The sequence below is a fragment of the Intrasporangium sp. genome (assembly GCF_051961875.1).
GTDB lineage: Bacteria > Actinomycetota > Actinomycetes > Actinomycetales > Dermatophilaceae > Intrasporangium_A.
The window spans coordinates 1-45,995 of record NZ_JBQCCV010000140.1 but is presented as its reverse complement, the minus strand read 5'-3'; the positions used below and the strand labels follow the sequence as shown (position 1 = coordinate 45,995).

At 71.1% G+C, this 45,995-nt stretch carries 38 protein-coding genes; 11 read left to right on the top strand and 27 right to left on the bottom strand.

Features of this window, described 5'->3' with window-relative positions:
* Positions 1 to 108: 108 nt before the first annotated feature.
* From serA to ACTHJJ_RS08495, 4 genes are all read right to left on the bottom strand, one after another.
* Positions 109 to 1,692, bottom strand: coding sequence for a phosphoglycerate dehydrogenase (gene serA, locus ACTHJJ_RS08510; RefSeq protein ID WP_440302511.1), 1,584 nt, complete (start codon positions 1,690 to 1,692; stop codon positions 109 to 111).
* A 290-nt stretch (positions 1,693 to 1,982) separates the two neighbouring features.
* A complete protein-coding gene (ilvC, locus tag ACTHJJ_RS08505) occupies positions 1,983 to 3,011 on the bottom strand; it encodes a ketol-acid reductoisomerase (RefSeq protein ID WP_440302510.1) in 1,029 nt (342 codons plus the stop codon).
* A gap of 95 nt (positions 3,012 to 3,106) precedes the next feature.
* Positions 3,107 to 3,619: an acetolactate synthase small subunit gene (ilvN, locus tag ACTHJJ_RS08500; protein ID WP_440302509.1), complete on the bottom strand. Its 513-nt coding sequence runs from the start codon at positions 3,617 to 3,619 to the stop codon at positions 3,107 to 3,109.
* Between the two features lie 5 nt (positions 3,620 to 3,624).
* Positions 3,625 to 5,469, bottom strand: a complete 1,845-nt coding sequence (locus ACTHJJ_RS08495) for an acetolactate synthase large subunit (RefSeq protein WP_440302508.1) — start codon at positions 5,467 to 5,469, stop codon at positions 3,625 to 3,627.
* A 452-nt stretch (positions 5,470 to 5,921) separates the two neighbouring features.
* On the opposite strand from ACTHJJ_RS08495, the gene ACTHJJ_RS08490 reads away from it, so the two are divergent.
* Both ACTHJJ_RS08490 and ACTHJJ_RS08485 read left to right on the top strand, forming a co-directional pair.
* Positions 5,922 to 7,832 carry an MFS transporter gene (locus tag ACTHJJ_RS08490; protein WP_440302507.1) on the top strand — a complete coding sequence of 637 codons (1,911 nt, stop codon included), beginning with the start codon at positions 5,922 to 5,924 and terminating at the stop codon, positions 7,830 to 7,832.
* Between the two features lie 142 nt (positions 7,833 to 7,974).
* The gene (locus ACTHJJ_RS08485; RefSeq protein ID WP_440302506.1) at positions 7,975 to 8,919 is read left to right on the top strand and encodes a GNAT family N-acetyltransferase; all 945 of its coding nucleotides are present in this window, start codon (positions 7,975 to 7,977) and stop codon (positions 8,917 to 8,919) included.
* A gap of 157 nt (positions 8,920 to 9,076) precedes the next feature.
* Here the strand turns inward: ACTHJJ_RS08485 and ilvD are convergent, their stop codons facing one another.
* The 4 genes from ilvD to ACTHJJ_RS08465 all read right to left on the bottom strand — a co-directional run bounded on the left by ilvD (position 9,077) and on the right by ACTHJJ_RS08465 (position 14,315).
* Positions 9,077 to 10,777 carry a dihydroxy-acid dehydratase gene (gene ilvD / locus ACTHJJ_RS08480; protein ID WP_440302505.1) on the bottom strand — a complete coding sequence of 567 codons (1,701 nt, stop codon included), beginning with the start codon at positions 10,775 to 10,777 and terminating at the stop codon, positions 9,077 to 9,079.
* 93 nt (positions 10,778 to 10,870) lie between these two features.
* Positions 10,871 to 11,395, bottom strand: a complete 525-nt coding sequence (locus ACTHJJ_RS08475) for a SixA phosphatase family protein (protein WP_440302504.1) — start codon at positions 11,393 to 11,395, stop codon at positions 10,871 to 10,873.
* A gap of 113 nt (positions 11,396 to 11,508) precedes the next feature.
* A complete protein-coding gene (locus ACTHJJ_RS08470; protein ID WP_440302503.1) occupies positions 11,509 to 13,572 on the bottom strand; it encodes a YhgE/Pip family protein in 2,064 nt (687 codons plus the stop codon).
* Positions 13,569 to 14,315, bottom strand: coding sequence for a hypothetical protein (locus tag ACTHJJ_RS08465; protein WP_440302502.1), 747 nt, complete (start codon positions 14,313 to 14,315; stop codon positions 13,569 to 13,571). Before ACTHJJ_RS08465 ends, ACTHJJ_RS08470 begins: the two co-directional genes overlap by 4 nt.
* A 61-nt stretch (positions 14,316 to 14,376) precedes the next feature.
* Here ACTHJJ_RS08465 and ACTHJJ_RS08460 point away from each other — a divergent pair, with 61 nt between their 5' ends.
* Entirely contained in the window at positions 14,377 to 15,009 is a 633-nt protein-coding gene (locus ACTHJJ_RS08460) for a TetR/AcrR family transcriptional regulator (RefSeq protein WP_440302501.1), read from the top strand.
* Positions 15,010 to 15,189: 180 nt separating this feature from the next.
* Here ACTHJJ_RS08460 and ACTHJJ_RS08455 read toward each other — a convergent pair whose 3' ends face one another.
* The 3 genes from ACTHJJ_RS08455 to ACTHJJ_RS08445 all read right to left on the bottom strand — a co-directional run bounded on the left by ACTHJJ_RS08455 (position 15,190) and on the right by ACTHJJ_RS08445 (position 17,608).
* Positions 15,190 to 15,486 (bottom strand): MoaD/ThiS family protein, encoded by a 297-nt coding sequence (locus ACTHJJ_RS08455; RefSeq protein WP_440302500.1) that lies wholly within the window; start codon positions 15,484 to 15,486, stop codon positions 15,190 to 15,192.
* 17 nt (positions 15,487 to 15,503) lie between these two features.
* Positions 15,504 to 16,583 carry a WD40/YVTN/BNR-like repeat-containing protein gene (locus tag ACTHJJ_RS08450; protein WP_440302499.1) on the bottom strand — a complete coding sequence of 360 codons (1,080 nt, stop codon included), beginning with the start codon at positions 16,581 to 16,583 and terminating at the stop codon, positions 15,504 to 15,506.
* Between the two features lie 86 nt (positions 16,584 to 16,669).
* The gene (locus ACTHJJ_RS08445; RefSeq protein WP_440302498.1) at positions 16,670 to 17,608 is read right to left on the bottom strand and encodes a 2-hydroxyacid dehydrogenase; all 939 of its coding nucleotides are present in this window, start codon (positions 17,606 to 17,608) and stop codon (positions 16,670 to 16,672) included.
* Positions 17,609 to 17,650: 42 nt separating this feature from the next.
* Here ACTHJJ_RS08445 and ACTHJJ_RS08440 point away from each other — a divergent pair, with 42 nt between their 5' ends.
* The 3 genes from ACTHJJ_RS08440 to ACTHJJ_RS08430 all read left to right on the top strand — a co-directional run bounded on the left by ACTHJJ_RS08440 (position 17,651) and on the right by ACTHJJ_RS08430 (position 20,173).
* The gene (locus ACTHJJ_RS08440; RefSeq protein ID WP_440302497.1) at positions 17,651 to 18,316 is read left to right on the top strand and encodes an MOSC domain-containing protein; all 666 of its coding nucleotides are present in this window, start codon (positions 17,651 to 17,653) and stop codon (positions 18,314 to 18,316) included.
* 9 nt (positions 18,317 to 18,325) lie between these two features.
* On the top strand, positions 18,326 to 19,540 hold the full coding sequence (locus tag ACTHJJ_RS08435; RefSeq protein ID WP_440302496.1) for a PQQ-dependent sugar dehydrogenase: 1,215 nt from the start codon (positions 18,326 to 18,328) through the stop codon (positions 19,538 to 19,540).
* A gap of 72 nt (positions 19,541 to 19,612) precedes the next feature.
* Complete coding sequence (locus ACTHJJ_RS08430) at positions 19,613 to 20,173, top strand: DUF937 domain-containing protein (RefSeq protein ID WP_440302495.1); 561 nt, start codon at positions 19,613 to 19,615, stop codon at positions 20,171 to 20,173.
* A gap of 260 nt (positions 20,174 to 20,433) precedes the next feature.
* Here the strand turns inward: ACTHJJ_RS08430 and ACTHJJ_RS08425 are convergent, their stop codons facing one another.
* From ACTHJJ_RS08425 to ligA, 10 genes are all read right to left on the bottom strand, one after another.
* Positions 20,434 to 21,885 (bottom strand): glyceraldehyde-3-phosphate dehydrogenase, encoded by a 1,452-nt coding sequence (locus ACTHJJ_RS08425; RefSeq protein WP_440302494.1) that lies wholly within the window; start codon positions 21,883 to 21,885, stop codon positions 20,434 to 20,436.
* Between the two features lie 110 nt (positions 21,886 to 21,995).
* Positions 21,996 to 23,552 carry an Asp-tRNA(Asn)/Glu-tRNA(Gln) amidotransferase subunit GatB gene (gene gatB, locus ACTHJJ_RS08420; protein ID WP_440302493.1) on the bottom strand — a complete coding sequence of 519 codons (1,557 nt, stop codon included), beginning with the start codon at positions 23,550 to 23,552 and terminating at the stop codon, positions 21,996 to 21,998.
* A 2-nt stretch (positions 23,553 to 23,554) separates the two neighbouring features.
* On the bottom strand, positions 23,555 to 25,081 hold the full coding sequence (gene gatA / locus ACTHJJ_RS08415) for an Asp-tRNA(Asn)/Glu-tRNA(Gln) amidotransferase subunit GatA (protein ID WP_440302492.1): 1,527 nt from the start codon (positions 25,079 to 25,081) through the stop codon (positions 23,555 to 23,557).
* A gap of 81 nt (positions 25,082 to 25,162) precedes the next feature.
* Positions 25,163 to 25,459 carry an Asp-tRNA(Asn)/Glu-tRNA(Gln) amidotransferase subunit GatC gene (gene gatC / locus ACTHJJ_RS08410; protein WP_440302491.1) on the bottom strand — a complete coding sequence of 99 codons (297 nt, stop codon included), beginning with the start codon at positions 25,457 to 25,459 and terminating at the stop codon, positions 25,163 to 25,165.
* Positions 25,460 to 25,507: 48 nt separating this feature from the next.
* Positions 25,508 to 26,524: a branched-chain amino acid ABC transporter permease gene (locus tag ACTHJJ_RS08405; RefSeq protein ID WP_440302490.1), complete on the bottom strand. Its 1,017-nt coding sequence runs from the start codon at positions 26,522 to 26,524 to the stop codon at positions 25,508 to 25,510.
* Complete coding sequence (locus ACTHJJ_RS08400) at positions 26,521 to 27,390, bottom strand: branched-chain amino acid ABC transporter permease (RefSeq protein ID WP_440302489.1); 870 nt, start codon at positions 27,388 to 27,390, stop codon at positions 26,521 to 26,523. Before ACTHJJ_RS08400 ends, ACTHJJ_RS08405 begins: the two co-directional genes overlap by 4 nt.
* A gap of 86 nt (positions 27,391 to 27,476) precedes the next feature.
* Positions 27,477 to 28,721, bottom strand: a complete 1,245-nt coding sequence (locus ACTHJJ_RS08395; RefSeq protein ID WP_440302488.1) for an ABC transporter substrate-binding protein — start codon at positions 28,719 to 28,721, stop codon at positions 27,477 to 27,479.
* A gap of 43 nt (positions 28,722 to 28,764) precedes the next feature.
* On the bottom strand, positions 28,765 to 29,517 hold the full coding sequence (locus ACTHJJ_RS08390; RefSeq protein WP_440302487.1) for an ABC transporter ATP-binding protein: 753 nt from the start codon (positions 29,515 to 29,517) through the stop codon (positions 28,765 to 28,767).
* A complete protein-coding gene (locus tag ACTHJJ_RS08385; RefSeq protein WP_440302486.1) occupies positions 29,510 to 30,268 on the bottom strand; it encodes an ABC transporter ATP-binding protein in 759 nt (252 codons plus the stop codon). The genes ACTHJJ_RS08390 and ACTHJJ_RS08385 overlap by 8 nt, the downstream gene beginning before the upstream one ends.
* A gap of 151 nt (positions 30,269 to 30,419) precedes the next feature.
* A complete protein-coding gene (ligA, locus tag ACTHJJ_RS08380) occupies positions 30,420 to 32,570 on the bottom strand; it encodes an NAD-dependent DNA ligase LigA (protein WP_440302485.1) in 2,151 nt (716 codons plus the stop codon).
* 64 nt (positions 32,571 to 32,634) lie between these two features.
* Here ligA and ACTHJJ_RS08375 point away from each other — a divergent pair, with 64 nt between their 5' ends.
* Positions 32,635 to 34,134 (top strand): long-chain-fatty-acid--CoA ligase, encoded by a 1,500-nt coding sequence (locus ACTHJJ_RS08375; RefSeq protein ID WP_440302484.1) that lies wholly within the window; start codon positions 32,635 to 32,637, stop codon positions 34,132 to 34,134.
* A gap of 164 nt (positions 34,135 to 34,298) precedes the next feature.
* Positions 34,299 to 35,528 carry a L,D-transpeptidase gene (locus ACTHJJ_RS08370; protein WP_440302483.1) on the top strand — a complete coding sequence of 410 codons (1,230 nt, stop codon included), beginning with the start codon at positions 34,299 to 34,301 and terminating at the stop codon, positions 35,526 to 35,528.
* 4 nt (positions 35,529 to 35,532) lie between these two features.
* Here ACTHJJ_RS08370 and ACTHJJ_RS08365 read toward each other — a convergent pair whose 3' ends face one another.
* Positions 35,533 to 36,513 carry a methionine synthase gene (locus tag ACTHJJ_RS08365; protein WP_440302482.1) on the bottom strand — a complete coding sequence of 327 codons (981 nt, stop codon included), beginning with the start codon at positions 36,511 to 36,513 and terminating at the stop codon, positions 35,533 to 35,535.
* 161 nt (positions 36,514 to 36,674) lie between these two features.
* Here ACTHJJ_RS08365 and ACTHJJ_RS08360 point away from each other — a divergent pair, with 161 nt between their 5' ends.
* Positions 36,675 to 37,568 (top strand): GNAT family N-acetyltransferase, encoded by an 894-nt coding sequence (locus ACTHJJ_RS08360; protein ID WP_440302481.1) that lies wholly within the window; start codon positions 36,675 to 36,677, stop codon positions 37,566 to 37,568.
* Between the two features lie 102 nt (positions 37,569 to 37,670).
* Here the strand turns inward: ACTHJJ_RS08360 and ACTHJJ_RS08355 are convergent, their stop codons facing one another.
* The 4 genes from ACTHJJ_RS08355 to ACTHJJ_RS08340 are packed head-to-tail and all read right to left on the bottom strand — an operon-like array spanning position 37,671 to position 41,262.
* Positions 37,671 to 38,687 carry a hypothetical protein gene (locus tag ACTHJJ_RS08355; protein ID WP_440302480.1) on the bottom strand — a complete coding sequence of 339 codons (1,017 nt, stop codon included), beginning with the start codon at positions 38,685 to 38,687 and terminating at the stop codon, positions 37,671 to 37,673.
* Positions 38,688 to 38,740: 53 nt separating this feature from the next.
* Positions 38,741 to 39,856, bottom strand: a complete 1,116-nt coding sequence (gene mnmA, locus ACTHJJ_RS08350; protein WP_440302479.1) for a tRNA 2-thiouridine(34) synthase MnmA — start codon at positions 39,854 to 39,856, stop codon at positions 38,741 to 38,743.
* A complete protein-coding gene (locus ACTHJJ_RS08345) occupies positions 39,853 to 41,043 on the bottom strand; it encodes a cysteine desulfurase family protein (RefSeq protein ID WP_440302478.1) in 1,191 nt (396 codons plus the stop codon). The genes mnmA and ACTHJJ_RS08345 overlap by 4 nt, the downstream gene beginning before the upstream one ends.
* Before the next feature lie 42 nt (positions 41,044 to 41,085).
* Positions 41,086 to 41,262, bottom strand: coding sequence for a hypothetical protein (locus ACTHJJ_RS08340; protein WP_440302477.1), 177 nt, complete (start codon positions 41,260 to 41,262; stop codon positions 41,086 to 41,088).
* A 75-nt stretch (positions 41,263 to 41,337) separates the two neighbouring features.
* Here ACTHJJ_RS08340 and ACTHJJ_RS08335 point away from each other — a divergent pair, with 75 nt between their 5' ends.
* Together ACTHJJ_RS08335 and ACTHJJ_RS08330 are read left to right on the top strand one after the other, a co-directional pair.
* Entirely contained in the window at positions 41,338 to 44,298 is a 2,961-nt protein-coding gene (locus ACTHJJ_RS08335) for an FAD-binding and (Fe-S)-binding domain-containing protein (protein ID WP_440302476.1), read from the top strand.
* Between the two features lie 36 nt (positions 44,299 to 44,334).
* Positions 44,335 to 44,763, top strand: a complete 429-nt coding sequence (locus ACTHJJ_RS08330; protein ID WP_440302475.1) for a hypothetical protein — start codon at positions 44,335 to 44,337, stop codon at positions 44,761 to 44,763.
* A gap of 159 nt (positions 44,764 to 44,922) precedes the next feature.
* On the opposite strand, the gene ACTHJJ_RS08325 is transcribed toward ACTHJJ_RS08330, so the two are convergent.
* Positions 44,923 to 45,879 carry an electron transfer flavoprotein subunit alpha/FixB family protein gene (locus ACTHJJ_RS08325; RefSeq protein WP_440302474.1) on the bottom strand — a complete coding sequence of 319 codons (957 nt, stop codon included), beginning with the start codon at positions 45,877 to 45,879 and terminating at the stop codon, positions 44,923 to 44,925.
* Between the last annotated feature and the right edge of the window lie 116 nt (positions 45,880 to 45,995).

The following is a 45,995-nucleotide window of genomic DNA, read 5'->3' as shown; positions in this document are numbered from 1 at the left end:
CCCCTTTGAGGGCGGGGGTTTCACCACCACCCCCTAAACTGTTTGGGCGTGGGGGGGGCCCCGCGGGGGCGGCGGGGCCCCACCCCAGCGGCATACCGGATTGGTTGGTCAGTCTCCGAGGTCGGCCACCGCGAACTTGCTCGCCTCGATGACCTCGGCGAGCTCGCCGGCGAGCTGCTGGGAGACGACGTTGTCGACGTTGAGCACGCCGATGGCGCTGTCGCCGTGGCGGGAGACCTGCATGCCGCCGATGTTGACGCCCGCGTCACCGAGCAGCTGGCCGATGCGGCCGACGACGCCCGGGCGGTCGGTGTACTCGAAGACGAGCATGTGGTCCGACAGGGGCACCTCGAGGTCGTACTCGCCGACGCCGACGAGCTTCTCGACCATCTTCGGGCCGGTGAGGGTGCCCGCGACCGAGACGATCGTGCCGTCAGCGAGCGTGCCGCGGAGGATGGTGATGTTGCGGAAATCCCCGGCATCCGCCGACGTGACGAGCCGCACCTTGCAGTCACGCTGCTCGGCGAGGATCGGCGCGTTGACATAGGTCACCGGGTCCTCGACGACGTCGGTGAACACACCCTTGAGGGCGACGAGCTTCCAGACGCTGACGTCGTGCTCGGTGATCTCGCCGCGGACGTCGACGTCGAGCTGGGCCGGCACGGCACCGGCCACGGCCGTGAAGATGCGACCGAGCTTCTCCACCAAGGTGATTCCCGGGCGCACCTCCTCGGCGATGAAGCCGCTGCTCACGTTGACCGCGTCCGGGACGAGCTCGCCGCCGAGGGCGAGGCGGACCGACTTGGCGACCGAGATGCCGGCCTTCTCCTGGGCCTCCTCAGTGGAGGCGCCGAGGTGCGGCGTCACGACGACGGACTCGTGCGCGAAGAGGGGAGACTCGGTGCACGGCTCGGTCACGAAGACGTCGATGCCGGCGCCGGCCACGCGGCCCTCGTCGAGCGCCCGGGCGAGGGCGGCCTCGTCGACGATGCCGCCACGGGCCGCGTTGATGATGCGGACCGACGGCTTGACCTTCGACAGAGCGTCCTCGCCGATGAGGCCGAGGGTCTCGGGCGTCTTCGGCAGGTGGACGGTGATGAAGTCGGACTCGGCGAGCAGCTCGTCGAGGCCGACGAGCTGGGCCCCGAGCTGGCCCGCCTTGGCGGCCGAGGCGTAGGGGTCGTAGGCGAGGATCTTCATCCCGAAGCCCTTGAGCCGCTCGGCGACGAGGGCACCGATCCGGCCGAGGCCGACGACGCCGACGGTCTTGTCGAGCAGCTCGACGCCGGAGTACTTGCTCCGCTTCCACGCCCCGCCCTTGAGGGCCTCGTTGGCAGGGGCGATGTTGCGCGCGGTCGCGAGGAGCAGGGCGACCGCGAGCTCGGCGGCCGAGGTGATGTTGGAGGTCGGAGCATTGACGACCATGATCCCGGCCTGGGTGGCGGCCGCGACGTCGACGTTGTCGAGACCGACACCGGCGCGGGCGACGACCTTGAGCTTCTTGCCGGCGGCGAGCGCCTCCGCGTCCATCTTCGTGGCGGAGCGGATCAGGATCGCGTCGACATCCGCCAGAGCCGGGAGCAGCTCGTCGCGGTTCGCTCCGTCGCAGTGGCGGACCTCGAAGTCCGGACCGAGCGCGTCGAGCGTCGCGGGCGAGAGCTCTTCGGCAATGAGAACGACAGGTTTGGACACAGGGGGATTCCCTTCGAACGGTGTACGGGCCCCGCCGGACGCGGGCCAACGACTGGCACCGCGATGTGCCTGCGCCAGTCTAGGACCGTGGTGCCCGGATGCGGGAGGGTGCGCTCAGGATGTGACCGTGAGGTGCACCTCACGTGGCGGGCTGGCGAAGAGCCGGTGAGCGGCATACGCCCTGCCAATCGGCAACGAAGGCACCTCGAGACGCCCATCGGCCACGAAGTGCGGCTCCCAACCGGGGTTGGGGGCACTTCGTGGCCGATGGTCGGATCAGTCCCTGCGGGTCAGCGCGCTGCAGAGCCCTCGACGTAGTCAGCGTCCGTGTCCTGCACCCACGCCATGAGCTTGCGCAGGTCCTTGCCGGTCGCCTCGATCGGGTGCTGGGCACCCTTGTCGCGCAGCGCCTTGAACTCCGGCGCGCCGGCGTCCTGGTCGTCGATGAACCGCTTCGCGAAGGCGCCGTTCTGGATGTCCGCGAGGACGCCCTTCATGTTCTCCTTGACGTGCGGGTCGATGACGCGCGGGCCGGAGACGTAGTCGCCGTACTCGGCCGTGTCGGAGACCGACCAGCGCTGCTTGGCGATGCCGCCCTCGATCATGAGGTCGACGATGAGCTTGAGCTCGTGGAGACACTCGAAGTAGGCCACCTCGGGCTGGTAGCCGGCCTCGACGAGCGTCTCGAAGCCGTACTGGACCAGCTGGCTCGCGCCACCGCAGAGGACGGCCTGCTCGCCGAAGAGGTCGGTCTCGGTCTCCTCGGTGAACGTCGTCTGGATGCCGCCCGCACGCAGGCCACCGATCGCCTTGGCGTAGCTCTTGGCGAGGTCCCAGGCGTGGCCGGACGCGTCCTTCTCGACGGCGAGGAGCACCGGGACGCCGCGCCCGTCGACGAACTCACGACGCACGATGTGGCCCGGGCCCTTGGGCGCGACCATGATGACGTCGGCGTCCGCCTCCGGCGTGATGTAGCCGAAGCGGATGTTGAAGCCGTGGCCGAAGAGGAGCGCCGCACCGGGCTTGAGGTTCGGCTTGATGTCGTTCGCGTAGACGGTCCGCTGCACCTGGTCGGGCGTCAGGATGACGACGAGGTCGGCCTCCGTGACGGCGTCCGCGACGGGCAGGACCGTGAGGCCCTCGGCCTCGGCCTTCGCCTTGCTCTTGCTGCCCTCGGCGAGCCCGACGCGCACGTCGACCCCGGAGTCGCGCAGGTTGAGCGCGTGGGCGTGGCCCTGGCTGCCGTAGCCGATCACGGCGACCTTCTTGCCCTGGATCACGGACAGGTCGGCGTCGTCGTCGTAGAACATCTCGGCCATCGTGGCCTTCTCCTTCGGTTTGGGTGTGTCTGGTCAGTGAGTATGCCGCTGGGCGCGCACCCGGGGTCCGCTCGCCCAGCCAGTGGTCGGTTCGGTCAGGCGCTCCGCAGCGAGCGGTCCGTGATCGAGCGCGAGCCGCGGCCCATCGCCACGACGCCGGACTGGACGAGCTCCTTGATGCCGAACGGCTCGAGGACCGCGAGGAACGCGCTCAGCTTGTCCGACGTGCCGGTCACCTCGATCGTCATCGCGTCGGGCGCGACGTCGACGACCTTGGCCTTGAAGAGGTTCACCGTGTCGACGACCTGGCTGCGCGTCGTCGCGTCGGCCCGGACCTTGACGAGGCAGATCTCGCTGTGGACCGCGCCGGTCGTGTCCAGCTCGACGACCTTGAGGACCTCGACGAGCTTGTTCAGCTGCTTGGTCACCTGCTCGAGGGCGCCCGCCTCGACCTCGACGACGACGGTCATCCGGGAGATCTCCTCGATCTCCGTCGGGCCGACCGCGAGCGAGTCGATGTTGAAGCCGCGCCGCGAGAAGAGGGCGGCCACCCGGGTCAGGACACCCGGCTTGTTCTCGACGAGAACCGACAACGTGTGCTTGCTCATGACGCTCACTCCTCGCGTTCCCACACCGGCGCCTCGTCGCGCGCGACCCGGATCTTGTCGTTGCTGACGCCCGCGGGCACCATCGGCCACACCATCGCGTCCCGGTGGACGATGAAGTCGATGATGACCGGCCGGTCGTTCGTCTCGAGAGCCTGCTTGATGACCGCGTCGACGTCCTCGGGCTTCTCGGCGCGCAACCCGAGGCAGCCGTAGGCGTCGGCGAGCTTGACGAAGTCGGGGATCCGCTCCCCCGTCGTCTGCAGGTCGGTGTTCGAGTAGCGCTCGCCGTAGAAGAGGGTCTGCCACTGGCGCACCATGCCCAGCGAGCTGTTGTTGATGATCGCGACCTTGATCGGGATGTTGTTGACGACGCAGGTCGCCAGCTCCTGGTTCGTCATCTGGAAGCAGCCGTCGCCGTCGATCGCCCAGACGGTGCGGTCCGGCTCGGCCACCTTCGCGCCCATCGCCGCGGGCACCGCATACCCCATGGTGCCGAGGCCGCCCGAGTTGAGCCAGGCGTTGGGGCGCTCGTACTGGACGAACTGCGCGGCCCACATCTGGTGCTGTCCGACGCCCGCGACATACGTCCCGTCCGGGCCCGTCAGCTCGCCGATGCGCTGGATGACGTACTGCGGCGAGAGCGTGCCGTCGGCGCTGTCGGTCCAGCCGAGCGGGAAGGTGTCCTTCCAGCCGGCGACGAGCTCGCGCCAGGCCGAGTAGTCCCAGGCGCCGGGGTCGTCGGAGCCGTCGAGACGGTCCGCCTCGATCTGGTGGATCAGCTCGGTGATGACCTCGCCCACGTCACCGACGATGGGGACGTCCGCGACACGGTTCTTGCCGATCTCGGCCGGGTCGATGTCGGCGTGGACCACCTTGGCGTGGGGAGCGAAGGTCGACAGCTGGCCGGTCACCCGGTCGTCGAAGCGGGCACCGAGCGCGATGAGCAGGTCGGACTTCTGCAGGCCGGTGACGGCCGCGACAGTGCCGTGCATGCCGGGCATCCCGAGGTTCAGCGGGTGGCTGTCGGGGACGGTGCCGCGGGCCATGAGGGTCGTGACGACCGGGATCTGGGTGAGCTCGACGAGCCGGCGCAGCTGCTCGCTCGCCTCCGCCCGGACGACCCCGCCGCCGACGTAGAAGATCGGCCGCTCGGCCGCCGCGATGAGCCGGGCGGCCTCGCGGATCTGCTTGCCATGGGGGCGGGTCACCGGGCGGTAGCCGGGCAGGTCGAACTTCGGCGGCCAGGAGAACGTGGTCTTCGCCTGGAGCGCGTCCTTGCTGATGTCGACGAGGACGGGGCCGGGCCGGCCGGTGCGGGCGATGTGGAACGCCTCGGCGATCGCCTGCGGGATCTTCGCGGGGTCGGTGACGAGGTAGTTGTGCTTCGTCACAGGCATCGTGATGCCGCGGATGTCGGCCTCCTGGAAAGCGTCCGTGCCGATCGCGGCGCTCGAGACCTGGCCGGTGATCGCGACGATCGGCACCGAGTCCATGTGTGCGTCGGCGATCGGCGTCACGAGGTTCGTGGCACCCGGGCCCGAGGTCGCCATGCAGACCCCGACCCTGCCGGTCGCGGACGCGTAGCCCTCGGCCGCATGGCCGGCGCCCTGCTCGTGCCGGACGAGGATGTGACGCACCTTCGTCGAGTCGAGCATCGGGTCGTAGGCGGGCAGGATCGCGCCACCCGGGATGCCGAATACCGTGTCGGCCCCGACCGCCTCGAGGGAGAGGACGAGCGACTGGGCACCGGTGACCTCGACGGCCTGCTCCGGCTGCTCGTTGGTGGACCGGGGACGGGCCAGGGAGGCCACGTCAGCCGGCGAGGGCGCCTGCTTGGTGGTGTCGCTCACGATGACGATCGCTTTCTCATGGAGTGGTGTGGGCCGGGTCTCCTGCACAAAAAAACCCTCCAGTCCAGGTGAGGACGGAAGGGGAAAGCGCGCTGACCGGTCGGGGTCGGCGCGCTAGGGAAGTACGAGGATTCGAGCCACGCTCCAACCGTGCTACTTCCTGCGTGGAGTGTCAATCCACGAGATTGGTGATCTCACCATGTGACCGGAGCGTCTCGGGCGAGGGTGCCGAAGGTCACCTGTGCCGCTGAGCGCCCCGCGGGAAAGGACCCCTTCGCGGCGCGGACCAGCGAGCGGCATACGGCCGGAGGAGGGACCGCCCTCGGCCGGCCGTCGGCGCTGGTGCGCTTAGTGCCACGGTGCGCGGGTACGGGCGAGGGCGGTGTCGCCGGCCCGGGGCGCGTCCCTGCCGCTCCGTCCTTCCTCGAAGCGTTGAGATCGGCAGGCCCGCGATGAGCGTCCAGACCGGCACCATCACCACGAAGATCCCGGCGAGGCTCGACCGGCTGCCCTGGTCGAGGTTCCACTGGCGGGTGGTCATCGGGCTGGGCGCCGTCTGGATCCTCGACGGGCTCGAGGTGACCATGGTGGGCAACGTCGCCGCCCGCCTCATCGAGAAGGGCAGCGGCATCCACATCACGGCGGCGCAGATCGGCACGGCGGGTGCCGTCTACATCGTCGGCGCCTGCGTCGGCGCCCTCGTCTTCGGACAGCTGACCGACCGGTTCGGGCGCAAGCGGCTGTTCATCCTCACCCTGTGCGTCTACGTCGCCGGCACGGTCCTGACCGCGTTCGCCTTCGCACCCTGGTACCTCTACCTGATGCGCTTCTTCGCCGGCGCCGGGTTGGGCGGTGAGTACGCAGCAGTCAACTCGGCGATCGACGAGCTGATCCCTGCCCGGGTCCGGGGCCGGGTCGACCTCGCGATCAACGGCACCTACTGGGCCGGGGCCGCAGCGGGGGCAGCCCTGACCCTCCTGCTCCTCAACGAGGCGATCCTGCCGAAGAACTTCGGGTGGCGCATCGCGTTCGGGCTCGGAGCGGTCATCGGCCTGCTCATCATGCTGGTGCGGCGCCACGTGCCGGAGAGCCCCCGGTGGCTGTTCATCCACGGTCGCGACGACGAGGCAGAGCGCATCGTCGGCGAGATCGAGCAGCAGACCCGGGAGGAGACCGGCCACGACCTCCCCGGGGCCGAGGAGAGCCTCACGGTGCGGCAACGCGCGGCGATCCCCTTCCGGGAGATCGCCAAGGTCGCCTTCACCCTCTATCCGAAGCGGGCGATCCTCGGCGTCGCGTTGTTCGTCGGCCAGGCCTTCCTCTACAACGGCGTCACCTTCAACCTCGGCACGCTCCTGGGCACGGCCTACCACGTGTCGTCGAGCCGGGTGCCACTGTTCTTCATCCTCTTCTCCGTCGGCAACCTGCTCGGCCCGCTGCTCCTCGGACGCCTCTTCGACACCTTGGGACGCAAGCCGATGATCTCCGGCACCTTCCTCGGGTCCGCCGTCCTCGCTGTCGTCCTCGCCTGGGTCATGGTGAAGTCGATCGGCGGTGTCTGGGGCTTCCAGGCGCTGCTCATGGCGACCTTCTTCCTCGCCTCGGCAGGTGCGAGTGCCGCCTACCTGACGGTGAGCGAGATCTTCCCCATGGAGACCCGCGCCCTCGCCATCGCGTTCTTCTACGCGCTGGGCACGGCCGTCGGCGGCATCAGCGGACCCCTCCTCTTCGGTCAGTTCATCGAGTCCGGCAGCGTCCCCAGGATGGCCGTCGCCTTCATCATCGGCGCCATCGTCATGGCCATCGGCGGCATCGTCGAGGTCTTCTTCGGCGTGAGGGCGGAACAGGCCCAGCTCGAGGACATCGCCCTCCCGCTGACCGCGCAGGAGGCACGGGAGCAGCACCGGACACATCTGAGCCCGGAGGAGCTGCGGGCTCGTCGGTCGGAGGAGGCGGGGGTCGGCGGACGAGCCGCGGCGGCGCCCGCGCGAGGTGCCGTGCCGGAGGAGACCGATGCGGAGCGGGTTCTGCCCGAGCGGGAGAAGCGCATCGCGGCCCGGGAGGAGCGGCGCCGACAGGAGGGCAGGGGTGCTCGTCGCTACCGGCCCGGTCCGAGCGGTGCAGGCCTGGGGCCGAACATGACGCCCCCGGGAACGGTGCTCGACGACGAGATCGAAGCCATCACACGGGCGCTCCGGGAGCGCGGGCCCCTGACCCGTGAGGGTCTGTTTCGCGTTCTCGGCGCCCAGGACTGGGGCCCCGGACGCTTCCGCAGCGCGCTGCGCCAGGCCTTGGTCGAGGGCCAGGCCGTGCATCTCGGTCACAACCGGTTCGGCCCGCCGAGGGGCGGAGCGCGGGCCTGATCAGGGCCACCCACCCCGGGCGAGCGGAGTGCGCTGGAGCGCAGCTGGAGCCGGCTGAGCGATATACGGACCGGAAATTGGGTGGAGCGGCCGGACGGAGGGTCGGCACACTCGTCGGGGGCACCACGACGAAGGGGGAACCATGAGCGCTCAGACGAGCGAGGCGTCCGACATCAACGAGCTGGCCCTCGAGGGATACACCGTCCGGGCCCTACGGCCGACTGATGCACGGGCGGTCTTCGAGCTGATGGCCGAGTGTGAGCTCGAGTCGACCGGCGAGGTCGCCATCGAGGAGGCGGACATCGTGGCCGACTGGCAGCGGCCCAGCTTCGACCTCGCCGCCCAGAGCATCGGCGTCTTCGAGGGGGAACGGCTCGTCGGCTATGCCGAGGTGGCGAGCGGTAGGCGCGCCGACGCGGCCGTCGCACCCGACCGGAGGGGCAGGGGCATCGGGACCGAGTTGGCCCGGTGGACCCAGCGGATCAGCCGCCGCGACGGCAAGGGACTCGTCGGCATGCCCGCACCAGACGGCTCGCCCGGGGAGCGGCTGATGCGCGACCTCGGCTACGACGTGGCGTGGACCTCGTGGGTCCTCGAGATGCCGGGCGGGGCGGAGATCGTGGCGCAGCCGATCCCGGACGGATACGAGATCCGGGTGGCCGAGGACGAGGCGGTCCGGCGCGCGGCGCACGACGTCCTCGAGGACGCGTTCCTGGAGTGGTCGGAGCGCGACCGGGAGACGTGGGAGGACTTCGAGGCCGGCGTCCTGCAGCGTCCGGGGTTCGAGCCGTGGAACCTGCGCGTCATGGTCGACCCGGAGGGCGTCGTCGTCGGGGTCTCGGTCATCGTTCTGGCCGGTGAGGACGGCTACGTCGACCGGCTGGCCGTGCGGCGGGACCGGCGCGGCCTCGGCCTGGCGCGGGCCCTGCTCGTCGACTCCTTCGCCGCCGCCCGGGAGCATGGGGCGACGCGGTCCGAGCTGTCGACCGACTCGCGGACGGGCGCACTCGGCCTCTACGAACGGGTCGGTATGCGCGTCAAGGCGACGTGGCGGCACTGGGCCATCGACACTTCGGCCGAGGTCTGAGCCGCCGGACACCAGCCGCGCTTTGAGGTATTCGGGTGGCCATATTAGCCCCCCGAAAAACTCAAAACCCGAGCTCGCACAATCGAGCCTGTTGCGACCCGCTCCTCGGCGCTCCGGGCCTCGCTCCTTCGTCGCTCGGGTTCTCACGCTGTCGTCGTCAGTCGAGGACGGCGCCCTTGCTGGCGCTCTGCACCAGCTTGCGGTACTTCGCGAGGACGCCACGGGTGTAGCGCGGCTCCGGGTGCCTGACTCCCTCGGCGCGGCGGCGCTCCATCTCCGCCTCGTCGACGAGCAGGTCGAGGCGCCCGTTGGCGACGTCGAGGCGGATCGGGTCGCCGTCCTGGACGAAGGCGATCGGCCCGTTGTCGACCGCCTCCGGCGCGACGTGGCCGACACAGAGCCCCGTCGTGCCGCCGGAGAAGCGGCCGTCGGTGAGGAGCAGGACGTCCTTGCCGAGCCCGGCCCCCTTGATGGCGCCGGTCACGGCGAGCATCTCGCGCATCCCGGGGCCGCCCTTCGGGCCCTCGTAGCGGATGACGACGACGTCGCCGGGCTTCAGGTCGTTCTCGGCGACCGCGTCCATCGCGCCCCGCTCGCCGTCGAAGACGCGGGCTGTCCCCTCGAAGACGTCGTCGTCGAAGCCGGCCGACTTGACGACGGCGCCCTCCGGGGCGAGCGACCCGGTCAGGATGGTCAGGCCCCCGGTGCGGTGGATCGGCTCGGACATCCCCCGGATGACCCTGCCGTCGATGTGCGGCGGGTTCAGCTCCTCGAGGTTCTCCGCCATGGTCTTGCCGGTCACCGTGAGGGTGTCGCCGTGCAGCAGGCCCGCCTCGAGGAGGGTCTTCATGACCACCGGAATGCCCCCGATGTGGTCGATGTCCTTCATGACGAACCGCCCGAAGGGCTTGACGTCCGCGAGGTGCGGCACCTTCTTGCCGATGCGCTGGAAGTCGCCGATGGTGAGGTCGACCTGGGCCTCGTGGGCGATCGCGAGCAGGTGCAGGACGGCGTTCGTCGAGCCGCCGAAGGCCATGACGACGGCGATGGCGTTCTCGAACGCCTCCTTGGTCATGATCTGCCGCGCGGTGATCCCCTTGCGGAGCAGACCGACGACCGCCTCCCCGGACAGGCGTGCGTAGTGGTCCCGGCGCCGGTCGGTGGCGGGCGGGGCGGCGGAACCGGGGATCGACATCCCGATCGCCTCCGCGACGGCGGCCATCGTGTTGGCGGTGTAGAAGCCGCCGCACGCGCCCTCACCCGGGCAGATCGCACGCTCGATGGCGTCGACGTCCTCGCGGGACATCCGGCCGGCCGCGCACGCTCCGACCGCCTCGAAGGCGTCGATGATGGTGACCTCCTTCTCGGTGCCGTCCGAAAGCTTGGCGACACCGGGCAGGATCGTCCCGGCATAGAGGAACACCGAGGCGAGGTCGAGCCGCGCGGCGGCCATGAGCATCCCGGGCAGCGACTTGTCACAGCCGGCCAGCAGGACCGAGCCGTCGAGCCGCTCGGCGTTCATGACCGTCTCGACGGAGTCGGCGATGATCTCGCGGGAGACGAGCGAGAAGTGCATGCCCTCGTGGCCCATGGAGATGCCGTCGGACACCGAGATCGTGCCGAACTCGAGCGGGTAGCCGCCGGCGGCGTGGACGCCGTCCTTGACGGCCTTGGCGAGCCGGTCGAGCGACAGGTTGCACGGGGTGATCTCGTTCCACGAGCTCGCCACCCCGATCTGCGGCTTGGCGAAGTCCTCGTCACCGAGCCCGACCGCCCGGAGCATCCCTCGCGCCGCGGCCTTTTCGAGGCCGTCCGTGACGTCGCGACTGCGGGGCTTGATGTCGGGGGTCTGAGTCATGGGAGCAGCATAGGACCGCGTCCGGAGGGTGGACACGGCATCTCAGGCCGTGAACCTGCAGGGCCGGCCCCACCCGCGCGGACTGGGGCCGGGTCACTCCTCGCAGACGTGGAAGCGCTCGAGCTTGCAGGTGCCGAACTCGAGGTCGGCCCAGTCGCCCGAGTAGCGCAGCACCGCGACCCCGCTCGTCACGAAGCCGTTCGCCAGCGCCTCGTGCGCCTGGGCCGAACCGTCGCCGTCGCTGAGCAGGGTGGTCACCTGCGCCATGGTCGGGTTGTGGCCGACGACGAGGACCGTCGACGACTCGCCGGCATCCTCCCGGATCGTCTCGACGAGCGACTCGGCGCCGCCCTGGTAGACCGGGCGCCGGAACTCGACGTACTCGGCGCGGGCCCCGCCGTGCCGCACCGCGTCCCACGTCTGGCGGGTGCGCACGGCGGTGGAGCAGATGACGAGGTCGGGAACCAGCCCCTGCTCACGCAGCCACGCGCCGGTCAGCTCGCCCTGGCGGACGCCCCGCTTGGCGAGCACCCTGTCGTGGTCGGGCTTGCCGGCCCCTTCCTCGGCCTTGCCGTGGCGCATGAGAAGGAGGCTCTTGTCCTGTGCCGCGATGCCCATGATCACGAGCATGCCGCGCCGGGAGGAGGTTGTCAGCCCTGCCCCGGGTGGCCAGCTGACGGGACGCAGCCAGTCGACGGGACGTGGCCTGTCGACTGGCCGCGCCAGCTCGGTCAGAGGACGAGGTCCGGCTTGAGCCGACGGGCATCCCAGACTCGAGCCCGCCGGGCGGCAGCCGTCGAGACGGCCAGCGCGACGACGAGGTAGGCGACCAGCACCGCGACGTCACCGGCGAGCGGGTCGAGCTGCGCGCCATACATGAGCCGCCGCAGGCCGTCGATGGCGTAGCTCATCGGCACGACCTGGTGCACCGCCTGCAGGGGCCGGGGCAGCGTCTGCCACGGGAACGTCCCGCCCGAGCTGACGAGCTGGACCACCATGAAGACGAGCCCGAGGAACTTGCCGACGGCCCCGAGCCGCGACGCGAGGGCGTGCATGATCGCGACGAACGAGGCGGAGACCAGGACGAGGAAGCCCAGCGCGAGCACCGGGTGGGCGACGTGGATGCGCAGGCCGAGGCCGACGATCGCGAGGAGCGCGACGACCTGGACGACGCCGACGGCCGCGGGGGCGAGCCAGCCGCCGAGGGCGGTGCGGACCGACCGTTGGCTGGTCGCGAGCGCCCGGGAGGAGAAGGGCCGGACCAGCAGGAAGATCGTGTACGCGCCGATCCACAGCGAGAGGCTGAGGAACATCGGCGCCAGCCCTGCGCCATACGTCCCCGCACGCGACATCGCGTCGGACTCGACCCGCAGCGGGCTGCCGATCGTCTGCGCCGTCGCCTTGCGCTGTGCCGCGCTGGGGTTCGGGATGGAGTTGCGGCCCTCGGCGAGCTTGTCGTGCAGCTGGCTCGCGCCCGTCTGGAGCTGCCCGAGGCCGTCGCCAAGCTTGACCGCGCCCGTATGGAGCGTGCTTGCGCCGGTGCCCGCCTGACCTGCCGCGGTGGCGAGCTGCCTGGCGCCGTCGTCGATCCGACCGAGGCCCGAGGACAGCTGCTGGGCGCCGCCACGCAGCTGCCCGGCACCGGTCGCGGACTGGTGGACTGCGCCGGCGAGGGCCGGCATCGAGTTCGCGAGGGCGCGGCTGCCTGAGGCGACCTGGTCCGCGCCGGCGGAGAGCCGGTCGAGGTCGGCGGAGGCCTGTTGCACCGTGGCGTCGGCCGTCGAGACGTAGCCGTCGATGCTGTCCAGGCGCTGCGTCACGTCGGCGATCTGGGCGTCGGTCAGGCCGGCCGCCTTGAGGCTGGCGAGGATCTTGGGCCGCTCGGTGGCGACCTGGCTGCGGAGGCGGGACGAGGCGGTTGCCGCCTGGTCGCCGATCGCCGCGACCTTCCGGTTGCCGGCCGCGACCTGCGCGGCGCCCTCGGCGAGGCGGCTGGTCTGGCTGGGCAGCGTGGACGTCTTCGAGTCGAGGGTGGACAGGCCAGCGGAGAGACGGTCGGCGCCCGAGGCGAGCTGGTCGGCACCGGTGCGCGCCTGTCCGGTCGCGTCGGCAAGCTGGGTCGCCCCGGTCTGGAGCCGGCCGAGGCCCGACTCGAGCGTGCCGGCGCCGTCCGCGAGCTGCGTTGCCCCGTCGTGGGCGGAGGCCGCGCCGCTGCTCAGCTGCCCGGCGCCGTCCACGGCCTGGCCCAGCTGGCCGTGGATGGTCGTGAACCCGGCGAGCAGCTTGCTCGCGGCGGTCTCGCTGACCTCGCTCGCGACCGAGTCGGAGACCTCCTTGATCACGGTGTTGCCGATCATCGAGGTCATGTAGTTGTTCGCGTCGTTCGTCTCGAGGACGAGGCTCGCCTGCCGGGGGTTGAAGTCGGCGGACGACGCCAGGTCGGCCGAGAAGGACGACGGGATGATGACCGCGAAGTCGTAGCGGCCGGACCGCACCCCGTCGAGCGCCTGGGTCCGGTCGACTCGGTGCCAGTCGAAGGAGCGCGAGTCGACGAGGTGGTCGGCCACCGTGCCGCCGACCTGGAGCCGCTCCCCCGTCGAGAGGGTCGTGCCGGCGTCCTCGGAGACGACGGCGGCGGGCAGGTTGGGGAACGCGGCGTAGGGGTCCTTGTTCGCGTACAGGTAGAGGCCGGCGTAGATCGTCGGGATGAGGGCGAAGGCGAGCAGCGCGAGCTTGAGGAGCGTCGACGCCGAGAGACGGCGCAGCTCCGAGGCGGCGAGACGAAGCGGTCTCATGCGTGGGCTTCCTCGAGTGAGGTGGTGTGTGAGGTGGCGGGTCGGACGGTGCCGGCCCAGGGGGCGAGCGAGGGGATGACCGTGCCGGTCGTTACGGAGGAGTCGTGGCGGTGCTGCAGCAGGTGGGTCGCGGTCGCCGGGGCGCAGAGGACGATGACGGTGAGGCCGTGCTCGGCAACCTCCTCGGCCGGCCGCAACCAGGCGATCGGGTCGCCGCCATGCCGGTCCGGGCCGGCGACCACGACGACCCGGGTTCCGGGGCGCCAGGCGCCGAGCTCGGTGAGCAGCGCGACTCGGGTCCCGGGCGGGACCCGGTCCCACCGCTCCCCTGCGAGGCCGGTCAGGTCGCGCTGGTCGAGGAACGAATGGACCTGTGCCCGGGACGAGCGCTGGTCCGCGAGGGCGAGCTCCTCGCGGATGACCGTCCGGAGCGGTAGCGCGTCGTCGGGGGCGGAGACATCCTCGACGTCGATGAGGCGGACGAGGGACTGGAGGTCCCGCCGTTCGGCGCTGCCCGCGACCTTCACCGAGCCGGTCACGCCGTCCATGCGGCCGGAGAGGGCCAAAGCGAGCGCGGCCTGCGGGTGACCCGGGTCGGTCGGGACGACGGTGACCTGGCCAGCGCGCGCGAGGAACGACAGGTCGCTGATGAACGGCTCGTGCGGCCCGGGGACGGTGAGGTCGTGGACGAGGACGTCGGCGGGGTCGGTGGGCGGGTTGGAAGCTCTGCGGAACACACTCATTTCAATACGAGTATGCATCCAATACATCCCCGTATCCAATACGAGAGCGTATGCTGTGGACATGGCGGACACCGGCGCCGGCAAGCGGCTCACGGCACGACGGCTGGCGACACGACGCCGGCTCCTCGACGCAGCCAGCGAGGTCTTCGCGGAACGGGGCTTCCACGGGGCGTCCGTCGAGGACATCTGCGAGCGGGCCGGCTTCACCCGGGGCGCCTTCTACTCGAACTTCGCCTCCAAGGACGACCTCGTCATCGAGCTCTCGTCGGAGCACACCGCCACGCTCGTCGAGCGGATCCGCGCTGCCGCTGACCGTGATGTCTCCCCCGGCACCGTGCTTCGGGACGTCTTCGCCGCCCTCACCGCCGAGGGTCCCCGGACGGAGCAGTGGCTCCTGCTGACGACGGAGTTCACCCTGCACGCCATTCGCGACGCGGAGGCCCGGCGCGCGTGGGCCCAGCAGCAGAAGCGGGTCCGCCGGACGCTCGTGGAGGTGGTCGACGAGATCTGCCGTGAGCACTCGGTGTCGCTGCCCATGCCGACCGAGCTCTTCGTGCGTACGGCCGTCGCGCTGGTCCAGGGCTCGATGACCCAGCGACTCGTCGAGCCACGGTCGCTACCGGCCGGCGCCCTCAAGCAGGCCGTCCACCCCCTCCTGCTCGACCTGACCCCCACCGGATCGCGTGTGCAGTAGTCCCGACGGGCGCACGTCTCCCGATCGACAGTGCAGAAGTCTGGATCGAGAGTCTGAAACCCTTGATCGACAGTGCAGAAGTCTGGATCGAGCGTGTGAAACCCCCGGTCGACAGTGCAGAAGTCTGGATCGAGCGTGCACGCTCGATCGGGAAAGGTGCACTCTCGATTGGGGGCTGGGTCAGCCGCCGGAGACGGCGTTGATGATGTGAACCCGGGCGCCGGCCGGCACGGGCGTCGCCACGCCGGCACCCCGGGTCGCGTCCTCGCCGTTGACGAAGACCTTCACGTGCTGGCGGATCTGGCCCCGCTCGTCGCGCACCTTGCCGTCGAGGATCCGGTGTTCGACGAAGGCCCGGTCGAGCACGTCCGCGACCGTGGCCTGTCCGTCAGCCAGGCCGACCTCGATCTCCGGCACGCCACCGACGAGGTCGCGGAGCATTCCGGGCAGGATGACCCGGACGGGGGTGAGCGACATACGGAATCCTTCGCGACTCAGGGCAGCTGGCCCGCACGGACGACGAGCACGTCGGGCAGCTGCGTCGCGATCCGGCTGAACGTCTCACCCTCGTCGACGGACGCGAAGACGTCGCCGTTGCGGGTGCCGAAGTAGACACCGACCGGGTCCTCGCTGTCGAGCGACGCGGCGTCGCGCAGCACGCACGTGTAGCTCTCGGCCGGCAGCCCCTTGGCCTGCATCCGCCAGGATCGCCCCCCGTCGTCCGAGCGCTGCACCTGCAGCTGCGCGTCCGGCGGGATCCGCTGGCCGTCGTCGGCGACGGGGATGTTCCACACCGTCCCGGGCCGGCTCGGGTGGGCGAGGATGGTGAACCCGAAGTCGGTCGGCAGCCCGTCGGCGATCGAGACCCACGTCGTGCCGCCGTCGTCGGAGCGGTAGACGCCCTTGTGGTTCTGTGCGTAGAGCGCCCCGTCGACGCCACGCGCGACCTTGTGGACGCACTGGCCGTACTCCGGGTACTCGTTGTCGGGCATGAAGTAGGCCCGGATGCCCGGGTTGCTCGGCGCCCAGGACGCGCCGGCGTCGGACGAGCGGTAGACGCCGCCCGCGCTCATCGCGACGAGGAGGTTCTCGGGGTGGCCGGGGTCGGGGACGACGGTGTGCACGGCGCCGCCGCCGAAGCCCGGCTCCCAGTGGGACCGGTGCGGGTGCTCCCAGAGGCCCCGGACGAGCTCGTAGTGCTCGCCGCGGTCGGTGCTCCTGAAGAGGGCGTGGGGCTCGACGCCCGCCCAGACGACGTCGGTGTCGTTGGGGTCGGGGGTCAGCTGCCAGATCCGCTCGAGGGCGGTGTCGGTGTCGCTCGGGAAGGCGACGGCCCGCTCGGCGCTCTCGGTCCAGGTGCGGCCGCCGTCCTCGCTGGCCTGCACGGTCGGTCCCCAGTGCCATGACTTGACGCCAGCGAGGACCGCCGCGCGGCCCTCCCGGGTGTCGATGGCGAGGGAGGCGACCTCACTCATGAGGAAGTGCGGGCCCTCGAGATGCCAGCTCTCCCGGTCGTCGCTGCGGGCGATCCAGAGGCCCTTGCGCGTGCCGATGGCAACGATCGTCTCGGTCATGTTGACAGTGTGAACTATGGCGTCATGACGGACAAGAGGGATTCGGCGTGTCGCCGGGACGGTCTGGCGTGTCGCCGGCGAGGTTGTCAGGAGACGACGTTCGCGAGCTGCCGGCCGTCCCTCAGCGCCTCGACCTGCCGGCGGACCAGGTCGATCGACCGCGGCCGCATCGCGCGCGTTGCCCCGCCCACGTGGGGGGTGATGATCACGCCGGGAGTGCTCCAGAGCGGGTGGCCCGGGGGCAGCGGCTCCGGGTCCGTCACGTCCAGGGCGGCCTGCAGCCGGCCGCTGGCGCACTCCGCGACGAGGGCGTCGGTGTCCACGATGCCGCCGCGAGCGACGTTGACGACCAGCGCGCCATCCGGCATCCGCGCGAGCAGGTCGGCGTCGACGAGCCGGCGGGTGGCCGGTGTCAGCGGCACGATGACGATGAGCACGTCGGCCTGACCGACGAGGTCGGGCAGCTCCTCGATGCCGTGGATCCACCCGACGAGGTCGTCACCCGGCCGGGGCCGTGACGCGATCGCCGTCAGCGACACCTCGAAGGGGCGCAGCCGGCTCGCGATGGCCCGGCCGATCTGGCCGTAGCCGAGCAGCAGGACCCTGCTGTCGGCAAGGGAACGCCGGTAGGACCAGTCCTGCCAGACGTGCTCGTCCTGGCTCCGGACGAACTGCGGCAGGTCGCGCAGCGAGGCGATGGCGAGCCCGACGGCCAGCTCGGCGGTGCTGGCGTCGTGGACGCCCGCGGCATTGCACAGGGTGACGCCGGCCGGCACGTGGGGCAGGACGTCCTCGTAGCCGGCGCTCTGGATCTGGACGACCTGGAGCGACCGTGCGCCGTCGAGCGCGGCCGCGAGGTCGACGGGATGCAGGTAGGGCCGTACGACGAGGTCGATCTCCCCCACTCGCGGGTGTGGCTCACGCATGTCCCAGACAAGCGTGTCGACGCCCTCGAGGTCTGCCAGCTGGGCGGCATACTCCTCATCGGGGACGGAGACGAGCAGCTGCGCGCGACCTGAGGACATGTCGGCACGTTATCGGGGAGGCCGACCATTACGCTCGGGCGGGTGACCGACGCCCGCATCCTGTCCCTCAACGTCGGCGCGGGCGTCGCGAGGCGCTACGCGAGCGGCCCGACCACCGCGATCGACAAGCGTCCCGTCGACGCGGTCGAGGTGCGCGTCCCGGGGAGTATGCACGGCGGGCTCGGCAGCGGCGTCGTCGGCGACGACATCGGCGACCGCCGCCACCACGGGGGCCGCACCCAGGCCGTCTACGCCTACGCCCGCGAGGACCTCGACTGGTGGGAGACCCAGCTGGACCGGCCCCTCCCCAACGGGATGTTCGGCGAGAACCTCACCACCGTGGGCGTCGACTGCACCACCGCCCGGATCGGCGAGGTCTGGCGCATCGGCTCGGTCGTGCTGCGCGTCGAGGTGCCGCGGATCCCGTGCGCCACGTTCGCAGGCCACATGGGCGTGCGTGGCTGGGTGAAGCGGTTCAGCCAGGTCGGTCGCACCGGCGCGTACCTGTCGGTCATGGAGCCCGGAGCCCTCCGGACGGGTGACGAGATCCGCGTCGAACGGCCGGGGCACGACATCACGCTGCTGATGAACTTCCGCGCAGCCATGGGTGACCGCGAGGCGGCCGCCCGCGTCCTCGACTCGGGCGTCCTCGCCGAGGAGGAGCACGACTGGCTCGCGCGCCGGGTGGGCCGCCGGGTCCCTCGGTGACACTGGGGTATGCCGCTCACCGGAGTCCCGCGTCGCCGGCCCCTCGTGCGCCTCGCGGGCGCCGCCGCCCTGCTCGTCGCCGCTGCGGCCTGCTCCAGCCCTGATGGTGAGGGCGGACAGGGAGTGTCCGTCCCGCGCACTCCCACCGGAACCGCTCGGTTCGGCACCTCCGCGCCCCAGTCGCCGGGGTCGTCCCGGCCGTCGTCCAGCACGGCGACCGGCACGACGGAGGCGAAGCCGTCGGCAGTCCCCCTCGACAAGCCGGCGTTCACGGTCCTCGGCGGCCTCGACATCCCGTGGTCGATCGCGATGCTGCCGGACGGGTCCGCGCTGGTCAGCGAGCGCAACACGGGCGACATCCACTGGGTGCCGGCACCGGGAGGCTCCGGGAAGTCGCGGGTGGTCGGGCACCTCGACATCCACCGGGTGCCCGGTGAGGGCGGCCTGCTCGGGCTTGCTGTGCCGCAGGACTTCGGGACCGATCCCGTCTTCTTCGCCTACTACACCTCCGACAACGACAACCGCATCGCCGCCGTGCCCTGGCGGGGCGGCAGCATCGGCACGCCGACGGTCGTCTTCACGGGGATCCCCCGCGGGACCTTTCACAACGGCGGACGGATCGCCTTCGGTCCCGACGGCTACCTCTACGTCGGCACCGGCGAGTCCGGCGACAAGCCGCTGTCGCAGAACCTCGGCTCGCTGGGCGGCAAGATCCTGCGCATCACCAGGGACGGCAAGCCCGCACCCGGCAACCCGTTCGGCGGCTCGCCGGTCTGGAGCTACGGGCACCGCAACGTGCAGGGGCTCGCTTGGGACGGCCAGAAGCGGATGTGGGCGAGCGAGCTCGGCCAGGACACCTGGGACGAGCTGAACCGGATCGAGCCGGGCCGGAACTACGGCTGGCCCGAGGTCGAGGGCAGCGCCGGCAACCCGGACTATGTCGACCCGGTCGCTCAGTGGCGCCCGGCAGACATGTCCCCCAGCGGGATCACGATCGGACCGGACGGCGCGGTGTACATCTGCGCCCTCCGCGGCCAGTCGGTCTGGCGGGTGCCGATCGACGCGCACGGCACCGCCGGCACGCCGACCCGCCACCTCGAGGGGACCTACGGCCGGATCCGCGACATCCACTTCGTCCAGGGCCGCGCCTGGATCCTCACGAGCAACGGCGGCAACGACCGGATCGTCTCGCTCCCCCCATCCGACGTGGGCGTCCGCGGCTGACGCCTCCCGTTGGGGGTATGGGGCACTGACGCGAACAGAGGCGGCGACCGCCGCCGCGAAGGAGGCCCCAGGATGTCCGAGATCGACGAGATCATGCAGCAGGTCCCGGTCGGCCAGCTCGCCCAGCATTTCGGAGTCGACGAGAGCCAGGTCAGGGATGCGGCTGGGCAGGCACTGCCGGCGCTCCTCGGCGGCCTTAAGGCCAACGCCGACGACCCCCAGGGAGCGAGCTCGATCATGAGCGCCCTGACCCAACATGGCGGCGGAACCCCGAGCAGCCTCGAGCAGGTCGACACCCAGGAAGGGCAGAAGATCGTGGGCCACATCTTCGGCGGCAACACGGACGAGGTGGTCAACCGACTGGGCAGCACCGGCGGCGGCACGAGCGGGGGCCCGAGCGGCGACCTCGTCCAGAAGCTCCTGCCGGTGCTGGCGCCGATCGTCATGTCGTGGCTCGCCCGTCGCATCGGCGGCCAGCAGGGAGCCGGCACGCCGGCCCCGGCTGCCGGCCAGACCTCGGGCGGCCTGCAGGACGTCCTCAGCTCGGTCCTCGGCGGGCATTCCGGCTCCAGCTCCGGCGGAGGCGTGCTCGGCGGAGTGCTCGGCGGGCTGCTCGGCCAAGGCCGCCGCTGACCCGGGGACCCCCTCGAGCCAGACGCGTCGCCTTGGCGCAGCACCCGAGCCAGATGCGTCGCCTTGCCCCCAGATGCGTCGCCCGAAGGCAACGCAGATCCGTCAGGACGACGCATCTGGCGCGCGGGGGTGGGTGAGCGCGAGTGACTCAGCGGCGGCGCCCCTGACGAGAACAGCAGTCCCGTACGAAAGGGCGCCGCCGATGCCCGGAGCGGTCGCCACGCGCGCCCGCGCCACTCGCCCCGGGCGCCATCCAGAGCTCAGGCCTTCGGGAACGCCGGCGGGTGCACGCCCGCCATCGTCTCGAGCACCCGTACCACCTGGCAGCTGTAGCCGAACTCGTTGTCGTACCAGACGTACAGCACGACCCGGTTGTCTGCGGCGATCGTCGCCCGGCCGTCGACGATGCCCGCATACTGCGAGCCGACGAAGTCCGTCGAGACGACCTCCGGCGAGTCGATGAAGTCGAGCTGCTTGTGCAGCGGAGTGTGCAGTGAGGTCGTGCGCAGGTAGCGGTTGACCTCGTCCCGCCCAACGGGCCGCTCGAGGGTGAGGTTGAGGATCGCCATCGACACGTTCGGCGTGGGCACGCGGATCGAGTTGCCGGTCAGCTTGCCGGCAAGCCCGGGCAGGGCCTTCGCCACGGCCTTGGCCGCACCCGTCTCGGTGAGCACCATGTTGAGCGCCGCCGACCGGCCACGCCGCTCGCCCTTGTGGAAGTTGTCGATGAGGTTCTGGTCGTTGGTGAACGAGTGAACCGTCTCGACGTGGCCGCCGACGATGCCGTACTCGTCCGAGACGGCCTTGAGCACCGGCACGATCGCGTTCGTCGTGCACGAGGCGGCCGAGAGGATCCGCTCGTCGCCGATCGCCGACTCGTTGATGCCGGCCACCACGTTCGGCAGGTCACCCTTGCCGGGTGCCGTGAGCAGCACGCGCGACACGCCGGGGCAGGCGAGGTGCTGGGCGAGCCCATCGCGGTCGCGCCAACGTCCGGTGTTGTCGACGACGATCGCGTCGCGGATGCCGTATGCCGTGTAGTCGACGCTCCCGGGGTCGTCTGAGTAGATGACCTGGATCAGCGTGCCGTTGGCGAGGATCGTGTTCGCCTCGTCGTCGACGGCGATCGTGCCCTGGAACGACCCGTGCACCGAGTCGCGTCGCAGCAGGCTGGCGCGCTTGTGCAGGTCGTTCTCGGAGCCCCTGCGCACGACGACGGCCCGCAGCTTGAGCCCGTCACCCCCGCCCTCGTGGTCGATGAGGATCCGGGCGAGCAGGCGGCCGATCCGGCCGAAGCCGTAGAGGACGACGTCCTGGCCGCCGAGCTCCTCGGTCGAGCGGGTGCCCTTCTGCCCGACGAGGTCACCGAGCTCGTCGCGGACGAACTCCGTCAGGTCGCGGCCCGCGCCCTCCTGCCGGTACTTCCGGTTCAGCCGCGCGAGGTCGACCGACGCGGCACCCGGGTCGGCGGCGGCGACCGCCTGCAGCAGCGGGAGCGTGTCGGCGAGGTCGAGCACGACGTCGTCGACGCGGCGGGCGAAGCGGTGCGCCTTGATGATGTGGATCGCCGACTCGTTGACCAGGCCACGCCCGTAGATCGAGGTCACGACGTTGTTGTGCCGGTAGAGGCGGCCGACGATCGGGATCATCGCCTCCGCCAGAGCCAACCGGTCGGACCAGTCCTCATAGTGTTCGTCAGCCGTCTGACTCACAGATACCCCTTTGTACCTTTCCCGGGCCCTGTCGCGCCCGGCTCGTGCGGCGCCAGCCGCGTCACATGCGCGAGCCCGGCTCCACTCGGGAGCCGGGCTCGCGGTCCTGCCTACTGCAGCTTGTCGAGGATCATCTGGCGGGCCTTGCCGGCGTCCGCCTGCCCCTTCATCGCCTTCATGACCTGACCGATGAGCGCTCCGGCGGCCTGGACCTTGCCGCCGCGGATCTTGTCGGCCACGTCCGGGTTCGCGGCGATCACCTCGTCGATGGCCGTCTCGAGCGCCCCGTCGTCCTGGACGAGCTCGAGCCCGCGGGCGTCGGCGACCTCCACCGGGTGTCCCTCGCCATCGAGCACCCCGTCCAGCACCTGCCGGGCCATCGAGTCGTTGAGCCGGCCGGCCACGACCAATGCCACCAGCGCGGCGACGTCGCCGGGCGTGAAGCCCAGCCCCCCGGCAAACGTGACGAGGTCCTCCTCCGCCGCCTTCGCGCGCCGCGACGGCTCACCGAGCCACCACTTGCGGGCGGCCTGCGCGCTCGTGCCGAGCGCGACGGTCTCCTCGATGAGCTCCACAGCGCCGGCGTTGAGGACGTCGCGCATCTCGAGGTCGCTGTAGCCCCACTCGGCCTGCAGGCGCCTGCGTCGCTCGGCCGGCGGCTCGGGCAGGTTCACCTTCAGCCGCTCGACGAGCTCCCGCGGCGGCGCGACCGGGACGAGGTCCGGCTCCGGGAAGTAGCGGTAGTCCTCGGCGTCGGACTTCTCGCGTCCGGAGGTGGTGACGCCGGTGTCCTCGTGCCAGTGCCGGGTCTCCTGGAGGATCGACCCCCCGCCGGCGAGGATCGCCGCGTGCCGCGAGATCTCGTAGCGCACCGCCCGCTCCACCGAGCGGAGCGAGTTGACGTTCTTCGTCTCCGTGCGCGTGCCGAGCGGCACGGCCAGCTGCTCCGGGCCCGTGGGGCCGTCCGCGGCGCGGGGACGCAGCGACACGTTCGCGTCGCAGCGCATCGAACCCTGCTCCATCCTGACGTCGCTGACCTCGAGGGCGCGCATGAGGTCACGCAGTGCCGAGACGTAGGCGCGCGCCACCTCGGGCGCCCGCTCCCCCGCGCCGACGATCGGCTTGGTCACGATCTCGATGAGCGGGATCCCTGCGCGGTTGTAGTCGACGAGCGAGTGGTCCGCGCCGTGGATCCGGCCGGTCGCGCCGCCGATGTGGAGCGACTTGCCCGTGTCCTCCTCCATGTGCGCCCGCTCGATCTCGATGCGGTATGACGTGCCGTCCTCGAGCTGCACGTCGAGGTGACCTCCGTAGGCGATCGGCTCGTCGTACTGCGAGGTCTGGAAGTTCTTCGGCATGTCCGGGTAGAAGTAGTTCTTCCGGGCGAACCGGCACCACTCGGCGATCTCGCAGTTCAGGGCCAGCCCGATCCGGATCGCGGACTCGACCGCGGTGGCGTTGACCACGGGCAGTGCGCCGGGCAGCCCGAGGCAGACCGGGCAGACCTGGCTGTTGGGCGGGGCGCCGAAGGCCGTCGCGCAGCCGCAGAACATCTTCGTCGCGGTGCTGAGCTCGACGTGGACCTCGAGCCCCATGACGGGGTCGAAGCGGGCGATCGCCTCGTCGTAGTCCATGACCTCGTCGGCCGTCATCGATGCTGTCGTCATCGTCAGGCTCCCTTCACCGTCGTCGCGTCGAGCTGCGGGGCTCGGTCGATGAGCAGGCCGCCCCAGCGCTCGGCGAGGGCCTGCTCGAGCGCCGCGCCGACCGTGTAGAGCCGCTCGTCGCGCATCGCCGGGGCCAGGATCTGGATGCCCGCGGGCAGCCCGTCCTCGTCGGCGAGACCGGCAGGCAGCGACATGCCGGGGACACCGGCGAGGTTGGCGGGGATCGTCGCGATGTCGTTGAGGTACATCGCCATCGGGTCGTCGAGCTTGTCGCCGAACCGGAACGCCGTCGTCGGTGCCGTCGGGCTGACGAGGACGTCGACCTGGGAGAACGCCCGCTCGAAGTCCTGCGCGATGAGGGTGCGCACCTTCTGGGCGGAGCCATAGTAGGCGTCGTAGTAGCCGGAGCTCAGCGCGTAGGTGCCGAGGATGATCCGGCGCTTCACCTCGTCGCCGAAGCCGGCGTCGCGCGACGCCGCCATGACCTGCTCGGCGCTGGGGTCGCCGATGCCGTCCGGAGAGACGCGCAGGCCGTAGCGCATCGCGTCGAACTTGGCGAGGTTGGAGCTCGCCTCGCTCGGGAGGATGAGGTAGTAGGCGGCGAGCGCGTAGTCGAAGTTGGGGCACGACACCTCGACGACCTCGGCACCCCGGTCGACGAGGAGCTTCACGGCCTCGTCGAAGCGGGCCCGGACGCCGGCCTGGTAGCCCTCGCCCCCGAGCTCGCGCACCACGCCGATCTTCATGCCGCTGACGTCGCCGTTGCGGGCCGCCTCGACGACCGGCGGCACCGGCGCCTCGATCGAGGTCGAGTCCATCGGGTCGTGGCCGGCCATGACGGCGTGGAGCAGGGCCGTGTCGAGCACGCTGCGGGCACACGGTCCGGCCTGGTCGAGCGAGGACGCGAGCGCGACGAGGCCGTAGCGCGAGACGCCCCCATAGGTCGGCTTGGTCCCGACCGTGCCCGTCACCGCGGCCGGCTGGCGGATCGAGCCACCCGTGTCGGTGCCGATCGCGAGCGGCGCCTGGAACGACGCGACGACGGCGCTGGACCCACCGCCCGAGCCGCCGGGGATCCGCTCGAGGTCCCACGGGTTGCGGGTCGGCCCGTAGGCGGAGTGCTCGGTGGAGCTGCCCATGGCGAACTCGTCCATGTTCGTCTTGCCGAGGATCGGCATGCCCTCGGCGCGCAGCCGGGTGACGACGGTCGCGTCATACGGGGGCACCCAGCCCTCGAGAGTCCGGCTGCCGCACGTCGTCGGGATCCCGCGGGTCGTCAGGACGTCCTTGACCGCGATGGGCACACCGGCAAGCCTCGGCAGCGCCTCGCCGGCGGCACGCCGCTCGTCGACGGACCGGGCCGCCTGCAGGGCACCCTCGGCGTCGACGTGGAGGTAGGCATGCACCTGCCCGTCGACGGCCGCGATGCGGTCGAGGTGCGCCTGCGTCACCTCCACGGACGACACGGTCCTGTTCGCGAGCGCATCGGCGAGCTCGGCAGCGGTGGCACGGGTCAGATCGGAGTTCACTTCGTCAGTTCCCTTTGTCGGCAAGGAAGTTCGCTGGGAGGAGAGGTATGCCGCTCAGCAGGCTGCGCGGCATACGTGCAGTTAGTCCTCGGTCAGGATCCGGGGCACGCTGAAGCGCTGCTCCTCCACCGCGGGGGCGCCGGAGAGCGCCTCCTCCGGGGTGAGGCTCGGGCGCACGACGTCGGGGCGGGTCACGTTCGTCAGCGGCAGCGGGTGCGACATCGGGGCGACCCCGTCGATCGGCGCCTGCTGCACCTTGGCGACGGCCCCGAGGATGACGTCGAGCTCACCGACCATCCGGTCGAGCTCCGCCTCGCTGAGGTCGATGCGGGCGAGCATGGCGAGGTGCGCCACGTCGTCACGAGTGAGGGAGGACATGGGGGCCAGTCTATGAGGCGCGGTGTGGCCCTCGGACCACGGCTGTGGTCAACGCGGGCGGCGGCGGTCGATGACCCACTTGCGCAGCAGGTTCCGGCCGGTGCCCCACACCCCGTGGCGGAAGAGCAGCACGATGATGACGAAGATCGAGCCGGTGATCAGGCCGATCCCTTCGAACCCGGACGAGGCGAGCTGGTCCTCGAGCGTGACGGCGATGCCGGCGCCGACGAGCCCGCCCCACAGGGTGCCGATGCCGCCGAGGACCGTGATGAGCACGACCTTGCCCGACGTCGTCCAGACGAGCTCCTGCAGCGAGGCGAAGCCGTGACTGATCGCGAACACGCCGCCGGCGAGACCGGCGAGGCCGGCCGAGAGGACGAACACGGTGATCTTGTAGCGCTCGACGTCGTAGCCGAGGGCGCGCGCCCGGGCCGGGTTGTCCCGGATGGCGGTGAGGACGCGTCCGAAGGGCGAGTTGACGACCCGCCAGGCCAGGAGGACGCCGACGAGGATGAAGGCGAGCCCGACGTAGTAGAAGTAGAAGGAGTCGGTCTCGACGGCGTCGACGCCGAAGAAGCTCTTGGGGATGCCCTGCAGCCCGTTCTCGCCACCCGTCACGCTGCTCCACTGGTTGGCGACGAAGTACAGCATCTGCGCGAACGCGAGCGTCACCATGGCGAAGTAGATGCCCGTGCGGCGGACCGAGAGGTAGCCGATCGGTACGGCGATCAGCATCGCGAAGACCGCACCGCCGAGGATCGCGACGGGGAACGGCAGGCCCGACTTGATCGCAATGAGCCCCGTGCAGTACGCGGAGCCGCCCCAGAAGGCGGCGTGGCCGAAGCTCAGCAGGCCGGTGTAGCCGAGGAGCAGGTCGACGCTGATGGCGAACAGGCCCCAGCACATGATGTCCATCGCGACCGGAGGGTAGATGTACCACGGGAGCGCACACACGATGACGAGGCCGACGAGCAGCAGGAGGGCGCGCCACGGCCCACGACGGGGCATGATCGAGGACTCGCCGAGGTCGAGCTCGCTGGTCGGGGTGGTCAGTTCGGTGCTCATGCGGTCTCCTCCCGTCCGAAGAGCCCGGAGGGCCGGACGAGGATGATGATCGCCATCAGGACGAAGATGGCGATGCCGGCGATACGCGGCTGGTAGGCGATGCTGTAGGCCTCGACGAGACCCACGAGGAAGCCGGCGACGACCGCGCCGAGGATCGAGCCGAGGCCGCCGATGACGACCACGGCGAACAGGACGATGACGAAGTTGCTGCCCATCTCGGCGGTGATCGCCCGAGTGGGCGCGGCGAGGACCCCCGCGAGGCCGGCGAGCGCGATGCCGAAGCCGAACACCGGGGTGACCCACCGGCCGACGTTGATGCCGAGGGCGCGCGTGCGCTCCGGCGCTTCGGTCGCGGCCCGCACGATCATGCCGATCCGGGTCTTGGTCAGCAGCAGCCAGGCGAGGACGCAGATCGCGACGGAGAACAGGCAGGCGAACACCTGGTAGACCGGCAGGCCGATGCCGGCGACCGTCAGCTGGCCGCCGAGGCCGGCCGGGACCTCGTAGGGCAGGCCGGAGACGCCGTAGCGCTTCTTGACCGCCTCGACGAGCACCAGCGTGAGCCCGAACGTCAGCAGGAAGTTGTAGAGCGGGTCGAGCTGGAGCAGCCATCGGATGAGCACGCGCTCCATGAGCACGCCGACGCCGAACATGATGACGGGCACGATGACGAGCGCCACCCAGAAGTGGACGCCCACCTCGGCGAGGAGGACCGCCGAGATGACGGCGCCGAGCATGTAGCAGGCCCCGTGGGAGAAGTTGACGACACCGAGCACGCCGAAGATGACGGCGAGGCCGAGGGCGGACAGGGCGTAGAAGCCACCGACGGCGAGGCCCTGCAGGGTGTACTGGATGAAATCGCTCATGTCACCGCTCGATCAGGTGCGGGGGCGTCGTCCGGCCGGCGCACAGGCCGGGCCGACCGGACGACGTCCGGGACCATTGATGTGGGTCAGCTCAGCTTGCAGGTCGGGTTCGGGTCGCCGTACGCCTCGGCAGCGGGGACGGTCTTGACGATCTTCTCGTAGTCCCAGTCCTCGTCGGCCTTGTCCTTGACCTCGGCCAGGTAGGCGTCATGGGTGACGTTGTGGTCGGCCTTGCGGATCTCGCCGTTGCGCAGGAAGACGTCGTCGATCTTCTTGCCCTCGAGCTTGCCGACGATCGCGTCCGCGTCGTCGGTTCCCGCCTCCTGGACGGCCTCGAGGTAGTTGAGCGCCGCGGAGTAGTTCGCCGCGTGGGCGAAGGACGGACGGGTGTTCGTCTTCTCCTTGAACCGGTCGGCCCACTTGCGGTTCGTGTCGTCGAAGTTCCAGTACCACGCGTCGGTGAACTGGGTGCCGGCGAACTGGTCGACCCCGAGCGAGTGGATGTCGGTGATGAACATCAGGCCGACGGCGAGCTTGACCTTGCCCTTGAGCGGGCTCTGGTTGAACTGCTTGACGAAGTTGATGAGGTCGCCACCGGCGTTCATCGTGCCGATGACGTCGGGGTCACCCCCGCCGGCCTTGGTGATGAAGGTGGCGAAGTTGTCGTTCGGGAACGGGGCCGGGATCGACTCGCCGACGCTGCCGCCCGCCGCCTCGACCTCCTTCGTGAACGACTTGTTCATGTCCTGCCCGAACGCGTAGTCCGGGTAGACGATGTTCCACTTCTTGCCGCCCTCCTTGGTGATCGTGCCCGCGGTGCCCTTGGCGAGCATGGCGGTGTTGTAGGCCCAGTGGAAGGTGTACTTGTTGCACTGGTCGCCGGTCAGGGCGGTCGTGCCGGCGCCGATGTTGATGTAGAGCCTCTTCTTCGCCTTCGCCTGGTTGGCGACGGCGAGGGCGGCCGCGGAGTTGGGGACGTCGAGGATGATGTCGGCCTTCTGGCGCTCGTACATCTCCTGGGCCTTGGAGTTGGCGACGTCGGCCTTGTTCTGGTGGTCGGCCTGGACGAGCTCGATGTCCTTGGCGACGGCCTTCTCGCCGTACTTGGCCTTGTAGTCGTCGATCGCCATCTGGATCGCCACACCGGAGTTGGGACCGGAGAGGTCCTTGTAGACGCCGGACTGGTCGTTGAGCAGACCGATGACGACCTTGCCGTCGCTCAGCTTGCTGTCGCCGCCGCTCTGCGGGCCGCCGGAGCTGCCGCACGCCGCGAGCGCGAGTGACGCCGTGGCGGCGATGGCCAGGGGCGCCCTGAGTGTCCTGCTGCGCATGTCCCCTCCCTGGGGTGTGGTGGTGTTGGTTGGTCCCGGCTGGTCACATGCCGAGATAGGTGAGCAACTCGCTCTCGCGGGCCTGGAACTCCTCGTTGTCGAGGTGTTCCACGACCCTTCCCTGCGCCAGCAGGTAATGCCGGTCCGCCACGGTCGAGGCGAACTTGACGTTCTGCTCCACGAGCAGCACGCCGACCCCCTGGCTCTTGATCTCGCGGACGATCTCGCCGATCCGCTGCACGATGACGGGGGCGAGGCCCTCGCTCGGCTCGTCGAGCAGGAGCAGTCGGGCCCCCATCCGGAGGACGCGGGCCATGGCGAGCATCTGCTGCTCGCCACCGGAGAGCTTCGTGCCGGGGAAGTCTCGGCGCTCGTGGAGCACCGGGAAGTGCTCGTAGACCCGCTCGAGGGGCCAGGCCGCGTCGTGGACGACGGGCGGCAGGATGAGGTTCTCCTCGACGGAGAGGGTCGCATAGATGCCGCGGTCATCCGGCACCCAGCCGACGCCGAGCCGGGCGCGCGCGTCCGCGGACCGCGTCGTCACCTCCAGCCCGTCGAAGGTGATCGACCCCTGCGCCTGCTTGTGCAGCCCCATGACGGAGCGCAGCAGGGTCGTCTTGCCGGCCCCGTTGCGGCCGACGAGCGTGACGACCTCCCCGGGCGACACATCGAGGCTGACGTCTGTCAGCACCCTCGCCTCGCCGTACCAGGCCGAGACGCCGACGATGTCGAGGAGCGGGCGACGCTCGGACGCAGGCCGGGCTCGCTCGGGGGCGACCTCGGTGGACTCAGGCATGGGACTCCCCCAGGTAGGCAGTGACGACGCGGGGATCGGCGCGGACCTCCTCGTAGGGGCCCTCGGCGAGGACCTGCCCGGCCTGCAGGACGGTCACGCGGTCGGCGAGTGACCCGACGACGTGCATGTTGTGATCGACGAAGACGACGGTGCGGCCCGAGGCGATCCGCTTGACGAGCGCGATCGTCCGGTCGACGTCCTCGATGCCCATCCCGGCGGTCGGCTCGTCGAGGAGGAGCAGCTTGGGGTCGAGGGCCATCGCGATGGCGAGCTCAAGCGCACGCTTCTGGCCGTAGGCGAGTGACCCGGCGGGCACCGTCGCCCGGTCAGCGAGGCCGACCTGCTCGAGCAGCTCCATGGAGCGGTCCCGGAAGCGACCGAAGCGGGCCACCGACTGCCAGAACCGCCTCGTGAGGCCCGTCGGGCTGGCGAGCGCGAGCTCGAGGTGCTCCCGGAGCGAGAGCTGGTCGAACAGGCTGGTGATCTGGAAGGAGCGGGCGACCCCGAGATGGGCGATCTTCTCCGGAGGCAGGCCGCTGATGTCGCGCCCGTCGAAGAGGATCTCGCCCGAGGTCGGGCGCAGGAAGCCGGTCAGCAGGTTGAACAGCGTCGTCTTGCCGGCGCCGTTGGGCCCGACAAGTGCGTGGACGGTCCCCTCGGCGACACTGAGGTTGACCTTCGAGACGGCCGTGAAGCCACGGAACTCGCGGGTCAGGTCGTGCGTCTCGAGCAGGGCCGCTGGCGCGCTCACCTGCACCTCCTCGTGCGATCGACGTGGCCACGGTTCGGCCGACTTCGCCACAGCCTAGGAGGGGGTGAGACGTGGGGCACGGGTGGCCCGCACACACCTCGGGCCCGGGTATGGGGCGACACCACATCGCCCCTCTCGCCGCCCCGAAAGGTCAGTCCGGCGAGCCGGTCTCGAGGAGCCGGACGAACTGTCCCTCGTCGAGGATCGGCAGCCCGAGCTCCTCGGCCTTGGCTGCCTTGGACCCGGCGTTGGCCCCGACGACGACCCAGTCGGTCTTCTTCGACACCGAGCCCGCCGCCTTGCCGCCGCGGCTGATGATGGCCTCCTTGGTCTCGTCGCGCGAGAAGCCCTCGAGGGAACCCGTCACGACGACGGTCAGGCCCTCGAGGGTGCGCGGGATGGACTCGTCACGCACGTCGGCCATCCGCACCCCTGCGTCCGCCCAGCGCTCGACGATCGACTGGTGCCAGTCGACGTCGAACCACTGGGTGACGGACTCGGCGATGACGCCACCGACGCCCTCGGCGTGCGCCAGCGCATCGGTCGTCGCGCCTCGGATGGCATCCATCGAGCCGAAGTGGCTCGCCAGCGCCCGTGCGGCGGTCGGGCCGACGTGCCGGATGGAGAGGGCGACGAGCACCCGCCAGAGCGGCTGGGTCTTGGCCTTCTCGAGCTCGGTCAGGAGCCGCTCGCCGTTGGCGGACAGGACCCGCCCGTCGACGACGTGCTCCTCCGGGTCCGTCCGCCGGGCAGCGCGGGTGTAGAGCCCGACTCTGGTGAGCCGCTCGCGGGTCAGGCCGTACTCCCCCGCCCTGGGGCTGTCGGGCGCCGGGGGGAACAGGTCGCCCTCGTCCTGGATGACGCCCGACTCGAGCATCGCGATGGAGCCCTCCCACCCGAGTGCCTCGATGTCGAGCGCGCTGCGGGAGGCGAGCCCGAAGAGCCGCTCACGCAGCTGGCTCGGGCACGAGCGGGAGTTGGGGCACCGGATGTCCTTGTCGCCCTCCTTCTCGGGGGCGAGCGGGGTGCCGCACGAGGGACACTCCGTCGGCATGACGAAGGGCCGCTCGGTCCCGTCCCGGAGGTCGACCACCGGCCCGACGATCTCCGGGATGACGTCACCGGCCTTGCGCAGCACGACCGTGTCGCCGATGAGGACGCCCTTGCGCTCGACCTCGTAGGCGTTGTGCAGGGTCGCCTGCTCGACAGTCGAGCCGGCCACGACGACGGGCTCCATGACGCCGTATGGCGTCACCCGGCCCGTCCGGCCGACGTTGACGCGGATGTCGAGCAGCTTCGTGTTGACCTCTTCGGGCGGGTACTTGAACGCGGTCGCCCAGCGGGGCGCGCGCGACGTGGCCCCGAGCTGGCGCTGCAGCGGGACCTCGTCGACCTTGACGACGACGCCGTCGATGTCGAACGGCCGGTCGTGGCGGTGCTCGCCGTGGTAGGCGATGTACTCCTCCACCGCGGCGATGTCGTCGAGGACCCGGAACTCGTCGGAGGTCGGCAGGCCCCAGGCGTGCAGCGCCTCGTAGGCCTGGCTCTGCCGGGTGATCTCGAAGCCGCGCCGGGCCCCGATGCCGTGGACGAGCATCCGCAGCGGCCGGCTCGCGGTGACGCGCGGGTCCTTCTGGCGCAGCGAGCCGGCCGCGGCGTTGCGAGGGTTGGCGAACGGCGCCTTGCCCGCCGCGACCAGGCCGGCGTTGAGGTCGGCGAAGGCCGCGGTCGGGAAGAACACCTCCCCGCGGATCTCGACGAGGTCGGGCACGGAGGTCCCCTTCAACACGGACGGTATGCCGCTCACCGCCCTCACGTTGTTCGTGACGTCCTCGCCGGTGCGCCCGTCGCCGCGGGTGAGCGCCCGGGTCAGCCGTCCCCCCTCGTAGAGCAGGTTGACGGCCAGGCCGTCGATCTTCAGCTCGCTGAGGAAGTGCGACTCGGCGCCCACCTCGCGCTCGACGCGCTGCGCCCACCCGCGCAGCTCCTCGAACGAGAACACGTTGTCGAGGCTCAGCATCCGTTCGAGGTGGTCGACCGGCTGGAAGCCGGTGGCGAATGCGGTGCCGCCGACCTGTTGCGTCGGGCTGTCCGGGGTGCGCAGCGACGGCCACTCCTCCTCGAGGGCGCTCAGCCGACGCATGACCTGGTCGTAGGCGGCGTCGCTGATCGTCGGCGCGTCCCTGACGTAGTAGGCGAACTGGGCCGCCCGGGCCTGCTCGGCGAGGTCGGTCCACTCCCGGTGGACCTCGGACGGGACGACGTCGGCGGTCGGGTCGGCGCTCGGCTCGGTCTGGCTCACCCGCCCATCCTGCCAGCCGACCCGTCGGTAACATCGCTGCAGACACCGACGTCAAGGAGGGCCCATGAGCAACCTCGCCGCCTGCCTCGCCGACACGGCCGATCGCCTGCCCGACAAGGCGGCCATCACCCTCGACCGGGCCTCGCTCACCTGGGGCCAGCTCCGCGCCGCCGCGGCCCGCCTGGCCGGCCAGGTTCGGGCGGCCGGCATCGAGCCGGGTGACCGCGTCGCGCTCATCCTGCCCAACGTCCCGGCCTACCCCGTCGCCTTCTACGGCTCGCTCGTGGCCGGCGCCGTGGTGGTGCCGCTCAACCCGCTGCTGAAGTCCGGCGAGATCGAGTACTTCTTCGAGGACTCGGGCGCGAAGCTCGCGTTCGTCTGGCCGGACTTCGCCGAGGAGGCCCAGAAGGCGTCGGCCCAGACCGGCACCCGGATCGTCGTCTGCGGTCCCGTCGGCCCCGCGGAGGGCCAGCTGGAGCCGGCCGGGCCACTCGAGCTCGTCACCGACCGCGCCGATGACGACACCGCGGTGATCCTCTACACGTCCGGTACGACCGGCAAGCCGAAGGGTGCCGAGCTCACGCACTTCAACCTGCGCCGCAACGCCGAGCGATCGGCCTTCGACATCATCGAGATGGTCGAGGACGACGTCATCATGGGCTGCCTGCCGCTCTTCCACGTCTTCGGGCTGACGTGCGCCCTCGATGCCGCGATGTTGGCCGGTGCCACCCTCACCCTCATCCCGCGCTTCGACGCCGGCACCGTGTTGGACGTCATCGGGCGCGACCGGGTGACGATCTTCGAAGGCGTCCCGACGATGTATGCCGCGATGCTGGGCCACCCGAGCGCCGCCTCGTCCGACACCTCGAGCCTGCGCACCTGCGTCTCGGGCGGCTCCGCCATGCCGGTCGAGGTCCTCCGCAGGTTCGAGGAGCAGTTCGGCTGCCGGGTCCTCGAGGGCTACGGCCTGTCGGAGACCTCCCCGGTCGCATCCTTCAACATGCTCGACCGCCCGTCGAAGCCCGGCACGATCGGCCGCGCCATCCCGGGCTGCGACATGCGCCTCGTCGACCTCGACGGCAACGAGTCGGCGCCGGGCGAGATCGGCGAGATCGCGATCCGGGGCGAGAACCTCATGAAGGGCTACTGGAACCGGCCCCAGGCGACCGCCGAGGCGATCCCGGACGGCTGGTTCCGCACCGGCGACCTCGCCACCGTCGACGAGGACGGCTACTACACCATCGTCGACCGGAAGAAGGACCTGATCATCCGCGGCGGGCTCAACGTGTACCCCCGCGAGGTCGAGGAGGTCCTCTACACGCATCCCGACGTGACCGAGGCCGCGGTGGTCGGGATCCCGGACGCGACCTTCGGCGAGGAGATCGGCGCCGCGGTCGCAGTCCGTCCCGGCTCTCAGGTCACCGACGACGAGCTGCGACAGTACGTCAAGGACCGGATCGCGGCCTACAAGTACCCCCGCCAGGTGTGGTTCCTCGACGAGCTGCCCAAGGGCCCCACCGGCAAGATCCTCCGCCGGGAGGTGCACGCCCCCGAGGAGGCCTGACTGCCGCCTCCCACGGTCCCCTGATCCTGCCGGGCGCGCCCCGAGCACGGCGCGCCGTGCGTTTTGGCGATCCCGGGGAGCATCGGCGACACTGGTTGTTGAGCTTGTGGTAGTGGGCCGTTGCTGTGCGCAGGGTGCAGGTGGCCAGATCTCGAGGGGTGCGCGTGCAGCTGAGAAGTCGGTCGAAGTCGGTGGCGGCAGGCCTGGCGGTCGTCGCCATGTTGGGCCTTTCCGCGTGCAACGCGACCGCCAACGCCGACAACAAGCCGTCGACCGGGTCCTCCGCCTCAGGGCCGACGACCAGCAGCACCCCGACACCGACCACGCCGACGGTCGACTGGGAGACGACCCCGAAGGACGCCGCGACGGCCGTCCCGGTCGACACCCGGGTCACCGCAAAGACCGAGCACGGTGAGCTCACGTCGGTCTCGATGACCTACAAGAGCAAGAAGGGCAACGTCATTCCCGCCGACGGCTGGCTCGAGTCGGGCGTCTGGACCGCCAAGGAGCTGCTCGAGCCCGGCGTGACCTACACCCTCACCATGAAGGCCAAGGACGAGGCCGGCGACGAGACGACCCGCGAGCAGACGTTCACCACGCAGGACCTCACCCTCGATGACCAGATCGCGGTCACCGTGACCCCGGGCGACGGTCAGGTCGTCGGCATCGGTATGCCGGTCATCGTCACCTTCGACCTGCCGGTCAAGGACCGGGCCGCCTTCGAGAAGAACATGAAGGTGACCTCGACGCCCGCGCAGGCCGGCTCGTGGTACTGGCTGTCGGACCGCGAGGTCCACTGGCGGCCCAAGGCGTACTGGCAGCCGGGCACCAAGGTCCACGTCGAGGCCAACCTCAACGGGGTCCCCGCCGGAAACGGCCGCTACGGCCAGTGGACCCGCACGTCCGACTTCACGGTCGGCCGCGCCGTCGTCGCCAAGGTCAACCTCAAGACCGACCAGATGAACGTCTTCATCAACGGCGCGCAGACCAAGACGATCCCGATCACCGGCGGCCGACCCGGCTTCGAGACGCGCTCGGGCTTCAAGGTCATCATGTCCAAGGTCACCAACATCGTCATGAAGGCCGAGACGATCGGCCTGAAGAAGAACGACCCGAACTGGTACGCGGACACCCCCGTCAAGTACGCCCTGCAGCTGACCCACTCCGGCGAGTTCCTCCACTCGGCGCCGTGGTCGGTCGCCTCGCAGGGACATGCGAACGTCAGCCACGGCTGCACGGGCATGAGCGACGCCAACGCCGCCTGGGTCTACCAGAACTTCAAGATCGGTGACGTCGTCGAGACGACGGGCACGAACAAGCCGATGACCATGGGCAACGGCTACTCCGACTGGAACCTGCCCTGGGCCAGCTACCAGAAGGGCTCGGCGCTCTGACCCGCTAGCCCGCGGCCCGCTCGGCCAGCTCAGCGGCAGTCTCCACGGCCGCACGCTGGACGGTCCTCGCCGTCTGCGGGCTCCGCCCGGCCAGGCCGCACGCCGGCGTCACGACGACGTCCGCGAGCGCGCTGAGCGGCATACCCACTGCGCGCCACGGGTCGGCGATCGCGTCGGCCACGTCCTGAGCGCGGCTGCGCGACCCGTCCGTGGGCACGGCACCCGCCACGAGGCGTATGCCGCTCTCCGCGGCGACCGCCAGCCCCTCCCACCCGCGCGGGCCAAGGAGCGTCACGTCGAGGCTGAGGCCGCTCGGCTCCGCCGAGCGCAGCAGCGGCAGCGGCGGGCGCGCCGCGCAGCAGTGGATGATGGTCTGCCCGTCGTGCGCGTCGAGCACGCTGCGGAGCGCGCCGAGGGCGTGCTGCGGGTCGACGGACGGTAGCCGGCCGAAGCCGGAGGCGGTGGGCAGGCGTCCCTCGAGCACCGCCGGGAGGGACGGCTCGTCGACCTGCAGGACGAGATCGGCACCGGGCACGAGGCGCCGGACGGCCGCGACGTGCTGTCGAACCCCTTCGGCGAGGGAGCCGGTGAGGTCTCGCGTCGCACCCTCGTCGACGACGGCACGCTCCCCACGGGGCAGCCAGACGCTCGCGGCGAGGGTCCACGGGCCCGTGACCTGCACCTTGAGCGGCCCCACGTAGCCGTCGAAGGCCTCGGCGAGCTCGTCGAGGTCCTCGCGCCACAGGGCTCCGGTCCGGCTCGCGTCCCGGCCGGGGCGGTCGACGAGGCGCCAGCCGATCGGCTGGAGGTCGACGGGCAGCTCGACGAGGAGGCCGGCGGTGCGACCGATCATGTCGGCGCCAGGGCCACGGTCGGGCAGCTCCGGCAGATAGGGCAGCTGGCCTTCGAGCAGCTCCCGGACGATCGCGAGGGTGTCGCGGATGGACGTGCCGGGCCAGGATCCGATGCCGGTCGCGATGGTCACCCGCGCACTCTAGCGACCCTCTGTCCACTCCTCGTCGCGAGCACAATCCCCATGATCCAGAGCACAACCCGTCTCATCGAGGGCACGACCCGTCTCATCGAGGGCATGCGCCATCGAGAGTGCAGTAGTCGGGATCGACAGTGCAGCTAGCCTGTCCGGTTGTGCGACGCCACGACTTCGCCGGTCCGCGAGACCTCCGGTCGATCCAGGAGATGTGTTCCCGGCTCTGGTCACCGACGAGCCGGTTCCACCCGGGACAGCTGGCCTGGAACCGGTACTACGCGCCGGTCGATGCCCTGCGGCCGCGTGACGGCGAGGCGATCTCGCTCTGGCGGGACGCGGACGAGCGGGTGGTCGGGTTCGGTTGGGCCGAGGCCGAGGACTGGCTCGAGCTGCAGGTCGACCCCGCGTGCCCCGAGGTGGCCGAGCAGGTCCTCGACTGGTTCGAGGAGTGGAGCGACGCGCCGACGCAGTCGGTGATGCTGATGGAGGGCGACCCTGCGGAGCAGGCTTGCCACGCGGCGGGGTACGCACCCGAGGAGCCGGGGGCACCGTTCTTCCGCCACCACCTCCTCGATCTCGAGGGCCCGCGCCTGGTGCCCACAGTCGAGGGGTACCAGTTCCGCCACGTCGAACCGGACGAGGCAGGTGCCCGCGCGGCGTGTCACGCCGCTGCCTGGTCCGACGTCGGAACCTCCGCAGTCACCGGAGACTCGTACCGGGCGCTCATGTCCGCCTGGCCCTACCGACCCGGGCTCGACTGCGTGGCCGTCGACGGAGACGGCCGGATGGTGGCGAGCGCGCTCGTCTGGCTGGACCCTGCCACCGGCGTCGGGCTCGTCGAGCCCGTCGGGTGCGTTCCCGAGCACCGCGGCCGAGGCCTGGCGGGGGCCGTCACGCTGGCAGCCCTGCACGCACTGGCCGGGGCCGGCGGCCGGACCGCCATGGTCACGCCACGGGGTGACGAGGCGTACCCGGGGCCGATGCGGCTCTACCGGTCGCTCGGGTTCCGGCCCGGCGCCCGGACCGTGACCTGGACCCGCTCCCTGGGCTGAGCGTCCGTCCCGCGGGTGCGGGGCGCAGCTGCACTCTCGACAGGAAGAAGTGCACCTCGATCGCGGGGATCGTGCCCTGGATCGTGCGGCCGGTGCTCTCGATCAGGCGAAGCGGGGGCGCAGGGTCGCGGCCAGGTCCTCCGGTGCGAGGTCGGTCATCGCCTCGTCGTGCAGCTTTTCGAAGTAGGTCACGTCGCTGCGGTACATCGGCTCGGCATTGCTGCGGCTCACGATCCGCAGCAGCAGCGAGTACCGCTCGCTCGGGCTCGGGCCGGCTCCGTAGAGCGCCCAGTTGAAGGAGGTCAGGTTGAGGTCGTGATAGGCGCCGAAGACCTGTGCCATGCCGGTGCCGAGGTTCTCGCAGTCCGCGGCGCTCAGCTCGTCGATCGCCCGGCAGCCGCGCACGACCGCCCACACCTCGTGGAAGCCGACGGGTGCGAACGGCGTGAGGAACGCGACCCGGCCCCGGCTGCCCAGCCAGCGCGGTCCGCCCTCCTCCATCTCGACGAGCTCCTCCCAGTAGGAGCGTCCCCCGCCCCACGCCTCGGAGCGCTCCGCGAGGACCCGCTGGAAGGTCGTGCCGACGTCGTCGTGGGCCGACTGCGCGTGCGGGTGCACGAGCGAGCTCCCGCTCGGCGGCAGGTAGTTCGCGTTGATCGACGACCACATCGGCCGGATCCGGTGGACGCCGCGGGTGTACTCGACGAAGGCGCCGAGCAGGTCGCTGACGAGCTCGGGCGTGAGGTCGGGAAGGTCGACGAAGTGGCGCTCGGTGTCGTACAGCCCCACCGAGGAGTACTCGGAGTAGGCCATGACGTTCGGCACGATCACCGCGCTGCCCCGCCGGATCCGGCCCTCGTCGGTGATCTCGGGCGGGAACGTGCCGGTCGCGCTCTCGATCCGGTCGGCGCAGAAGGGGCAGAACGACGGCTTGGCGGTCAGACCGGTGAGGTCGGGGCGCTCCGTCGGGGACAGCTTGGTGCCCGTCACGATCCGGGAGGTGCGCCCCGTCAGCGGGTCGATGCGGATGCTGAGCGGCACCTCGATCCGGTTGCTCGGGTTCGCCAGCTCGGGAACGTGCGCGGTGACGGTGTGCTCGACGAACTCGATCTCGGCCATGGCCTACAGGGTAGTGAGCCCTAGGGCGGCTCAGCCGGTCCGGTGACCGGAGGTCATCCGTCCCGGCCCGCGACCGCCGTCTCACGGTCCCGGTCGAGGCGAGACGCGGAGATCGTCGCGGAGCCGACGACCCGCGTGCCGTCGTAGAGCACGACCGACTGGCCCGGCGCCACGCCACGGATCCGCTCGTGCAGCCGCACCTCGACCCGGTCGCCGTCCGCCCACGCCTCGGCGGGGAACTCCTCGCCGTGGGCACGCACCTGTGCCCCCACCGAGACGAGCCCCTCCGGAGCCGGGCCGCACCACCGGGCGTGCTCGCCGGTGATCGCGTTGACGCCGAGCAGGTCGGCCGTGCCGACGACGACCTGGTTCGTCTCGGGCCGCACCTCGACGACATAGCGTGGCTGGCCGTCGGCCGCCGGGCGGCTCAGCCCCAGCCCGCGCCGCTGGCCGACGGTATAGGCGAAGGCCCCTTGGTGCTCGCCGACAACCGTCCCGTCCGGCTCGACGATCTCGCCCGGCTCCTCCCCCAGCGCGCGGCCCAGCCAGCCCCGGGTGTCGCCGTCCTGGATGAAGCAGATGTCGTGGCTGTCCGGCTTGCGCGCGACGTAGAAGCCTCGTGCCGCCGCCTCCTCTCGAACCTGCGGCTTCGGGGTGTCACCGAGGGGAAAGAACGCGCGGGCGAGCTGCTCGGTGTCGAGGACACCGAGCACGTAGGACTGGTCCTTGGCATGGTCGGTCGCCCGGTGCAGCTCGCGCCCTCCCCCCGGGCTCTCGACGATCCGCGCGTAGTGTCCGGTCGCGACCGCGTCGAACCCGAGCGCGAGCGCCTTGTCGAGGAGCGCGGCGAACTTGATCTTCTCGTTGCAGCGCAGGCAGGGGTTCGGGGTGCGCCCCGCGGCATACTCCGCGACGAAGTCGTCGACGACGTCGCGCCGGAACCGCTCGGCCATGTCCCAGACGTAGAACGGGATGCCGAGCCGGTCGGCGACGCGGCGGGCGTCGCCGGCGTCCTCGATCGTGCAGCACCCGCGGGCCGACTCGCGCAGCGTCGCGGCGCTCTGGGACAGGGCGAGGTGGACACCGACGACCTCGTGGCCGGCATCGAGCATCCGGGCGGCGGCGACGGCGGAGTCGACGCCGCCGCTCATCGCGGCAACGACCCTCATGACGCCGTGGCGACCCGCGCCCGGCGGGCCCTCTCGATCGCGGGAGGCAGGGCGCCGAGGAACGCGTCGACGTCGGCCCCCGTCGAGGTGTGTCCCAGCGTCAGTCGCAGCGCCCCACGGGCATCCGGTTCCGGGATGCCCATGGCGAGCAGCACGTGGCTCGGCTGCGGCACCCCGGCCTGGCAGGCCGAGCCGGTCGAGCACGAGACCCCGGCCGCATCAAGCAGGTAGAGCAGCGAGTCACCGTCGCACCCGGGCACGATGAGGTGGGCGTTGCCCGGGAGGCGGTGCGCCGTGTCGCCCGGCTCCCACCCACCGCCGACGCGGATCTCCGGGTCCAGCTCGCGGGCCCCCACGATGATCGCGTCGCGCAGGGCGGCGAGACGCCGCGCCTCGTCCGGCATCGTCGCGACGCTCTCCTCGACCGCCGCGGCGAAGCCGACGATGGCGGGCGCGTCGAGGGTGCCGGAGCGCAGCTGGCGCTCCTGGCCACCACCATGGGTCAGCGGCAGCAGGGTCGCGTCACGCCGCGCGACGAGCGCGCCGACGCCGATGGGGCCGCCGAGCTTGTGCCCGGTGAGCGACATCAGGTCGACACCGCTGGCCGCGAAGTCGACCGGGACGTGCCCGACCGCCTGGACCGCGTCGGTGTGCACGGGGATGCCGTGCGCGTGGGCGATCGCCGCGATCGCCGGAACGTCCTGGACCACGCCGACCGCGTTGTTGGCCCACATGACCGAGACGAGCGCGACCGCGTCGGGGTCGGACTCGATCGCTGCCCGCACCGTCTCGGGGTCGACGGCTCCCGCGCCCGTCGGCTCGAGCCAGGTGACCTCGGCCCCCTCGTGCACCAGGAGGTACTCGACGCTGTCGAGCACAGCGTGGTGCTCGGTTGCGCCGACGAGCAGCCGCACCCGCCTCGGGTCGGCCTCGCGCCGCGCCCGGTAGGTGCCCATGACGGCGAGGTTGTCGGCCTCGGTGCCGCCGGAGGTGAACACGACCTCCGAGGGGCGTGCGCCGATCGCCTTCGCGATGCGCTCGCGCGACTCCTCGACGACCCGTCGCGCGGCCCGCCCCGTGCGGTGGAGCGACGACGCGTTGCCGACGACGGCGAGCTGCTCGGTCATCGCGGCGAGCGCGGCAGGCAGCATCGGCGTGGTCGCCGCGTGGTCGAGGTAGGCAGTCACCCCCCGATTCTAGGCCGCGCGCCGGCCCGCTCCTCCGCCCGCTCAGCCCTCAGCCAGGTCGATGAGGGCGAGCCCGGGATCCGGGTGCGCGCGCTTGCGCAGCGTCGCCGGCGGCTCCTCGAGGACGACCTCGAGGGTCGGGAAGACATGGCCGGTCCCCCGAGGCGAGGACCACGACGTGGGTCGTGTGGCCGTTCTCCGTGTTGCCTGAAACTGCATCCCCCTCGCCTACCCGGCGTCCGGGGTGCCAACCAGCCTCGCTTGCGCCACCGACTTCACGGGTATGCCGCTCACATGGCTTTGCGTGGCTCCGTGGAGCAGGTGGGTGGTGCCACCAGCGAGCTCGAGGCCGACCTTCGGGCCGCGGTCGAGGGCGAGGTCCGCTTCGACGCGGGGAGTCGATCGGCCTACGCGACGGACAGCTCGAACTTCCGGCAGGTGCCGATCGGGGTGGTGGTGCCCCGCAGCATCGAGGCCGGCGTCGCCGCCCTCGCAGTCTGTCGCAGCCACGAGGCACCGGTGCTCTCGCGCGGGGGCGGGACGAGCCTGGCGGGGCAGTGCACGAACACGGCCGTCGTCGTCGACTGGTCGAAGTACTGTGGCAGCCTCCTGTCCGTCGAGCCCGAGCGGCGCACGTGTGTCGTCGAGCCGGGCATCGTCCTCGACGACCTCAACGACGCCCTGCGGCCCACCGGGCTGCGCTTCGGGCCGGAGCCCGCAACACACCGCAACTGCACCCTGGGCGGGATGATCGGCAACAACTCCTGCGGCGCGACGGCCCAGCGCACCGGCAAGACCGTCGACAACATCGCCCGGCTCGAGGTGCTCCTCTACGACGGCACCCGGTTCTGGTGCGGCGAGACGAGCGACACGGCATACCGGGAGATCGAACGCCACGGCGACCGGCGCGCCACGCTGTACCGGAACCTGCGCCGGATCATGGACGAGTTCGGCGACGACATCCGGCGGGAGTTCCCCAAGATCCCGCGGCGGGTCTCGGGCTACAACGTCGACTCCCTCCTGCCCGAGTACGGGTTCGACGTGGCCGGACTGATCGTGGGCAGCGAGTCGACGCTCGCGACCGTGCTGCGTGCCGAGCTCGAGCTCGTGCCGGTCATCCCCGCCCATGAGCTCGTCGTCCTCGCCTGGGACGACATTGCCGATGCCGCCGACCACGTGCCGCCGCTCGTCGAGCACGAGCCGACCCGGCTCGAGGGCTTCGACCACAAGCTCGTCCTCGACAACGAGCTGGCGGGCCTCAACGTCGACGTCCTCGGCAAGCTGCCGCACGGCCGCGCTTGGCTCATGGTCGAGTTCGGCGGGGACAGCGCGGCCGAGGCACACGACATGGCGGCGAAGGCCCTCCGTGCCGTGGGCCTCTCCCCCGACGACAACCGAGTCCGGGTCGTCACCGGCCACGACGCGGAGATGCTCTGGCGGGTCCGGGAGTCGGCCCTCGCCGCGACTGCGCGGGTCCCCGGCCACCGTGACAACCTCCCCGGCTGGGAGGACTCCGCGGTCGCCCCCGACCGCCTCGGCGACTACCTGCGCGACCTCGAGCGGCTGTGGGACCGGTTCGGCTACGCCGACCGGACCGGCCCGAGCGCCTACGGCCACTTCGGCCAGGGCTGCATCCACGCTCGGACGCCCTTCGACCTCACCAGTAGCGACGGCGTGCGCACCTATCGGCAGTTCATGGAGGCGGCGGCGGACCTCGTCGTGTCCTACGGCGGCTCGCTGTCGGGCGAGCACGGGGACGGGCAGAGCCGCGGCGAGCTGCTGCCCCGCATGTACGGCCCCCGCGTCATGGAGGCCTTCGCCCGGGTCAAGGCCGCCTTCGACCCCCAGGACCGGATGAGTCCCGGCAAGCTGGTGCGGCCCCTCCCCCTCGATGCCGACCTGCGGCTCGGAGCGGACTGGGGACCGCGCGACCCCGGCCGGCTCGGCTTCGCCTATCCGAAGGATGACGACTCATTCACCCGCGTCGCGACCCGCTGCGTCGGCTTCGGCAAGTGTCGCCAGCACGAGCCGCGCGGCGGGGTCATGTGCCCGTCGTACCAGGTGACGAGCGAGGAGGAGCACTCGACCCGGGGCCGCGCAAGGCTCATCTTCGAGATGCTCGACGGGCACGCGGACGGCTCGATCCGGGACGGGTGGCGCTCCACCGCCGTCCGGGACGCCCTCGACCTGTGCCTGGCCTGCAAGGGGTGCCGGAGCGACTGCCCGGCCGGCGTCGACATGGCGACCTACAAGGCGGAGTTCCTGTGGCACCACTACCGCCACCGCCTGCGCCCGCGTTCCGACTACACCCTGGGCTGGCTCCCCGTCATGGCGTATGTCGTCTCCGGCCTCCACCTGGCCCGCCCCCTCCGCGTCCTGACACGGCCCCGCCCGCTCTCGCGGCTCGCGACGAGGCTCGCCGGCGTCGCCGACCGTGAGCTGCCGGCCTTCGCGCCGATGACGCTGCAGGAGGCTTGGGCCCGCCACGACCGGGCTCACGGCGATGACCGGCCCCGGGGCCGGCGCGGCACCGTGCTGGTCTGGCCCGACACCTTCACCAACCACTTCGCCCCCCACATCGGCCGGGCCGCGGTCGAGGTGCTCGACGCCGCCGGCTGGGACGTGACGCTCCCGAGCCAGCCCGTCTGCTGCGGGCTGACCTGGATCTCCACCGGGCAGCTCGGCATGGCCAAGCGGATGCTGCGCCGCACGGCCCGGACGCTCGCCCCGCACCTTCGCGCCGGAGGCCTCGTCGTCGGGCTCGAGCCGAGCTGCACCGCGGTCTTCCGCAGCGACGCCCCCGACCTGCTCCCCCAGGACGCCGACGTCGCGCGACTCCGGGACCAGACGGTCACACTCGCCGAGCTGCTCCACGAGCACACGCCCGGCTGGCAGCCGCCCCGGCTGGAGCCCGACCGCCGCGTCCCGGCGCTCGCCCAGGTGCACTGCCACCAGCACGCCGTCCTCGGCTGGGATGCCGAGGCGGCCGTCCTCGACGGCATGGGGGTCGACCTCGAGACGATGGACAGCGGTTGCTGCGGGCTCGCCGGCAACTTCGGCTTCGAGCCGGGGCACGCCGACGTCAGCCGGGCCATCGCCGAGCAGGCACTCCTCCCGACGCTCGCCCGCTCCGGTCCGGAGACCCTCGTCCTCGCCGACGGCTTCAGCTGCCGCACGCAGATCCACGAGCTGGACCGCGGCGGGCACCGCGCGCACCACCTCGCGGAGGTGCTCGCGGAGGCACTGCCCCACTGACGCCGCACGCTCGGCATGGGTCCCTATGATCGGGCCATGAACCCCGACCCTTCCGTCGTGCGTGCCCCGGTGGTCCACCGTGGCGTCGGTGCCGTCGGGAGCATCGTGGTCGGCTACTTCGTCGCACGCCTCCTGCTCCACCTCACCTCGCTGCCCCCGGAGGTCACGTATGGCGTATGCCTGGCCGTCGCGCTCTATCTGGCCTACCGCGGGTGGCAGGCGCGGATCGACCTGACGCCCGAGACCGCCCGGGTCCACAACACGCTCGCGACGACGCGGGTGCACCGGCACGACATCCGACGGGTCCGCGAGGACGGCAGCATCGAGTGGCACCAGGGAGCGGCCCGGGCCACCCGGCTGCCGTCGGAGGCGCTCCGCTGCCCGTGGTGGGCGTTCGGCCACGGCTCACGCGACTACCGGCACAACCGGGAGCGGATCCGCAGCTGGCACCGCGTCGCCCGCTGAGCGGCATACCCCCTCGTCCTTCTCCCTGTATCCCCGCGAACGGCCCGTTCGAGGTCGAGCGGGCTGGTGGACCGACCGGTGCGGTCACGGACACCCCGTCCGGCATGGCAAGAGGCCGGTCCCGACGGGACCGGCCTCTTGCCTGCAACGGTGGGCGGATCAGCCCTTGGTGGCCTCCACGGCCTCGGTGGCCTGGGGCAGGACGTTGAAGAGGTCACCGACGACTCCGAAGTCGACGAGCTCGAAGATCGGCGCCTCGTTGTCCTTGTTGACGGCGATGATCGTCTTCGAGGTCTGCATGCCCGCCCGGTGCTGGATCGCGCCGGAGATGCCGCACGCGACGTAGAGCTGCGGGCTCACCTGCTTGCCGGTCTGGCCGACCTGCGAGGAGTGCGGGTACCAGCCGGCGTCGACCGCGGCGCGGGAGGCACCGACGGCGGCGCCGAGCGCGTCGGCAAAGGCCTCGACGGGGCTGAAGTCACCACCCGTACCGCGGCCACCGGAGACGACGATCGCCGCCTCGGTGAGCTCGGGACGGCCGGAGGCGGCCTTCGGCTTGGTGTCGGTGATCGTCGCACCCTTGGCCGCATCGGAGGGCGTGAAGTCGACGGCCTCGTCGGCGGCGGCCGCCGGCGCCTCCTCCGGGGTGGCCGAGTTCGGCTTCACGGTGATGATCGGCGTGCCCTGGGTGACGGTCGCCTCGACCGTGTAGGAGCCGGCGAAGACGGACTGGGTCGTCCTGACGCCACCGTCGGCGCCCTGGACGTCGACCGCATCCGTGATGAGTCCGGAGCCGGTCTTGATCGCGAGGCGAGCACCGATCTCCTTGCCCTCGGTGGAGGACGAGATGAGCACCGCCGCGGGCGACTTCTCCTCGACGAGCTTCGCGAGCAGCTCGGCCTGCGGCACGACGAGGTACTGGGTGGCCTCGGGGCCCTCCACGCGGTAGACCTTCTCGGCGCCGAACTTCGCGAGGGTGTCCTTCGCGGTGTCGAAGCCGGAGCCGACGAAGACGGCCGACGGCTCACCGAGGCGGCGCGCGATCGTCAGCAGCTCGGACGTCGTCTTGCGGACCGTGCCGTCGACGTGGTCGACGAGGACGAGAACTTCAGCCATGACGTGAATCTCCTTTGCTGGCCGGTCGATCAGATGAACTTGCGCGACGCGAGGAACTCGGCGAGCTTCTTGCCGCCATCGCCCTCGTCGGCGACGATCTCGCCCTGGGTGCGCGG

What these genes read in the sequence shown, in the direction of transcription:
- ilvC (WP_440302510.1), bottom strand. Translation starts at nt 3,011, where the DNA reads ATGGCCGAGATGTTCTACGACGACGACGCCGACCTGTCCGTGATCCAG.
- ilvN (WP_440302509.1), bottom strand. Translation starts at nt 3,619, where the DNA reads ATGAGCAAGCACACGTTGTCGGTTCTCGTCGAGAACAAGCCGGGTGTC.
- ACTHJJ_RS08490 (WP_440302507.1), top strand. Translation starts at nt 5,922, where the DNA reads ATGAGCGTCCAGACCGGCACCATCACCACGAAGATCCCGGCGAGGCTC.
- ACTHJJ_RS08485 (WP_440302506.1), top strand. Translation starts at nt 7,975, where the DNA reads ATGAGCGCTCAGACGAGCGAGGCGTCCGACATCAACGAGCTGGCCCTC.
- ilvD (WP_440302505.1), bottom strand. Translation starts at nt 10,777, where the DNA reads ATGACTCAGACCCCCGACATCAAGCCCCGCAGTCGCGACGTCACGGAC.
- ACTHJJ_RS08475 (WP_440302504.1), bottom strand. Translation starts at nt 11,395, where the DNA reads ATGGGCATCGCGGCACAGGACAAGAGCCTCCTTCTCATGCGCCACGGC.
- ACTHJJ_RS08470 (WP_440302503.1), bottom strand. Translation starts at nt 13,572, where the DNA reads ATGAGACCGCTTCGTCTCGCCGCCTCGGAGCTGCGCCGTCTCTCGGCG.
- ACTHJJ_RS08465 (WP_440302502.1), bottom strand. Translation starts at nt 14,315, where the DNA reads ATGAGTGTGTTCCGCAGAGCTTCCAACCCGCCCACCGACCCCGCCGAC.
- ACTHJJ_RS08460 (WP_440302501.1), top strand. Translation starts at nt 14,377, where the DNA reads ATGGCGGACACCGGCGCCGGCAAGCGGCTCACGGCACGACGGCTGGCG.
- ACTHJJ_RS08455 (WP_440302500.1), bottom strand. Translation starts at nt 15,486, where the DNA reads ATGTCGCTCACCCCCGTCCGGGTCATCCTGCCCGGAATGCTCCGCGAC.
- ACTHJJ_RS08450 (WP_440302499.1), bottom strand. Translation starts at nt 16,583, where the DNA reads ATGACCGAGACGATCGTTGCCATCGGCACGCGCAAGGGCCTCTGGATC.
- ACTHJJ_RS08445 (WP_440302498.1), bottom strand. Translation starts at nt 17,608, where the DNA reads ATGTCCTCAGGTCGCGCGCAGCTGCTCGTCTCCGTCCCCGATGAGGAG.
- ACTHJJ_RS08435 (WP_440302496.1), top strand. Translation starts at nt 18,326, where the DNA reads ATGCCGCTCACCGGAGTCCCGCGTCGCCGGCCCCTCGTGCGCCTCGCG.
- ACTHJJ_RS08430 (WP_440302495.1), top strand. Translation starts at nt 19,613, where the DNA reads ATGTCCGAGATCGACGAGATCATGCAGCAGGTCCCGGTCGGCCAGCTC.
- gatB (WP_440302493.1), bottom strand. Translation starts at nt 23,552, where the DNA reads ATGACGACAGCATCGATGACGGCCGACGAGGTCATGGACTACGACGAG.
- gatC (WP_440302491.1), bottom strand. Translation starts at nt 25,459, where the DNA reads ATGTCCTCCCTCACTCGTGACGACGTGGCGCACCTCGCCATGCTCGCC.
- ACTHJJ_RS08405 (WP_440302490.1), bottom strand. Translation starts at nt 26,524, where the DNA reads ATGAGCACCGAACTGACCACCCCGACCAGCGAGCTCGACCTCGGCGAG.
- ACTHJJ_RS08400 (WP_440302489.1), bottom strand. Translation starts at nt 27,390, where the DNA reads ATGAGCGATTTCATCCAGTACACCCTGCAGGGCCTCGCCGTCGGTGGC.
- ACTHJJ_RS08395 (WP_440302488.1), bottom strand. Translation starts at nt 28,721, where the DNA reads ATGCGCAGCAGGACACTCAGGGCGCCCCTGGCCATCGCCGCCACGGCG.
- ACTHJJ_RS08390 (WP_440302487.1), bottom strand. Translation starts at nt 29,517, where the DNA reads ATGCCTGAGTCCACCGAGGTCGCCCCCGAGCGAGCCCGGCCTGCGTCC.
- ACTHJJ_RS08375 (WP_440302484.1), top strand. Translation starts at nt 32,635, where the DNA reads ATGAGCAACCTCGCCGCCTGCCTCGCCGACACGGCCGATCGCCTGCCC.
- ACTHJJ_RS08355 (WP_440302480.1), bottom strand. Translation starts at nt 38,687, where the DNA reads ATGGCCGAGATCGAGTTCGTCGAGCACACCGTCACCGCGCACGTTCCC.
- mnmA (WP_440302479.1), bottom strand. Translation starts at nt 39,856, where the DNA reads ATGAGGGTCGTTGCCGCGATGAGCGGCGGCGTCGACTCCGCCGTCGCC.
- ACTHJJ_RS08340 (WP_440302477.1), bottom strand. Translation starts at nt 41,262, where the DNA reads ATGCAGTTTCAGGCAACACGGAGAACGGCCACACGACCCACGTCGTGG.
- ACTHJJ_RS08335 (WP_440302476.1), top strand. Translation starts at nt 41,338, where the DNA reads ATGGCTTTGCGTGGCTCCGTGGAGCAGGTGGGTGGTGCCACCAGCGAG.
- ACTHJJ_RS08330 (WP_440302475.1), top strand. Translation starts at nt 44,335, where the DNA reads ATGAACCCCGACCCTTCCGTCGTGCGTGCCCCGGTGGTCCACCGTGGC.
- ACTHJJ_RS08325 (WP_440302474.1), bottom strand. Translation starts at nt 45,879, where the DNA reads ATGGCTGAAGTTCTCGTCCTCGTCGACCACGTCGACGGCACGGTCCGC.